Annotated in this window: 44 protein-coding genes and 1 other annotated feature (1 of these 45 running past the window's edge); of the genes, 19 read left to right on the top strand and 25 right to left on the bottom strand. The window is 44.7% G+C overall.

What is annotated here, in order from left to right; all coding sequences use genetic code 11:
- Both ptsP and rppH read right to left on the bottom strand, forming a co-directional pair.
- Nucleotides 1-1,351 carry the 5' portion of a phosphoenolpyruvate--protein phosphotransferase gene (ptsP, locus tag AB6E08_RS10265; protein ID WP_012603267.1) on the bottom strand. The gene continues 899 nt to the left of window position 1, outside the view, so 1,351 of the gene's 2,250 nt are visible here — the first part of the coding sequence; its start codon is at nucleotides 1,349-1,351; its stop codon lies off the left edge, out of view.
- Between the two features lie 2 nt (nucleotides 1,352-1,353).
- Nucleotides 1,354-1,872 (bottom strand): RNA pyrophosphohydrolase, encoded by a 519-nt coding sequence (rppH, locus tag AB6E08_RS10260; RefSeq protein WP_009848435.1) that lies wholly within the window; start codon nucleotides 1,870-1,872, stop codon nucleotides 1,354-1,356.
- Nucleotides 1,873-2,487: 615 nt separating this feature from the next.
- Here rppH and mutH point away from each other — a divergent pair.
- A complete protein-coding gene (gene mutH / locus AB6E08_RS10255; RefSeq protein ID WP_102249744.1) occupies nucleotides 2,488-3,153 on the top strand; it encodes a DNA mismatch repair endonuclease MutH in 666 nt (221 codons plus the stop codon).
- Between the two features lie 115 nt (nucleotides 3,154-3,268).
- On the opposite strand, the gene AB6E08_RS10250 is transcribed toward mutH, so the two are convergent.
- From AB6E08_RS10250 to xerD, 8 genes are all read right to left on the bottom strand, one after another.
- Nucleotides 3,269-3,580 carry a DUF6482 family protein gene (locus AB6E08_RS10250; protein ID WP_009848433.1) on the bottom strand — a complete coding sequence of 104 codons (312 nt, stop codon included), beginning with the start codon at nucleotides 3,578-3,580 and terminating at the stop codon, nucleotides 3,269-3,271.
- Between the two features lie 192 nt (nucleotides 3,581-3,772).
- A complete protein-coding gene (locus AB6E08_RS10245) occupies nucleotides 3,773-4,024 on the bottom strand; it encodes a hypothetical protein (RefSeq protein WP_004735015.1) in 252 nt (83 codons plus the stop codon).
- A gap of 572 nt (nucleotides 4,025-4,596) precedes the next feature.
- Nucleotides 4,597-5,931, bottom strand: coding sequence for a cyclic-di-GMP-binding transcriptional regulator VpsR (gene vpsR, locus AB6E08_RS10240; RefSeq protein ID WP_009848431.1), 1,335 nt, complete (start codon nucleotides 5,929-5,931; stop codon nucleotides 4,597-4,599).
- Between the two features lie 276 nt (nucleotides 5,932-6,207).
- The gene (gene lysS, locus AB6E08_RS10235; protein WP_012603264.1) at nucleotides 6,208-7,740 is read right to left on the bottom strand and encodes a lysine--tRNA ligase; all 1,533 of its coding nucleotides are present in this window, start codon (nucleotides 7,738-7,740) and stop codon (nucleotides 6,208-6,210) included.
- A gap of 98 nt (nucleotides 7,741-7,838) precedes the next feature.
- Nucleotides 7,839-8,937, bottom strand: a protein-coding gene (gene prfB, locus AB6E08_RS10230; protein WP_100208942.1) for a peptide chain release factor 2 whose coding sequence is annotated in 2 segments (ribosomal slippage) — nucleotides 7,839-8,861 and nucleotides 8,863-8,937 — 1,098 coding nt in all. Because the reading frame shifts where the segments join, the coding sequence is not laid out codon by codon here.
- A gap of 251 nt (nucleotides 8,938-9,188) precedes the next feature.
- Nucleotides 9,189-10,925: a single-stranded-DNA-specific exonuclease RecJ gene (gene recJ, locus AB6E08_RS10225; RefSeq protein ID WP_372066230.1), complete on the bottom strand. Its 1,737-nt coding sequence runs from the start codon at nucleotides 10,923-10,925 to the stop codon at nucleotides 9,189-9,191.
- A 78-nt stretch (nucleotides 10,926-11,003) separates the two neighbouring features.
- Nucleotides 11,004-11,783, bottom strand: coding sequence for a thioredoxin fold domain-containing protein (locus tag AB6E08_RS10220; protein WP_372066233.1), 780 nt, complete (start codon nucleotides 11,781-11,783; stop codon nucleotides 11,004-11,006).
- Between the two features lie 26 nt (nucleotides 11,784-11,809).
- Nucleotides 11,810-12,724, bottom strand: a complete 915-nt coding sequence (gene xerD, locus AB6E08_RS10215; RefSeq protein ID WP_041472738.1) for a site-specific tyrosine recombinase XerD — start codon at nucleotides 12,722-12,724, stop codon at nucleotides 11,810-11,812.
- Nucleotides 12,725-12,874: 150 nt separating this feature from the next.
- Between xerD and fldB the strand changes: the two genes are divergently transcribed.
- Complete coding sequence (fldB, locus tag AB6E08_RS10210; protein WP_009848425.1) at nucleotides 12,875-13,396, top strand: flavodoxin FldB; 522 nt, start codon at nucleotides 12,875-12,877, stop codon at nucleotides 13,394-13,396.
- Between the two features lie 170 nt (nucleotides 13,397-13,566).
- On the opposite strand, the gene brnQ is transcribed toward fldB, so the two are convergent.
- A complete protein-coding gene (brnQ, locus tag AB6E08_RS10205) occupies nucleotides 13,567-14,880 on the bottom strand; it encodes a branched-chain amino acid transport system II carrier protein (RefSeq protein ID WP_012603259.1) in 1,314 nt (437 codons plus the stop codon).
- Nucleotides 14,881-15,194: 314 nt separating this feature from the next.
- Here brnQ and AB6E08_RS10200 point away from each other — a divergent pair, with 314 nt between their 5' ends.
- Both AB6E08_RS10200 and srmB read left to right on the top strand, forming a co-directional pair.
- On the top strand, nucleotides 15,195-15,923 hold the full coding sequence (locus AB6E08_RS10200) for a tRNA1(Val) (adenine(37)-N6)-methyltransferase (protein ID WP_372066238.1): 729 nt from the start codon (nucleotides 15,195-15,197) through the stop codon (nucleotides 15,921-15,923).
- A 107-nt stretch (nucleotides 15,924-16,030) separates the two neighbouring features.
- On the top strand, nucleotides 16,031-17,296 hold the full coding sequence (srmB, locus tag AB6E08_RS10195; protein ID WP_009848422.1) for an ATP-dependent RNA helicase SrmB: 1,266 nt from the start codon (nucleotides 16,031-16,033) through the stop codon (nucleotides 17,294-17,296).
- Nucleotides 17,297-17,430: 134 nt separating this feature from the next.
- On the opposite strand, the gene yaaA is transcribed toward srmB, so the two are convergent.
- The gene (yaaA, locus tag AB6E08_RS10190; RefSeq protein ID WP_065681769.1) at nucleotides 17,431-18,207 is read right to left on the bottom strand and encodes a peroxide stress protein YaaA; all 777 of its coding nucleotides are present in this window, start codon (nucleotides 18,205-18,207) and stop codon (nucleotides 17,431-17,433) included.
- Between the two features lie 243 nt (nucleotides 18,208-18,450).
- On the bottom strand, nucleotides 18,451-19,881 hold the full coding sequence (locus tag AB6E08_RS10185) for a sodium:alanine symporter family protein (RefSeq protein WP_009848420.1): 1,431 nt from the start codon (nucleotides 19,879-19,881) through the stop codon (nucleotides 18,451-18,453).
- A 711-nt stretch (nucleotides 19,882-20,592) separates the two neighbouring features.
- On the opposite strand from AB6E08_RS10185, the gene AB6E08_RS10180 reads away from it, so the two are divergent.
- On the top strand, nucleotides 20,593-20,781 hold the full coding sequence (locus AB6E08_RS10180) for a DUF3545 family protein (protein ID WP_009848419.1): 189 nt from the start codon (nucleotides 20,593-20,595) through the stop codon (nucleotides 20,779-20,781).
- Between the two features lie 151 nt (nucleotides 20,782-20,932).
- On the opposite strand, the gene AB6E08_RS10175 is transcribed toward AB6E08_RS10180, so the two are convergent.
- From AB6E08_RS10175 to nfo, 3 genes are all read right to left on the bottom strand, one after another.
- Complete coding sequence (locus AB6E08_RS10175) at nucleotides 20,933-21,484, bottom strand: hemerythrin domain-containing protein (RefSeq protein WP_017098332.1); 552 nt, start codon at nucleotides 21,482-21,484, stop codon at nucleotides 20,933-20,935.
- A gap of 86 nt (nucleotides 21,485-21,570) precedes the next feature.
- Nucleotides 21,571-22,251 carry a uracil-DNA glycosylase gene (ung, locus tag AB6E08_RS10170; protein ID WP_122047553.1) on the bottom strand — a complete coding sequence of 227 codons (681 nt, stop codon included), beginning with the start codon at nucleotides 22,249-22,251 and terminating at the stop codon, nucleotides 21,571-21,573.
- Between the two features lie 662 nt (nucleotides 22,252-22,913).
- Nucleotides 22,914-23,822 (bottom strand): deoxyribonuclease IV, encoded by a 909-nt coding sequence (gene nfo / locus AB6E08_RS10165; protein WP_009848416.1) that lies wholly within the window; start codon nucleotides 23,820-23,822, stop codon nucleotides 22,914-22,916.
- A gap of 326 nt (nucleotides 23,823-24,148) precedes the next feature.
- On the opposite strand from nfo, the gene grcA reads away from it, so the two are divergent.
- Complete coding sequence (gene grcA, locus AB6E08_RS10160; RefSeq protein WP_009848415.1) at nucleotides 24,149-24,526, top strand: autonomous glycyl radical cofactor GrcA; 378 nt, start codon at nucleotides 24,149-24,151, stop codon at nucleotides 24,524-24,526.
- Between the two features lie 78 nt (nucleotides 24,527-24,604).
- On the opposite strand, the gene thrC is transcribed toward grcA, so the two are convergent.
- The 3 genes from thrC to thrA are packed head-to-tail and all read right to left on the bottom strand — an operon-like array spanning nucleotide 24,605 to nucleotide 29,318.
- Nucleotides 24,605-25,888 carry a threonine synthase gene (gene thrC / locus AB6E08_RS10155; RefSeq protein ID WP_371695251.1) on the bottom strand — a complete coding sequence of 428 codons (1,284 nt, stop codon included), beginning with the start codon at nucleotides 25,886-25,888 and terminating at the stop codon, nucleotides 24,605-24,607.
- Nucleotides 25,885-26,841 carry a homoserine kinase gene (thrB, locus tag AB6E08_RS10150; protein ID WP_032499152.1) on the bottom strand — a complete coding sequence of 319 codons (957 nt, stop codon included), beginning with the start codon at nucleotides 26,839-26,841 and terminating at the stop codon, nucleotides 25,885-25,887. The genes thrC and thrB overlap by 4 nt, the downstream gene beginning before the upstream one ends.
- A 17-nt stretch (nucleotides 26,842-26,858) precedes the next feature.
- Nucleotides 26,859-29,318 (bottom strand): bifunctional aspartate kinase/homoserine dehydrogenase I, encoded by a 2,460-nt coding sequence (gene thrA, locus AB6E08_RS10145; RefSeq protein ID WP_012603240.1) that lies wholly within the window; start codon nucleotides 29,316-29,318, stop codon nucleotides 26,859-26,861.
- A gap of 29 nt (nucleotides 29,319-29,347) precedes the next feature.
- Nucleotides 29,348-29,466 (bottom strand) — a sequence feature (Thr leader region).
- A gap of 317 nt (nucleotides 29,467-29,783) precedes the next feature.
- Here thrA and AB6E08_RS10140 point away from each other — a divergent pair.
- Complete coding sequence (locus tag AB6E08_RS10140) at nucleotides 29,784-30,260, top strand: ribonuclease regulator (protein WP_372066245.1); 477 nt, start codon at nucleotides 29,784-29,786, stop codon at nucleotides 30,258-30,260.
- Between the two features lie 29 nt (nucleotides 30,261-30,289).
- On the opposite strand, the gene AB6E08_RS10135 is transcribed toward AB6E08_RS10140, so the two are convergent.
- Nucleotides 30,290-30,775 (bottom strand): putative 4-hydroxy-4-methyl-2-oxoglutarate aldolase, encoded by a 486-nt coding sequence (locus tag AB6E08_RS10135; protein ID WP_017098326.1) that lies wholly within the window; start codon nucleotides 30,773-30,775, stop codon nucleotides 30,290-30,292.
- Between the two features lie 576 nt (nucleotides 30,776-31,351).
- On the opposite strand from AB6E08_RS10135, the gene arcA reads away from it, so the two are divergent.
- A complete protein-coding gene (arcA, locus tag AB6E08_RS10130) occupies nucleotides 31,352-32,068 on the top strand; it encodes a two-component system response regulator ArcA (RefSeq protein WP_004741534.1) in 717 nt (238 codons plus the stop codon).
- Between the two features lie 185 nt (nucleotides 32,069-32,253).
- On the opposite strand, the gene AB6E08_RS10125 is transcribed toward arcA, so the two are convergent.
- The 4 genes from AB6E08_RS10125 to AB6E08_RS10110 form a co-directional block, all read right to left on the bottom strand.
- Nucleotides 32,254-32,697, bottom strand: a complete 444-nt coding sequence (locus AB6E08_RS10125; protein WP_012603236.1) for a hypothetical protein — start codon at nucleotides 32,695-32,697, stop codon at nucleotides 32,254-32,256.
- Between the two features lie 7 nt (nucleotides 32,698-32,704).
- Complete coding sequence (gene arcB, locus AB6E08_RS10120) at nucleotides 32,705-35,092, bottom strand: aerobic respiration two-component sensor histidine kinase ArcB (protein WP_372066248.1); 2,388 nt, start codon at nucleotides 35,090-35,092, stop codon at nucleotides 32,705-32,707.
- A gap of 230 nt (nucleotides 35,093-35,322) precedes the next feature.
- On the bottom strand, nucleotides 35,323-37,074 hold the full coding sequence (locus AB6E08_RS10115; RefSeq protein ID WP_012603234.1) for a diguanylate cyclase: 1,752 nt from the start codon (nucleotides 37,072-37,074) through the stop codon (nucleotides 35,323-35,325).
- 92 nt (nucleotides 37,075-37,166) lie between these two features.
- Nucleotides 37,167-38,120: a TIGR01212 family radical SAM protein gene (locus AB6E08_RS10110; RefSeq protein ID WP_017100509.1), complete on the bottom strand. Its 954-nt coding sequence runs from the start codon at nucleotides 38,118-38,120 to the stop codon at nucleotides 37,167-37,169.
- 529 nt (nucleotides 38,121-38,649) lie between these two features.
- On the opposite strand from AB6E08_RS10110, the gene gltB (AB6E08_RS10105) reads away from it, so the two are divergent.
- The 11 genes from gltB (AB6E08_RS10105) to AB6E08_RS10055 all read left to right on the top strand — a co-directional run bounded on the left by gltB (AB6E08_RS10105) (nucleotide 38,650) and on the right by AB6E08_RS10055 (nucleotide 56,714).
- The gene (gltB, locus tag AB6E08_RS10105; protein ID WP_017098323.1) at nucleotides 38,650-43,197 is read left to right on the top strand and encodes a glutamate synthase large subunit; all 4,548 of its coding nucleotides are present in this window, start codon (nucleotides 38,650-38,652) and stop codon (nucleotides 43,195-43,197) included.
- Nucleotides 43,197-44,666 (top strand): glutamate synthase subunit beta, encoded by a 1,470-nt coding sequence (locus AB6E08_RS10100; protein ID WP_372066252.1) that lies wholly within the window; start codon nucleotides 43,197-43,199, stop codon nucleotides 44,664-44,666. The genes gltB (AB6E08_RS10105) and AB6E08_RS10100 overlap by 1 nt, the downstream gene beginning before the upstream one ends.
- A 446-nt stretch (nucleotides 44,667-45,112) precedes the next feature.
- Nucleotides 45,113-49,576, top strand: a complete 4,464-nt coding sequence (gltB, locus tag AB6E08_RS10095) for a glutamate synthase large subunit (protein ID WP_372066254.1) — start codon at nucleotides 45,113-45,115, stop codon at nucleotides 49,574-49,576.
- A gap of 16 nt (nucleotides 49,577-49,592) precedes the next feature.
- On the top strand, nucleotides 49,593-51,005 hold the full coding sequence (locus AB6E08_RS10090) for an FAD-dependent oxidoreductase (protein WP_029225425.1): 1,413 nt from the start codon (nucleotides 49,593-49,595) through the stop codon (nucleotides 51,003-51,005).
- Nucleotides 51,006-51,175: 170 nt separating this feature from the next.
- Entirely contained in the window at nucleotides 51,176-51,604 is a 429-nt protein-coding gene (locus AB6E08_RS10085; RefSeq protein ID WP_269335553.1) for a DUF1499 domain-containing protein, read from the top strand.
- A gap of 127 nt (nucleotides 51,605-51,731) precedes the next feature.
- Entirely contained in the window at nucleotides 51,732-52,427 is a 696-nt protein-coding gene (gene mtnN / locus AB6E08_RS10080) for a 5'-methylthioadenosine/S-adenosylhomocysteine nucleosidase (RefSeq protein WP_017100512.1), read from the top strand.
- 10 nt (nucleotides 52,428-52,437) lie between these two features.
- On the top strand, nucleotides 52,438-53,391 hold the full coding sequence (locus AB6E08_RS10075) for a cobalamin biosynthesis family protein (protein ID WP_017098318.1): 954 nt from the start codon (nucleotides 52,438-52,440) through the stop codon (nucleotides 53,389-53,391).
- Nucleotide 53,392: 1 nt separating this feature from the next.
- Nucleotides 53,393-54,262, top strand: coding sequence for a vitamin B12 ABC transporter substrate-binding protein BtuF (gene btuF / locus AB6E08_RS10070; protein WP_017098317.1), 870 nt, complete (start codon nucleotides 53,393-53,395; stop codon nucleotides 54,260-54,262).
- A 74-nt stretch (nucleotides 54,263-54,336) separates the two neighbouring features.
- Nucleotides 54,337-54,954: a TRIC cation channel family protein gene (locus tag AB6E08_RS10065; RefSeq protein ID WP_017100513.1), complete on the top strand. Its 618-nt coding sequence runs from the start codon at nucleotides 54,337-54,339 to the stop codon at nucleotides 54,952-54,954.
- Between the two features lie 241 nt (nucleotides 54,955-55,195).
- Nucleotides 55,196-55,777 carry a flavodoxin family protein gene (locus tag AB6E08_RS10060; RefSeq protein WP_017100275.1) on the top strand — a complete coding sequence of 194 codons (582 nt, stop codon included), beginning with the start codon at nucleotides 55,196-55,198 and terminating at the stop codon, nucleotides 55,775-55,777.
- Nucleotides 55,778-55,868: 91 nt separating this feature from the next.
- A complete protein-coding gene (locus AB6E08_RS10055) occupies nucleotides 55,869-56,714 on the top strand; it encodes a LysR family transcriptional regulator (RefSeq protein WP_017084776.1) in 846 nt (281 codons plus the stop codon).
- On the opposite strand, the gene AB6E08_RS10050 is transcribed toward AB6E08_RS10055, so the two are convergent.
- Nucleotides 56,665-57,444 (bottom strand): TSUP family transporter, encoded by a 780-nt coding sequence (locus tag AB6E08_RS10050; RefSeq protein WP_012603222.1) that lies wholly within the window; start codon nucleotides 57,442-57,444, stop codon nucleotides 56,665-56,667. The two genes, AB6E08_RS10055 and AB6E08_RS10050, sit on opposite strands and share 50 nt — an antisense overlap.
- Between the last annotated feature and the right edge of the window lie 227 nt (nucleotides 57,445-57,671).

The following is a 57,671-nucleotide window of genomic DNA, read 5'->3' as shown; positions in this document are numbered from 1 at the left end:
CGATGTTAGTGTCTGCACTCAAGCCCGCATTAAGCAGAATCTCGACTTGCTTGTCGTCTTTCGTTTTTGCCGGTAAGTACAGTTCTCGATTGACCATAGAGGAGAGCTCACTCTCTTCTAGAATCAGCCCCCGATACTCTTTGAGCAGGTTTTTAGTCGGCTCAATAAAGATCTCGCCGCTATACCCGTCAACAATCGCTTGCTTACCATTAGCTTGCGAAAGATTAAGGTTAACTCCCATAACAGAAGGAATACCCAAAGCTCGAGATAAAATCGCTGCGTGCGAGTTCGCCGCCCCTTCCAAGGAAATAACCGCTAATAGTTTTTCTTTAGGAATAGACGCTAATACAGAGGCCGTTAACTCACGAACCACCAAAATAATCGGTTTATCTAACGTGCGAAGTTCATGTTCAGAATTGTGGAGGAAATAGAGCAGTCTTTGACCAAGCTCTCGGACGTCTTGCGCTCTCTCCCGAAGGTACACATCTGACATACGAGCAAAACGGTTAGAGTAACTCTCAACAACCTGTCTCAATGCCCAATCGGCTTTGTCGCCTTTCTGAATTTGACTCTTGAGATCCTTACGTAACATGGGATCGTTGAGTAAGTGAGTAAACAGATCAAAGATCGCCAACGCGTCTTTATTGATTTCACTATCTAAACGCTTTCGCATTCGCTTAAAATCATTGAGAGCATTTTCGACAGCGACTGCCAACAGCTCATGCTCCCTTTCAACATTGAGCGTCGAAGCAGGGTAAACATCGGTGAGTTCAGGCTGAGTATTGTCCCACCATAAGTCACCAATCGCCACACCCGATGAAGCTGCAATACCTTTGGTCGCAGGTAGCTTCTGTTGCTCTAACAGCCAATGGCCTTGAGTTTGGGCATGCGCCACAATAACCGCAAGTTGTGCTGAGAGTGTAACAAGGAAGGATTCTTCCATCTCACTGAATAAACGGGGGGACTTCTGTTGAATGACCAATACGCCAAGCACTTGCTTGCGATAGATAATCGGAGTGCCTAGAAAAGAGTGATAAACCTTTTCTCCAAGCTCGGGAAAAAACTTATAAGCAGGGTGAGCAGACGCCTGTGCAAGGTTAATAGGTTCAGCACTTCTTTTAACAAGGCCAACCAAACCTTCGTCAAAACCAATGTGAATACTATTGCCTTTGAAGATCAGGCCTTGAGTTGCCATCAACTCAAGACGCTGCATATCATTATTTGCCAAATACACGGTGCAACATTCCGTCTGCATCGCGCTGCATGTCTCTTTAACCAAAATATCAAGAGCCGTCGACACATCTTCAACTCTTGATACGTGTTCAACTATTTCCCTTAGTTGGCTGAGCATGCTTAACCTCTACGCAATTTGCGCTTTCCTTTTGTTTTTCGCTCTTTAAACGGCATTGCTAAAGATGCGAATTCTTTCATCGCTCGACGGTAAACATCTCGCTTGAAAGATACAACTTGTCGAACTGGGTACCAGTAACTCACCCAACGCCAACCATCAAACTCAGGTGTGCTTCCACGCTGCATATTGATATGCGATTCATCGCAATCTAAGCGTAAAAGAAACCACTTCTGTTTTTGTCCAATACAGACAGGTTTAGAATCCCACCGAACCAGTCGTTTGGGCAGCTTATAGCGTAACCAATGACGACTTGTCGCGACGATCTTTACATCCTTTTTAGTAAGGCCAACCTCTTCATACAACTCGCGGTACATTGCCTGTTCCGGAGTTTCACCTTCATCTATTCCCCCTTGAGGGAATTGCCATGAATGTTGCCCGTATCGTTTAGCCCAGAAGACCTGACCATGGTTGTTACAGATTACAATACCAACATTTAATCGGTAACCATCGCCATCTATCACTGGCCAACCTCTATCTAAATTTTTAATTACACTGATTTTTCCACATATCCCCAATCGGAGCAAACTTAGTGACGTGACAAGCGCTATATTTATGAATAATAACTACGAATATGGATAAGTTTTGCTCAAATCTTAGTTACCCACACAAGAGTGAGACATAGACCACATTTATTCACCTTTTCTGTGAATAACTATGTGAAGAATTACCCGCAATCGTTTTTTTAATCCATAGATTTATCAGAACCAAAAACAAAAAACCACCAAACGACAATAAAAACAATTAAAAATCAATAAATTAAAACAAATCCATCAATTTTAAAAACATGAAAAAATAAAAAGATCTTTTAAAAATCACCCATGGTTAAAGATCAACCACTCCGATGTTTATCCACACTAGTAAGTGAAAGATTCATTTCAAACCCTATTTAGCAAGCATTTTATCCCCTGCAAACCCCTGTTTATTTATCCACTAAATTAATATTTCAATTAATTACCTTCATGTCCTGTGGATAACCATGAGTTTGATCCCTTTTCTAGCAAGGCGATCATTTCTTAACCAGTCGTCATATGGTGATAACTTCTGGTAAAATCATTTTTTTGATCATGCCTTTTATTATGAAACCAGAACCACAAACACAACAAGAGCTGTTAGACAGAGCATATGCTATTGCAGGAATGACCTTCAAAGAGCTCGCCGATGAAGCCAATATGGTTGTACCAAACGACCTAAAGCGAGATAAAGGCTGGGTTGGACAACTATTGGAATGGCACTTGGGTGCGCCAGCTGGCAGTAAACCAGAACAAGATTTTGCCAAGCTCGGGATCGAGCTAAAAAGTATCCCGATTGGTTATTCAGGGAAGCCACTCGAAACCACCTTTGTTTGTGTCGCGCCATTGATGGGCGTGCAAGGCATAACGTGGGAAACCAGTCACGTTCGAAACAAGCTGTCTAAAGTGTTGTGGATCCCGGTAGAGGGAGAAAGAGAGATCCCACTGACAGAAAGGCATGTAGGATCCCCTTTATTGTGGACACCAACCCAAGCGGAAGACGAGATCTTAAAAAGGGATTGGGAAGAGCTCATGGAGCTGATCGTGTTAGGTAATGTTGAACAGATAACAGCAAGACACGGCGAAGCACTGCATTTGCGACCAAAAGCCGCCAACAGTCGAGTGTTAACAGAAGCTTACGGTGCAAGTGGAAAACCAATAAAGACCAAACCTCGTGGTTTCTATCTACGAACTCAATTCACCCACAGATTGCTGACAACCCATTACGCATAGAAAGCCATTACGCATAGAGGTTTTATCTAGCATAGATAGGCTAAAAAATCAGTACGTTATAAACCGTCTCAATTTAGAAGTAATTTCTCACTACAACGCTCGTTAAACATACTCTCTAATGAGGTTTGAGCGCCAGTTCAATATCGCAGTAGCTTTGGTTGGGTTCATTACCAAACTCATCATACGCGTTGTGCAAGCGAAGGTAGGCCTTTTCAAAGCCGAGCCGGAGTAATTCCTCTTTCACTTGATCCAAGGATCCAAAGTGAAGCGGCTCGCCGTCTTGCTTTACCGGTTCTAGCTTGTGTTTGTACTCCACCGCCAGTAAATATTCTGAGATATCAGAGCAACCAATAACGTACACTTTCGGTGTCTGATAAGAGTCTTTGTGCTCTCCATGTAACCACATGTCTAATTGATGCTTCTGCATAGTCAGCCTCCCTTGCTCTATAAAGCTTAGCCGAACTATTTACCTTTACTAGATAACGACTTAAAAAAGCAAAAAAGAGAAGCAAGAGCTTCTCTTTTTTGGCCAGTTCTAGTTCAAAAATTTGCACTTTCGACGCCATAACCATCACTGTGACTTATCTTAGGGGTTGAACGGTGCTATCAACCCCGCAGATTACGTCGGTATTCGCGCACTTAGGACACGACGAAGATGGCGTACTCGGCGCTCAATCGTGACAACTTCAGGCTCAGAAAAACCAATTGGTCGACCATCGGCTTCAAGGCCAATATCTCTCAATAAATGGGTGTTGTTCCATGGTAGATCATATGAACTACGACGAACTTTTCGTTGCCATTCACGCTCTTCACGACGAAGGTCTGCACGGATAAGAACTGTTGCTAGTTTTAAATATACTGAGTGACGCATAATAACTCTCCAGTTGTGGAATAAACTGAGGAAAAATAGCGTTCTAGATAGTATGAGGGCTTCTCACTTAGCTGCTATTTTTCCGCAGCCAAATAAGGGTACGGATCTATTAGTTAGGTTTATCTTGGGTGTTTCGATCGGCCATGGCTGATGCGTGTGACATATCAGTCACCATGTCAGTACACGGATCAAACGACGCGCAAATATGCTGTATAAAATCGAAATGTTTCATTTGCGCCTCCAAGCTAACTAAAAAATCCAAAAAGAAATGGGGTCGTAAAAGCAGACAAGTCTTTGTTAAATCGTTGCTTTCACGGTTAAAGTCTAACCAAGTGAGTATATTATTCAACCGATAATTGGTTAACATTTTTAAAACAATGCATTCGCCTGAAATATTAGTTGCATATTCATTTACATATAACATATTCACTATGATTATATAAAATCACAGCATATCTATCTTAGGGCTCTCTCTATAGAACAGCGGACTATCCTTCAGAAACAAAAAAGCCACGTATGATACGTGGCCCTTGAATTTTCACTCACCGGATAGAGTCAATGAATAGAACGTTCTAAACAACGCCCTCAGATATAAGACCATGTTTATTGAGTAAGCGGTACATAGTTGCGCGTGAAACTCCAAGCTCCTTAGCGGCCAAAGACACTTGACCACCATAAGATTCCAACACAATGAGTAAAGCATCTCGCTCTGAACGTTCACGTATACTTTTCAGACTGCGGCGTTCATCATTCTGTTTTGGTAAATCCAGTTGATGATCCTCAATGATGACAGCATCAGACATCAACACAACACGCTTAATCTGATTCATCAATTCACGAACGTTGCCAGGCCAATGGTAGCGACTCATCGAGCGGATAGCATCGTCTGAGAAGCTCTTCGCTTGCGCATTAAACTCTTTTGAGTACTCACGCAGAAAATGATTCGCTAGCACTGAAATATCACTCACACGTTCTTTTAAGCTAGGAACATGAATACGCAGAACATTGATGTAATGATAAAGCTCTTCATTGAAGTCGCCCTCGATCAATGCCTTTTCAATATCAGAAGAGTTAGCAGCCAAAATGCGAACATCAACCGACTTAGCTCCCTTCGTGGTTTCAATTTTTCCTTCTTGTAAAAAGCGTAAAAGGTTCAATTGTTGATTACGAGGCATCGCTAGGACATCGTTGAGTAAGAGGGTTCCGCCATCGGCTTCTTCCAACATACAAGGCGCTGCCGTTGCTGGGGCTGAAATACCAAACATCTCAGTCTCTATCCTCATTTCAGATAGAGCACGGCAATTCACAGTTAAAAATGGTTTCTGAGCTCGCGATGAATTTTGATGAATGGAACGTGCAATTGTCTCTTTTCCTGTCCCACTCTCACCGTAAATCAAAATACTGACATCTGTGGGGCCAATTCGCTTGACTTGGTCTCTCAAGCGTTTCACCGCCACAGAATCACCGAGTAGGCCCATATTGTTGTTAATACCGTAGTTTGGCCATACTTTCTGCTCAAGTTTGAGCATACCCAGTTGATGACCAATGGTACTCAATAGCTGAGCATCAGGGATTGGTGCCGTGAAAAAGTCGATACAGAAGTTAACGATAAATTGGCAGATTGTATCTGAGCTCAATTGCGATTCACGGATAAAAGCAAGCCATCGAACTTGCTTGTTGTTGCTCACGAGGTTAGCGATACCATTAAGGCTAAACTCATCATGACTAAGATCCACAATGCCAATGCAGGGGCCAATATCAGTAATTAAGGCATCGGCTTTTCGTAAATCTGCACACTGGGTACATTGCCAACCCACTTGTTCTAACACTGATAACCAGGGTTCGTACGCACCACCAACGACGATAAGAGAACCTGGTAAGGAATCCATCTTAAATTGAGTTCCCATCCTTCTTCCTTATTCTGTTTTTATTTTTTTCAATCAGGCTAACACGAGTTAAACGAATCATACGGGTACAAAGTTGCCGCAAGATCGTATTCAGATCCGATACGTATAGTAATGAGACTATCTTAGATTTTTTGTCTCAATGGTAAGACTATGTCATAAATAATCATTTTTCGAATCAAGAGTGCGGTACGAGCTAGGTTTTGACGCTAAAAACCGAAAAAGCCACCCGAAGGTGGCTTTTAAATTACACGGGCAGTAACACCCCATAAGCGAAAATTACGCTTGTGGGCGCATTGCCGGGAACAAGATCACGTCACGGATTGTGTGCGTGTTAGTAAATAGCATCGCTAGACGATCGATACCAATACCTTGACCCGCTGTTGGCGGTAGGCCGTGCTCTAGTGCAGTAATGTAGTCCGCATCGTAGTACATAGCTTCGTCATCACCCGCGTCTTTTGCGTTAACTTGTGCTTTGAAACGCTCGTCTTGGTCTTGTGCATCGTTAAGCTCAGAGAAACCGTTCGCTACTTCACGGCCACCGATGAAGAACTCAAAGCGGTCTGTGAAGAATGGGTTGCTGTCGCTACGACGAGCCAGTGGAGAGATGTCCGCTGGGTAACCCGTGATGAACGTTGGTTGAATTAGCTGAGGCTCAGCCGTTTCACCAAAGATCTCTTCAAGAAGCTGACCACATGTCCAGAACTTCTCAACGTACAGACCCACTTCTTCTGCAATTTTAACCATCAATTCTCTGTTCTGAAGATCATCTTCAGTCAGAGCTTGAATGTTTGCATTTTCAGGTGTGTAGTGTTTGATTGCATCGAACATGCTCATGCGAGCGTAAGTGCCACCGAACTCAACCGTTTCGTCGCCGTAAGGCATAGAAGTAGAACCAAGAACGTCCATCGCCGCTGTGCTTAGCATCTCTTCCGTTAGATCCATTAGATCTTTGTAGTCAGAGTACGCTTGGTAGAATTCCATCATTGTGAACTCTGGGTTATGACGAGGAGAAAGACCTTCGTTACGGAAGTTACGGTTGATCTCGAATACACGGTCAAAACCACCAACTACTAAACGCTTAAGGTAAAGCTCAGGTGCAACACGTAGGTACATGTCGATGTCTAGTGCGTTGTGATGAGTGATGAATGGACGTGCTGTTGCACCGCCTGGGATCACGTGCATCATTGGCGTTTCAACTTCTAGGTAGCCTTTTGAGCTCATGAAGTTACGAATTGAAGACACAAGCTTAGAACGCACGATGAATGTGTTACGAGAGTCTTCGTTCACGATTAGGTCAACATAACGCTGACGGTAACGCATCTCTTGGTCAGTTAGGCCGTGGAACTTCTCTGGTAGAGGACGAAGTGCTTTGGTTAGCAACTCAAACTCTTCCATGTTCACGTAAAGGTCACCTTTACCAGACTTGTGAAGCGCCCCTTTAACACCGATGATGTCACCGATATCTAGGCCTTGGTACTTCTCTTTCAGCACTTTTTGAACGTCTTTCGCTGCGTACGCTTGGATACGACCAGAAGTTTCTTGAATCGCTAGAAATGGACCACGCTTCGCCATAATACGACCTGCGATCGCAACGATGTGGTTAAGCTCTTCTAGCTCTTCCTTGGTCTTCTCACCGAATTCCGCTTGAAGGTCGCCAGCTAGGTGCTCACGACGGAAGTCATTTGGGTGACCGTTCGCTTTGCAGTTTTGGCGGATATGATCCAGCTTGCTACGGCGCTCAGCGATTAGTTTGTTCTCTTCAGGTGAAGAAGCTTCTTGTGTATTTTCGTTTTGAACAGCATCAGTCATTTGAGATGTACCCTGCTTTTATAATTTGGACAGCTATATTTTTGAAAATATAGGCATTTTTACCAATATTATTGGTAAAGCTTAATAGTTGATAAAGCTTACAGACCTGATTTCAGGCTAGCTTCAATAAACTTGTCTAAGTCACCGTCAAGAACCGCTTGAGTATTACGGTTTTCGATGCCGGTGCGTAAATCTTTGATACGTGAATCATCCAGCACGTAAGAGCGGATCTGACTGCCCCAACCGATGTCTGATTTCGTTTCTTCGCTCGCTTGTTTTTCAGCATTTTGCTTTTGAATCTCAAGTTCAAAAAGCTTAGCACGTAGCTGCTTCATCGCTTGATCTTTGTTCTTATGCTGCGAACGGTCATTCTGACACTGAACCACGGTGTTAGTTGGAACGTGAGTAATACGTACCGCCGATTCCGTGGTGTTTACGTGCTGACCACCAGCGCCAGAGGCACGGTATACGTCAATACGTAGGTCAGAAGGATTAATGTCGATCGTAATGTTGTCATCAATCTCAGGATAGATAAACGCAGAAGCAAATGAAGTATGACGACGACCACTTGAATCAAATGGTGACTTACGAACTAGACGGTGAACACCAGTCTCTGTGCGTAACCAACCGTAAGCGTACTCACCAGAGATACGTACCGTTGCGCCTTTAAGGCCAGCAACATCGCCATCAGACACTTCGATAACTTCAGTCTTGAAGCCTTTCGAATCTGCCCAACGCAAGTACATACGCAACATCATTGAAGTCCAGTCTTGAGCTTCTGTACCGCCCGAACCTGACTGTAAATCGATGTAGCAATCTGATGCGTCGTGATCACCAGAGAACATACGACGGAATTCCAGCTTCTCTAACTTAGCTTCAAGCTCGGCCAATTCTGGCTCAATTTCATCGAACGTTTCTTGATCTTCTTCTTCAACCGCAAGCTCTAGTAGGCCATCAACATCCTCAACACCTTGGTCAAGTTGGTCGATCGTTTCTACTACCGCTTCCAATGCTGAACGCTCTTTTCCTAGCGCTTGAGCACGCTCAGGTTCGTTCCATACATCCGGTTGTTCTAATTCTGCGTTTACTTCTTCTAGACGCTCTTTCTTTGCGTCATAGTCAAAGATACCCCCTCAGGATATTTGTGCGCTCAGACACATCCTGCAGACGGTTTTTTATAGGATTGATTTCAAACATTTTAGCTCATCATTTATGAGTAGAATTTAACCGGAGAATTGTACTCAAAAGTGTGACGGAGATACAGAATTTTTTAGAGTGGTGCACCAAGATTCAATAACTTAATCGGATATAAAATTGACGGGCAGAAAAAACACGCAAAATTTGTAAGGAAAGGAAGGGAAACAAGCCCTGTTTTTGAACAGAGCTTGTTGGATTTGGCACTAAATGATGAACCTCATTCAGTGAACGATAACGCTATTTGGCTTCAACTATTTCGCTTCGATATGATCAATCATCAACTGCAACGATTGATTGCCACGAAACTCGTTAATATCCAGCTTAAACGCAAGATGTACCGTTTTCACTGAGGCATCAGGCCAGCGACGTAGGTCAACATTAAAGGCAATACCATCAATCATCACATTGGTTGGGTGGCTTTTGTATAGAGGTTCTAGCATCAATTTAAGATGTTTTTCACCTACCAGTTTTTGATGCAGAACTTTAAACTCACCATCAAAGATGGGCTCCGGGAAAGCTTGTCCCCACGGACCACCTGAACGCAATGTTTCAGCGGTATGCATTGAGAACTCTTCAGGTAACAGCTCACCATCAGACAAGATAATGCCCTTAAGTGCCGTCTCACCGAGTTCTTTACGCACAACGTCATCAAACATCTTGCTGAATCGCTCGAAGTCTTTTTCCATAATGGTTAAGCCGGCTGCCATTGCGTGACCACCAAACTTCAAGATCAGGCCAGGGTTTTGAGTGTCGATTCTGTCTAGCGCATCGCGCATGTGCAAACCTGGAATCGAACGACATGAACCCTTAATGCTACCTTCACCACCATCAGCAAATGCGATCACTGGGCGGTGATATTTGTCTTTGATACGCGAAGCTAGAATACCAATTACGCCTTGATGCCAATCACGTTGAAACAGAGCCAAACCAGAAGGCAAATCGTCTTTACCAAATTCAAGGCGCTCACAAAAAGCCATCGCTTCTTGTTTCATGCCCTCTTCGATCTCTTTACGTGTTTGGTTCAAGCTATCTAACTCGCTGGCCATTCGACGCGCGGCATGGATGTTATTACTCATTAGCAGCTCAACACCAAAAGACATATCATCCAATCGGCCAGCCGCATTGATACGTGGACCAAGCGCAAAACCAAAATCGGAGGCAACTAAACGCTTAGCATCCCGCTTAGCAATTTCAATCAAGGCTTGAATACCCGGACGCGCTTTGCCTGCACGAATGCGTTGTAGCCCTTGGTGTACCAAGATTCGGTTGTTTTCATCAAGTGGTACCACATCCGCAACAGTACCCAGTGCCACTAGATCAATCAGTTCCATCAACTTGGGTTCTGTCATGCCGTGTTGAGCAAACCAGCCCAACTTACGCATATGAACACACAATGCCATCATCAGGTAAAAGGCGACACCCACACCGGCTAGCGCTTTTGAAGGAAATGCGCAGCTTTCTAGGTTGGGATTGACCATTGCATCTGCAATCGGTAATTCAGAACCAGGCAAGTGATGATCAGTAACCAGTACATCAAGGCCTTTCTCTTTAGCAAAGCGAACACCGTCAATTGAAGATACACCGTTGTCGACTGTCATGATCACTTCAGCACCAAGTTCGATCGCCTGTTCGACAACCTCAGGGCTCAAGCCATAACCATCTTCAAAACGGTTGGGTACCAGATAATCAACATTCGAGCTGCCCAACATTCGCAGAGCAAGCACAGACAACGCCGAACTGGTTGCGCCATCGGCATCAAAGTCACCAACAATGATAATGCGCTTTTGCTGCTGAATGGCTTTGAACAACAATTCAACTGCAGCATCAATGCCGCCCAGTTTTTGATAAGAGTGCAAACCTTTCGCAGCTGTCTCTAGCTGGTCAGCACTGTCGATTCCGCGACTCACATAAATGCGCTTTAACAAGTCAGGTAAATGAGCAGGTAAGACTGAAATGTCGACCTCAGGACGGCGTTGGATCTCTATCATATAAAAATGGGCCTGATATCAATCAGGCCACTCCTTAAATCAAAAACAGGGGGAAATAACAGGTAATAAAAATGAAGATTACTGCTCTAAACGCTGAATAATTTGCGCTGGAGGTAAGTAACCACTCACCAACTCACCGCTTGCTAGCACGATAGCCGGAGTGCCATTGATGCCAAGCTCACGACCGAGTTGGTATTGTTTAGCAATGATCTGCTTTTGCTCTGCTAGGTCTTTACCAGACGCTGGCATTTGACGATTGACTTTAGCATCATGCATAGCTGTTTTTGGATCGTCAGACGCCCAGATTGCCGCCATTTGATCGGCAACTTGTCCTGTCGCACCTTGACGTGGGTAAGCCATGTAACGAACGGTGATACCCAGATCGTTGTAGCCTTGCATTTGGCTGTGCAGACGAACACAGTAGCCACACGTAATGTCAGTAAATACCGTCACAACGTACTTTTCGTTATCTGCTTTGTATTCGATAACCGTATCCGACATCGCTGCAACTTTTTCAGCATTCAGTGGAGCTTGACGCTCAGCCAAAACATCACTGAACTTACCGTTTGCATCCAAAGAGTAAAGTGTACCGGCTAGAAAATGATCGCCCTCTGGAGAAGAAAAGATAATACCGCTGTTGGTTTGAACTTCTAAAAGACCATCGATATCCGAAGGAACAATCTTATCGACCTTAATACCGATTTTTTCAAAACGCTTAGTTAACGCAGCTGTATCAATAGCTTGAGCTGGAGCAGCTTCTACGGCTGTTGATGTTGTTTCTACTTTCGCTTCTGATGCATTACATGCAGTAATCATGAGAGGAAGCGCTAGTAGAGGAAGACGGCGTAATACGCTCATTAGGTTCACCTTAAAAATAAATGGATTTAAGCACGTGGGTGATGCTGAGCGTGAATTTGCTTCAGCCTTTCAGTCGCCACATGAGTATAAATTTGGGTGGTCGATAAGTCACTATGTCCAAGCAACATCTGTACGACCCTGAGATCGGCGCCATAGTTCAGTAAATGAGTGGCAAAAGCATGTCTCAATACGTGTGGAGACAATAATTCCGTGTCGATACCAGCGATAACCGAATAATGCTTAATGCGATACCAGAACGTTTGACGAGTCATTTGCTTAGCGCGTTTACTCGGAAAAACCACATCCGAGCTGTTATCACCGAGCAGTTGTGGGCGACCTTGTTCAATAAAAGTTTCTATCCAATCGACGGCGTTTTCGCCCATTGGCACCAAGCGCTCTTTACCGCCCTTACCGATCACACGCACCACACCTTGCCTTAGGCTGATGTTTTCCATGGTCAGGCTAACGAGCTCAGTCACACGAAGTCCAGTTGCATAGAGTAACTCAAGCATCGCTTTATCGCGAAGCTCGATTGGATCGTTTGGATCTGGCGCTTCAAGCAGCGAATCCACTTGCTCTTCACTCAAATCTTTTGGCAAGCGCTTCGGCAGTTTTGGACTGATCAACAGCGCACTAGGATCGTCGGCTCTTACTTTCTCGCGGTGTAGATATTGAAACAAGCGACGAATAGCCGACAACATACGAGCACGGGAAGTCTGCTTAAAGTCAGCATCGGCTAACCAACCTTGATAATCCTGTAGTCCTGAAAGACTAATAAAATCGAGGCGGTAATTGTTCTTTTCCATCCACGTTAGAAGCTTAGACAGGTCGGTACGGTACGAGACAAGCGTATTCTCAGATAATCCTCGCTCCATCCACATAGCATCTAAAAACTGTTCTACTAGACCGTGGTCTGCGCTCTGCCCTTGAGGCGACTGCATAGTGTTACTCACAATATTGGAAACTGTTTTGAGAGTATGCCAGAGCAAATATGAATGCCATAAAAATTACGACTTGAGCGGATAATCGCTGCAATCGAAGTCGATTTATGGTTAGAATTCGCCATCTGAAATTAAAATTGAACGTTTGATATGAAAATTGGATTATTTTACGGCTCAACCACCTGCTACACAGAAATGGCAGCAGAGAAAATTCGCGGCATTATTGGTGAAGACCTAGTTGATATCCATAACGTGAAAGAAACCCCTCTTTCATTGATGGCAGACTACGATCTTTTACTGCTCGGTATCTCAACTTGGGACTTCGGTGAAATCCAAGAAGATTGGAATGAACTGTGGGAAGACATTGCAACCACGCCAATGAAAGGCAAGGTTGTAGCGCTGTTTGGTTTAGGTGACCAAGAAGGCTACGGCGAGTGGTTCTTAGATGCGATGGGTCTATTGCATGATGAGCTGAAAATCGCTGGCGCAGAGTTTGTCGGTTTCTGGCCAAACGATGACAGCTACGAGTTCGAAGCGTCTAAAGCTCTCACTGAAGACCAATCTCAATTCGTTGGTTTGGCGCTTGATGAAGATTCACAATACGAACTGAGCGACGACCGTATCGCTAGCTGGGTTGAACAAGTACTGGTTGAGTACAGCGAAAAGCTATAACCAAACAGAAGTACACTCAGCTAAGTAACTCAGTAGCGAAGTAGCGAAGTAGCGAAGTAGCGAAGTAGCAGAATATTAAAAGATCACAGAATACAAAAAGGCCTCATTACTGCGAAGTAATGAGGCCTTTTCTATTTCATGTCGAAGGACAATGTCATCTCAACGGAAGATTAAACAGTCTCTTCAGCCATCTCTTGCTCTGTTGATTTACCAACGAAGAACATACAGATGATTGCGGCAGTTGTTGGAAGCAACCAACCCATACCGATTTCGAACAACGGCAGCATGTTCATTGCAGATACATCTATACCTGCAACTTTAGCACCATCGATAAGAGCAAACAGTAGAGACACTAATACCACTACGCGGTAAGCCGCTTTTGGATTAGGAAAACGGCTGCGCAAGAATGTCAGTGCGACCAATGCGATTGCTACTGGATAAAGTGCAAACAGAACTGGAACAGACAGAGAAATTAACTGAGAAAGGCCAACGTTCGCTACGGTTGCACAAGCTACACCGTTGATGATTACCCAGGTCTTGTAAGACAGAGGTGTTAGCGAGCTGAAGTAATCAGAACATGCTGATACAAGGCCAATCGCCGTCGTTAGACAAGCCAATAGTACGATCACAGAAAGCACGAGTTGACCTGAAGGGCCAAACAAAGATTGGACGTATAGGCTTAAGATAGCGCCGCCATTATCTGCACCCGCTGCAACTGTTGCGCTTGTTGCGCCCAGGAAGAACAGAGAGATGTAAACAAATGCTAGACCCGCAGCGGCAATACAGCCCGCACTGATTAGGTATTTAGTTGTTGCTGCGCGGTCAGTCACGCCTTTACTGCGAATTGCGTCAACAATCAGCATGCCAAACATCAAAGCAGCAAAAGTATCCATGGTGTTGTAGCCTTCAAGGAAACCTTTGGTCAGTGGCTGAGTGATGTACTCACCGTGAGCCGTAAGGACATCACCTTGTGGGTTAATGAACACAGCAACTGCCAGTACAACCAAACCAACGAATAGTGCAGGCGTAAGTACCTTGCCAATAACGTCAATAAGCTTACCTTGTGACCATGAGAAGAACATCGCTACCACAAAAAATGCAATCGAAAAGAGAGTTAGATGAACTTGAGTCGCATCAATGAAGAACGGCTTCACCGCCATCTCATAAGCAACAAGACCGGTACGTGGTGCAGCAAATGCAGGACCGATGATGATGAAGATCAGTACAGCCATGATAGTTGCTGCTTGCTTAGGAAGATCTTTCGTTAGATGACCCCATGAACCACCCGCCACTGCGACCGCGACGATAGTGATTAACGGCAGACCAACGGCAGTCAGCAGAAAACCAGACATCGCTGGAAGAAAGTGATCACCAGCTAATTGGCCAGCTAGAGGTGGGAAGATGATGTTCCCCGCACCTAAGAAAAACGCAAAAAGCATAAAGCCCAATGCCATTATATCTGTTAGTTTTAGACTCTGTTTCACAGATAATCCTTAATTATATTTATGAGTTTATGTTGTGCTTACATGAATGTTACAGCGAGAAGCTGCCAATCAATCTTTAAAATAGTCGCGCATAATGACGAAACACTCGGCTAGCTGCAAGTCACCATAAAAAAACACCATATAAATTTGCATATATAAACAAAAAGTAGTGAATTAAACTAAATATATGCAGATTAACATAATTATCAACCAATCATTGTTAGCAACAATAGATAAGCAATTAGAATATTAATTTACACAAATAGTTAACATTAGAGCTAATCACTTAAAATATCTCGATAATCAGAATATTCATGAAAGACAAAACGATAAATACTAAAAGCTTCAATTTTAAGAGGTTCTCTATTTGCGGAGGACAGAGCGGCATGCCTGTTAGCACCGATGGAGTACTACTCGGCTCATGGATTAACCTTGCCCCTGAATCATTAGTACTCGATATAGGCACTGGAACAGGGCTATTAGCCTTAATGGCAGCACAACGTTTTGAGGATGCTTCAATCTCTGCGATCGATATTGATCAGCACGCCATTGATGCTGCCACAGTCAATATTGAGCAGTCGCCTTGGCAAGATCGTATCTCCCTTCATCACGACAGCGTGTTAACCACGGATTTCTCGCAACAATTTGATGCCATAATTTGTAATCCGCCCTACTTCAACTCTGGTGAACAGGCACAGCAAAGTCAAAGAGCCACCGCTAGACACACCGACAGCTTGGATCACCTTCAACTTGCCCAGTGTTGTTTCGAGATAACAACTGATGCCGCCACCGCCAGTTTTATACTGCCGACGCCCGAAGGAGAAGGCTTCATAAAACTTGCCGAGCAATGTGGTTGGTACCTAGCAAAGCGCCTTGATGTGAAAACAACCGACAAAAAACCGCCAAGCAGAATCCTGTTTGAACTATCTAAAGATCCTGTTAGCGAGCAAGATTTGCAGCGTGAATCGCTTACGATCCATCACGATGGCGGTTATAGCGAGGCATTTATTGCCCTTACTAAAGATTTTTATCTCAAGATGTAGCAAATACCATGTGATCCTAATCACTAATGCTTCTATAATGTCCGACTACTCTTTTTTATCGTCTGCTTTTTGAGGCAGAAACATTTATTGCTTGTGGAGAAACAACAGTGATCAGAACCTTTGCAGAACTCGATCTAAACCAAGAGCTGCTTAAAGCAATTGACGAAATGGGCTACGAACGCCCAACACAGATACAAGCTGAAGCAATCCCACAAGCGTTAGATGGAAGAGACGTTTTGGCTTCTGCGCCAACAGGTACTGGTAAAACAGCATCATTTGTATTGCCAGCACTGCAATACCTACTGGATTTCCCACGTAAGAAATCTGGCCCTGCACGTATGCTTATCCTGACGCCAACGCGTGAGCTAGCAATGCAGATCACCGAACAAGCACGTGAGCTTGCTAAATACACCAGCCTGAATATCTTTACGATCACGGGCGGTGTGATGTACCAAGAGCACGCAGATATCTTAAGCACGACTCAAGATATCGTAGTCGCAACACCTGGTCGTTTAATGGAATACATTGAAGGCGAGCGTTTTGACTGCCGTGCGATTGAATGGTTAGTTCTCGATGAAGCAGACCGTATGCTAGACATGGGCTTTGGTCCTGTTGTTGACCGTCTGTCTGCAGAGTGTCGCTGGCGTAAACAAACTTTACTTTTCTCAGCAACGCTAGAAGGTAAAGGTATTGAAGGTTTCACTGAAGACCTTCTGAAAAATCCAGCAGAGATCGATGCAAAATCGTCATTGCGTGAACGTAAGAAGATAACTCAATGGTATCACCGTGCCGATTCAGCTAAGCACAAGCTTGATATCCTAAAACATATCATCACAGAGCAAGCTGAACGCAGCATCATCTTCTTGAAGACTCGTGACCGCCTAGGTGACCTACGAGCTCAGTTAGAAAGTGCACAGATCCCTTGTGTATGGATCCAAGGTGAAATGCCTCAAGATCGTCGTAACAACGCGATTTCTCGTTTCCGCGACGGTTCTATCAACGTACTGCTGGCAACGGACGTCGCAGCTCGTGGTATCGACCTTCCAGATGTGAGCCACGTTATTAACTACGACATGCCACGTACTGCAGATGTTTACCTACACCGTATCGGCCGTACGGCTCGTGCAGGTAAGAAAGGTAACGCGGTTTCTATCATTGAAGCGCACGATCAGCTAATGATTGAACGTGTGGCTCGTTACACTGAAGATGCGATCAAAGAACGCTTCATCGAAGGCATGCGTCCAACGCATAAGAAAGCCGCGGTAACAAAGAAAAAGAAACCGAAGAAAGAAGATAAGAAAGCGGTAGCGAAGCAAAAAATTGCTAAGAAAAAGAAAATCGCTAAGAAAAAGAAAGCCGTTAAGAACAAGTAATCTAACCGCCTTTCAATGATTCAATAAAAAGCCCCATGCAGTTATCTGCATGGGGCTTTTCTCTATCTGGCCTGTCTCGGTCTCTAATATTAACTACAGGCTAAAACCGAGAGTAACTCGTTAGCCAAGGGCTGTTAGTTTTGCTCTTCACGCTTGAAGACTAACTCTTTCGCGTTCGACTCTTCTTCAACGAAGTAGTAACCTGCGGTATCAAACTTGGTTAGCGCTTCCACTGAATCGATTTTGTTCTCAATGATGTAGCGAGCCATCATGCCACGCGCTTTCTTGGCGTAAAAACTAATCACCTTGTACTGGCCATTCTTGCAGTCTTTAAAAACTGGCGTGATGATTTGACCATCAAGGCTCTTCGGCTTCACCGCTTTAAAGTATTCGTTCGATGCTAGGTTGATCAACACATTGTCGCCTTGAGCATTCAGCGCTTCATTCAGCTTATCTGTGATGATGTTACCCCAGAACTGGTACAAGTTAGTACCACGAGCATTGGCCAAACGTGTACCCATCTCTAGGCGGTATGGCTGCATCAGATCTAACGGCTTAAGCAAGCCATATAACCCAGAAAGCATGCGCAGGTGATTCTGTGCGTAGTCAAAATCATCGTCCGACAGTGTTTCAGCATCTAAGCCAGTGTACACATCGCCCTTAAAGGCTAGGATTGCTTGACGTGCATTGTCTTGGGTAAAGGTTTCGCTCCATTGCTCAAAGCGCGCTACGTTCAGCCCAGCAATCTTATCGCTTACCTTCATCAGTGCTGATACATCAGCAGGTGTCAGCTTACGACACACTTCAATAAGCTCTGCAGAGTGCTCAACAAACTCTGGCTGGCTGAAGCGCTCAGTCGCTAATGGTGATTCGTAATCTAATGTCTTGGCTGGAGAAACGACAACTAACATAACTTTACCCTAATCGGTTATCTAACTGGATGCAGCTAGAGTATAGAAAAAACATCAACTTGTCTTTATGACTCTTCCTATTACTTTGATAGACAGATCTAGCTGTAAGTCGCTTACAAAGAAGAATCTCTTACAAAGAAAAATCGATAATAAAGAAAATATCGCAGGCAAAGAAAAAGGCTAAGGTCGAAACCTTAGCCTTTCTAATGATTTTAGGATGAGTGATGAATCACTCCAACAAGATTACTTCTTCTTGTTGTTAACCCAAATACCATCTTCCAATTGAGCCTTAAGCTCTGGGAAATCATCCGCATCGAACGTGGGTACTTTACCCGCGTCTAATTGACGGTTGTAGTCTTTCGCTAGCTTAATCACGATACCCGACAGCAAGATGATCGCTACCAAGTTCACAATCGCCATTAGGCCCATCGATACGTCAGCTAATGCCCATACCGTTGGCAGTGTCGCGAGAGAACCGAACATAACCATACCCAGTACAACGATACGGAACAGCACTAGGCCCTTCTTGTTGTTGTGCTCTAAGAAGATAAGGTTTGTTTCTGCGTACGAGTAGTTTGCAATGATTGAAGTGAAAGCGAAGAAGAAAATCGCTACCGCTACAAAGATACCACCCCATTCGCCGACTTGTGCTGTTAGTGCACGTTGCGTGAGTTCGATACCCGTTACTTCACCGTGTGGTACATATTCACCAGACATCAAGATGATTGCTACTGTTGCAGAACAGATAACAATTGTGTCCATGAACACACCTAGCATTTGCACATAACCTTGTGATGCTGGGTGTGGTGGGTAAGGCGTAGCAGAAGCTGCTGCGTTTGGCGCAGAACCCATACCCGCTTCGTTCGAGAACAAACCACGTTTGATGCCGTTAATCATCGCTTGTGCGATTGCGTAACCTAGGCCACCCGCTGCTGCTTCTTGCAGACCGAATGCACTCTTGAAGATAAGAGCCAGAACTTCAGGCACTTTCTCAATGTTCATTAGCATTACGTAGATAGCGATAGCTAAGTAAGCCAGTGCCATAATTGGAACAATGATTTCTGCAGTGCGAGCAATCTTACGGATACCACCGAAGATAACGAATGCAGAGATAATTACGATACCAACACCAACGTAGCTGCGCTCAAAGTCGAATGCCGTGTTCATTGCGCTTGCAATCGCGTTCGCTTGAACCGCGTTGAATACAAGACCGAATGCAATGATTAGGAAGATAGAGAATAGAACCCCCATCCAACGCATACCTAGGCCTTTCTCCATGTAGTATGCAGGGCCGCCGCGGTAGTTACCGTCGTTATCACGCGTTTTGTATAGCTGTGCCAGTGTGCTTTCTGCAAACGATGTTGCCATACCTAGCATGGCAATTAGCCACATCCAGAAGATAGCGCCAGGGCCACCAGCGGTTAGTGCTACAGCAACACCAGCCATGTTACCCGTACCGACACGTGCTGCTAGACTAGTACAAAGTGCTTGGAAAGAGGAGATACCTGCACTGTCTGCTTTACGGCTGTTTCTAAGAACAGAAAACATGTGGCCGAAATGGCGGAATTGAATGAAACCTAGTCGTACAGTGAAGTAGATACCCACACCAACGAGTAAGTAAACTAAGATAGATCCCCAAAGGAGATCGTTCATCAAATTGATTAAGTCTGTCACGTGAACCTCGTAATTGAGTTTAAGCACCGATCTTGCTTCCTAGCCTTCCTCTAGATCACCTATGCCAGTGTCAATAGTTGTGTCGGCATTAGATTTATATTTATTTGTTGCGATCTAGATTGTAAATGTCGCTTCATGCATCCATTTTACGTATCGGTGTATTTTTTGACGGGCGGATAATGCAGCGAGACGGCCTAAAAATCAATATGAAAATAAACACATATTAAAATGACATTTCACTAATAATACACCTTTTTTTAACACAACTTTCAACAATAGCGCCTAATAAAAGTCACATTGTCAGGACATAATATCAACAAAAACTAAGGCACTATAAAAACAAAAACACCACCCCGTAAAAATGACGTCAGCCTAGGTTTTACAAGGTATAGTGAAGATCTGTGTTTTTTTCTAGGGTAATGAGATCCCTATACTACACGACACAATGCGCACTTAAATGCACTGTAGTCAAAATGCTATTCCATTTGCACAATGAATTAACATTCAATCCCCCCTAATTTAATCGTTTACTTAAGTTTGTTTGCTTGTTTTTTGTACACAAAAATCCCCGAAATGTGTGAGCATGCATAATAAAACAGAACAAAAACTTCATATATTTGAAACAAATGAGAAACAAATCAAGGTTATTGTGAACTTAAATATGATATTTAATGGTTCGTAAGAACGAATCCCACGGAAGGAGATATGCTTATGGATAGCTTTCAATTCGATGAATTATCAGAACTAGAAATGCCTCGTACCACTCAAAAAACACGCTCTAAACCACTCAAACGTAAATGGCGTGAAATTGAGGCAATCAATGATCGTAGACAGCTTGAGAAAGAGCTTAGAGAGATGAACCTAGGTCTCGATTTTAGCCTTGACGATATAAAGCTTTAATCAGCACGATAAGAAATCAGATAGCAAAAAGCACCTGTACAGGTGCCTTTTTTATTTTACGAGGTATTTAATCCGCTCAAAGCGTCATTTGGGAACTAGCCCTCTAAAATAGAGAGCATCTAAAATAGTCACGCTTCAACATGACAACTGGCTAAACGCACTCTTGTTCATTTTGTCGAACACGAGCCGCGAGTTGGCGGTACTCATCAGCAATTGTCTCTCCAAAGACAGGGTCGTCTTCAGGTTGAAGCCATTGAGACTCCACCTCTTGCCAATCTTTAACTGTGAACGACTCAACAATCATTGGTAACACATGCTTCTCTTCATATTCCATGTGTTTTCGTTGAGCTTTAACAAAAGCTTCAAGCTGCTCAATAAATACTTGTTGAGGAACCACCGCATCTTGAAGGATCATATCGACCACACCTAAAAAGTCCGCCGTTTTCTCAGAAAGCAATTGATGCTCCAGTTCCAAGTCTTCAATCACTTGATCACTGCCATATTGCTTAAGGTAGTAACGATAAATAACATCTTCTTTCGGGTGATGCACCTTGTCTGAATGGTCCATGAGATAATGAACCACCTCTGCGATCAGGCTATAGTTTATTTCTCGCTCCTGTTTCAGAAACTCTAACTTACTGTTGAGTATCGCGAGCAAACGAGCCATATAGCCATGCTCTCGTCTTATCCTTTCAATCATCATAGTATTGCACTCCATTACACCTACTGTTTATAAGTGTATATGAAGATAGCAATTTGTGGTTTGACCCTGCTCAGAAAACCATCAATCTACAGTGCCAGTGGTAATGTCCAATCGATAGGCTGTTGATTAATAGAAGAGAGTAGCTCGTTGGTCATCGAAAAATGCTGACAACCGAAGAAACCACGGCGTGCTGATAATGGTGATGGATGAGGTGCAACCAACACATGGTGCTTGTCTGCATCAATCGCTTGGCCTTTCTTCTGGGCGTGTGCGCCCCACAACAAGAAGATGATCGGTTCAGAGCGCTGATTGAGCTCTGCAATAACGGCATCGGTAAAGGTTTCCCAACCACACTTAGCATGTGAGTGGGCTTTTGCCTCTTCTACTGTAAGGACAGTGTTCAACATCAACACCCCTTGAGATGCCCAAGAATCGAGGTAGCCATGACTCGGGATCTCAAAGCCCTCTATATCTTGTGCAAGCTCTTTGTACATATTACGTAGAGAAGGAGGGATTTTTACACCTGGCAGTACAGAAAAAGCTAAGCCATGAGCTTGGTTAGCGCCGTGATAAGGATCTTGCCCTAGGATAACCACGCGTACGGACTCGAAAGGCGTCATATCGAAGGCACTGAACACCTGCTCTTGAGGAGGGTAGACGGTTTTCCCACTATTGCGTTGCTGTTCAACAAACGCGAGGACACTCTGAAAGTACTCTTTGTCACGTTCATCATTAATAATGGATTCCCAAGTCTTTGGTGCGCTCATCGTTTTACTTCCCAATCATCAAGGTTTCTAGGGGCTTTCGCCAGACAAAAAATAGCTGTATCGGCTAACTGTCCTAAATAAGGCTTTAGGGCGTGTTGACCTTTCGTGGTTAAATTTTGTTCGAGATAAAAGCGTTTTAATCGCGGCGAGGGAGAAGTAGCATAGTCATTCTAAGCAAATCTCCCTCAACAAAGAGTAAAACGCTTTTAGCCGAACCCTCCGGGCAGCGTTTGCTGGTCATTTCTACTGCGTTAGCGGCTTCTCATGTAGGCTAGCTACACGTCAAAGCCTCTGCCTTGTATAAATACCCAGCAACTCGCTGCAAAAATCAGCTCGAAAGATCAACACGCCCTATTTATACCTCATACAGCTATCAATAAACATGATGTGTAGGGTTCACTTGTTGATGAATCATAATAATCAGTTCAAGTTGTGTTTATCTCGATTAGCCACTTTTCTGCTGTGTACGGTGGTGCCCGTGGTTATGCACGTGACGGTTTGGTGTTGGTAAACGGCGTGCGACAGCAACAGTTGAAGTTTGGGTGATTGAATACATAAAGGCACCTCCTCTAAGACATCGTGAACTACATATTCACTTTAATACTATGAAAGAAAGGTGCCAATTTTTAGGAGTAGAAGGAAATTAATTATTCCCTCTATTATTACGCGTCTTCGCTCGCTAGCGTTGCTGAGCGATGGAACATCCTAAGTTGTTGAATTTCCTCTTTCCAGATAGTCGAATCAATGGTTTCTAAAATGAGAGGGATACCATTAAAGCGAGAATCAGAGGCTATATACTCAAAACAATCCCAGCCTATTTCGCCTTTTCCTAAAGAATGGTGTCGATCTACACGGCTTGCAAACTCAGCTTTTGAATCATTGATGTGCATTGCTCTTAGATAGTGCATGCCGACAATGCGGTCGAACTCAGCAAAAGTATGATCACATGCTTCTTTTGTTCGTAGGTCATAACCGGCTGTAAAAGTATGGCAAGTGTCTAAACACACACCAACGCGTGATTTATCTTCTACTTGGTCGATGATCTCTGCTAGTTGCTCAAACTTCCAGCCAAGGTTCGTCCCCTGCCCTGAGGTATTCTCAATCACCGCAATCACATCAGGCACCGCTTGATGAGCCAAGTTGATAGACTCAGCGATCTTGGCCAAACATTCGCTTTCTGAGATTTTCTTCAAATGACTCCCAGGATGAAAATTCAAAAGCGTGAGTCCTAGTTGGTTACAACGCTCCATTTCATCAATAAAAGCCGCACGTGATTTCTCTAGCTTCTCTTCTTCTGGTGCTCCTAAATTAATAAGGTAGGAGTCATGAGGAAGGATGTGCTCAGCGCTAAAACCTAACATTTTACAGTTGGCTTTAAAGGCGCTGATGGTTTTGGCTTCTAGCGGCTTTGCTGCCCACTGTCTTTGGTTTTTGGTGAACAGTGCAAAAGCATTGGCGCCAATCTCTCTTGCGCGCATTGGCGCCTGATCAACACCGCCCGCAGCAGACACATGCGCACCAATAAACTTAATATTAGTTTCAGGTTTTGAAGATGAATTATTGTTTGTCATTAAATCACTTTACACTTTCAGGATGCTTAATAATTAAAGGGTCGTATCACTTACAGGTCAATAAAAACACAACAAATGTAGTAAATTTACAACAAATGCCACTGTTAAATATTTTTTATACTTTAAAATATTTTGTAATTACTTTGTTTTCAAAGGTTTTATTGATTTAACTCAAAGTAATCACCTTGAAAAAAATGAGGTTTTTGGTTGTTTTTTGACTTAAATCAATATTAAACTACCACAAACTAGGTATATATTACTCAGCTCAATAAAATTCGAAAGTTAACACCATAATCAAACCACATAAAGTGGACTAGGAGATAGTTATGATCCAAGGTATTCAAATTACTAAAGCAGCAAACGATGACCTACTAAACTCAATCTGGCTACTAGATAGCGAGAAGAATGAAGCTCGTTGTGTTGTTGCTACTTCAGGTTTCGAAGCTGACCAAGTTATCTCAGCTGCAGACCTAGGCGAGTACGAAAGCCGTGAAGTTGCTATCGAAGCAGCACCACGCATCGAAGGTGGTCAACACCTAAACGTTAACGTTCTTAAGCGTGAAACGCTAGAAGATGCTGTTGCTCACCCAGAGAACTACCCACAGCTAACTATCCGTGTATCGGGTTACGCTGTACGTTTCAACTCTCTAACTACTGAACAGCAACGTGACGTTATCGCACGTACGTTCACTGAGTCTCTATAATTTTTAGAGCTTGAATTAGAATACAAAAACGGCGCTCATTGAGCGCCGTTTTTATTTGTTCAACAATACCGATGTAAGTTACGGTTGAACTCGACGAAGCACTGCTTTTAGCGCTTCAAAATCGTTATCTAGATCTTCAGACAACAACTCCATCACCGCGTGTTTTGCTAGCGGACCTGGCAGTTCAATGTCAGTACCTAAGATGTCATCAACCACTTCTTTGAATTTCGCAGGGTGTGCCGTACATAAGAACAGGCCTGTCTCGTTCTCTTGCAGTTGCTCTTCCAATAGACGGTAAGCAATCGCACCATGAGGTTCACACAGGTAACCTTGAGCTTTTAGATCACGTACTGATTCAGCACTCTGCTCATCAGATACTTTACCTTTACCCAAAGTATCCAGTCCCCAACCTTTCAGTTGGCAAAGCTCTTCGATACGTGGCCAGTTGTTTGGTTGGCTCACGTCCATCGCGTTCGATGTTGTCGCAACCGTTGGTTTTGGATCCCATTGACCTGTTTCTAGGTAACGGGGAACCGTGTCGTTTTCGTTGGTTGCTGCAATGAAGCGTTTAACCGGTAAGCCTAGCGCTTTCGCTAATAGACCCGCAGTTAGGTTACCAAAGTTACCACTTGGTACAGAGATAACCAGATTTTCACGTTGCTCTTTGGTTAGCTGAGAAGCCGCCTCAAAGTAATAACAGATCTGAGCCATCAAACGGCTGATGTTGATTGAGTTTGCTGAGTTTAAGCCAATTTCTTTACGCAATTCAGCGTCGTCAAACGCGTCTTTTACGAGTGCCTGACACGCATCAAAATCGCCATCAATCGCTACAGTGTGAATGTTCTTACCTAGCGTACAGAATAGCTTTTCTTGCAGAGGGCTGATCTTGCCTTTCGGGTATAGGATAACAACGTTGATGTTTTCCATGCCGTAGAATGCGTGTGCAACCGCAGCGCCAGTATCACCCGATGTTGCCGTTAAGATTGTGATTTGACCGCCATCAGAAACCGCAGCCAAAGATTGAGCCATAAAACGGCCACCGAAATCTTTAAATGCTAACGTTGGACCGTGAAACAGTTCAAGTGCGTAAACACCGTCTTTCACTTGGTTGATCGGTGCTGGGAATTGGAATGCCGCATCCACTAGTTGATCGATCTGTTCTTTTGGTAACTCACCACCAATTAGAGCAGAAAGAATCTTTGAACTACGAGGGACAAAGTCCTCTGCAAGTAGTGCATCGATGTCATCGAACTTAGGCAGCTCTGATGGGAAAAATAGACCTTGGTTGCGGCCTAGACCTTGACGAACGGCTTGGCCAAAAGAGACTTGCTCATCGTTTTCTTTGATGTTGTACAGCTTCATAACTCACTTCCTGTAACGATCGAACCTTGCTTATCTAAGCGACAAACGTGGACGAATCCTTCTTCATTTTGTACGTAATTTTGTTCTAACCAGCGTGCAACACGCTCGGCGACATCTTGTTCTTTGCAAATGCTAAATAGCGTAGGGCCACTACCAGAAATTCCAGTAGCTAGTGCTCCTGCTGACGTTGCATATTTGCGTGCATCAGCAAACCCTGGAAGCAGTTTCTCACGATATGGTTCAGCAATCACGTCTTTGATCATCTTAGCGGCTAGCTCTGGCTGACCAGAGTGACAAGCATGAATAAAGCCCGCTAAATGACGACCATGGGCAATCACGTCTTGACGGCGATACTGAGAAGGCAAAATCTCTCGCGCTTCGGCCGTCGAAACTTTGATGCCCGGGTAAGCCATTACCCAGTACCAGTCATCAAAACATGGCACTTCTTGACTAATGATACCTAGCTCTTCCAGCATTAATTGCACACCACCAAGGTAACAGGGTGCAACGTTATCGTAATGTATGCCACCTGAAATCTTACCTTCCATTTCACCCATCAGAGCAAGCAGTTCAGTTTCATTCAACGGTTTGCCATGAAAACGGTTCAAGGCATCAAGCGCCGCGACAATTGAACATGCACTTGATCCTAAACCAGAGCCGATAGGCATGTTCTTCTCTAGCGTCATCTCTAGATACTTAACTGAGATACCTTTCTTGTCTAACTCGCGAGAGAACACAACCCAGCAGTCGTAGACAATATTTTCTTTGGTTTCAGTTGGCAGCTTAGAAACAAAGCTGCCTGCTGTTTTTAGCGAGAATGGTTCATCACCGGCTTTAACCATTACTCGGTCACCAAGCAATGTGCCATCCACTGGAGACACAGCGGCCCCCAGCACATCAAAACCTACACTGACATTGCCGATTGATGCAGGAGCATAAACAACAACATCCATATCACTTGAACTCATTCCTAAACTCCTAATTTCCAACCAAGAGTACGCATCACATCAGAGAATACGCCTGCTGCTGTAACTTCAGTACCTGCACCGTAGCCACGCAGAACGAGCGGGATTGGCTGGTAGTAACGGCTGTAGAATGCCAGAGCGTTCTCGCCATCTTTAATCTTAAACATTGGGTCATCGCCATCAACAGCTGCGATACGAACCTTACATTTACCTTCAGCGATCTCACCTACATAACGAAGTACTTTGCCTTCTTCTGCTGCGATAGCTGACTGCTCTTTGAAGTATGCATCCGCTTCTGGCAAGCGAGCCATGAACTCGTCAACCGTACCTGAATCATCAAAACCCGGTGGCAATGCTTGGTCAACTTCAACATCTTCAAGCTCAAGTGCCATACCCGCTTCACGAGCAAGAATAAGCAGCTTACGCGCAACGTCCATACCAGACAGATCATCACGAGGATCCGGCTCAGTGAAGCCGTTATCTTTAGCAATGTTGGTTGCTTGGCTGAGTGTCATACCCTCATCAAGCTTACCGAAAATGTAAGACAGTGAGCCAGAAAGAATACCGTTGAACTTCTCAAGCTCATCACCTGCAGAGATTAGGTTCTGTAAGTTTTCGATTACCGGTAGACCTGCGCCTACTGTTGTCTCGTACATCAACTTACGACGAGAGTTACGCGCCACTTCACGAAGCTGATGGTAGTAAGCCATGCTTGCTGTGTTGGCTTTTTTGTTTGGTGTTACAACGTGGAAACCAGCCGCTAGGAAATCAGCGTATTGCCCGGCAATACCTTCGCTAGACGTACAATCAACCAACACAGGGTTGATGATGTGGTTACGTTGAACAAGTGCAGCTAAACGCGCTAGGCTAAACTCTTCTGTCGCACTCGACATACGATCACGCCACTGTTCTAGCGGTAGACCGTCGCTGTCTAGCAGCAAGCCTTTGCTGTTTGCTAAACCACATACGCGAATCACGATGCCTTTTTCAGCCAGTTTGCCTTGTTGACGTTGGATCTGGTCAACAAGCTCGCCACCAACACCGCCAACACCGACAACGAAGACGTCAAGGAAGTGCTTAGAATTGAATAGGTTTTCGTGACACGCTTTGATTGCTTCTGAGATTTTATCTTCAGGGATAACAGCAGAGATAGCGCGCTCTGAAGAGCCTTGAGCAATAGCAACGATGTTAACGTTCACTTCAGCTAAAGAAGAGAAGAACTGAGAAGCAACGCCACGTGATGTACGCATACCGTCACCCACCAGCGTCACAATCGCAACATCATCCATGAACTCAACTGGCTCTAATAGGCCATCTTTAAGTTCGAGTTCAAACGCATCTGATAACACTTGCTTCGCTTTCACTTTGTCAGCCGATTCAATACAGAAGCTGATGCTGTACTCAGAAGAAGATTGAGTAATAAGGACAATAGAAACGCCTGCAGAAGACATCGCGCCGAATACACGACTCGCCATGCCTACCATGCCCTTCATACCTGGGCCTGATACGTTAACCATCGTTAGGTCACTTAGCGTAGTGATACCTTTGATCGCCAGGTTATCTTCGCCAGTGTCTTGGCCAATCAAAGTGCCTGCTCCCTGTGGGTTGAAGCTGTTTTTGATCAGACATGGAATATGGAATTGTGCGATAGGTGCGATAGTTTTCGGGTGTAGAACTGAAGCACCGAAGTAAGAAAGCTCCATCGCTTCTTGGTAGCTAAGTGATTTAAGAAGACGGGCATCATCCACTAAGCGTGGGTCACAGTTGTAAACACCATCGACGTCAGTCCAAATCTCACAGCAATCAGCACGTAGACATGCCGCTAGAACTGCAGCTGAGTAGTCAGAGCCGTTACGGCCAAGCGTTACTAGCTCGCCTTTTTCATTACCAGCAGTAAAGCCCGGCATGATATTTACGTGACCTTTAGGAAGCGGTGATTGGCGGAAGTTCTGAGTTGAAACATCCACATCCACCATAGCTTCAAGATGATCACCTTGAGCATAGAGATATTCCACAGGGTCAATCAGGCTTGCTGGTTGGCCTTTCGCTTCCAGTACCGCTTTCATTAACTGGATTGAAACTCGCTCACCTTTACTAATGATACGAGCATTTACGTGATTCGGGCACATGCCCAGTAGGTTAATACCATTCACGAACTGCTTAAGTTGAGCAAGAGAGGTATCGACTTGCTCTTGAAACGCAGAGCCATCTACTGACGGCAATACCGCTTGAATCTCTGCAAACAGTGCAGAAAATGATGATTCGATCTCTGAAATCTGTGTGTCAGCTTCACCGTTTTTCAGTGCAGCTTCAATAACAGCGACCAACTTATTGGTTGTTTTTCCTGGAGCCGATAGTACAACGGCTAGCTCTTCTTGCTGGGCATTATTAGCGATGATATCAGCCGCTCGTAAAAAACGATCTGCATCAGCTAATGATGAACCTCCAAACTTTAAAACGCGCATCCCTTTCTCCATAAGTCATAAAAATGGTACAAAAAAAGGCCTGTATCTTGTTGGATACAGGCCTTTTTTTTAAAATCCGTTACTTAGCAGCCTGCCCCAACAATGTGAATGTCGGTAATAATAATGGTGGTGGTCATTACTAGGTGGCTTACATGCTGCATATCAAATTCTCTGCTTGTGCTTTACTCTACGTGTATCAATTTTTACTACTATGCGTCAATGAAAAGTTGCGTTTTTTTTACATTCACACCGTTTTTCAGAGCAAACCTTCATTTAAGAGATAAAACACCCTGCATCAACCTGCCATTCTGAGACTGGATTAACTCATCAAACAAACAGAAGTAATTAGTTGCATATGCAGTCATAACAAAATGCTCTATCGATAGTACAGCGAACATACAAGTCCTGTGCTTTAATTGAACAATAACGTTCGAAAAACAATAATAATGACATCAGGAGTGGGAAATGAAGAGATTACTTATTCTTTTAGTCTTTGCTATGCCTGTCGTTTGTTCAGCGAACAGTTTACCGCTACTGAGCAGTTTGCCTTTGCTCCCCAGTCAAATCGATAGCTCTGCCCATAAGTTTTTTATCTCCACGCAAAGTACATCGAGTGAAAGCTTTGATACGTGGACAGTAGACAGTGGTTATTCTTATAGCTTGTTTTCTGATGTGGATCTTTATGTCGGTACACGAATCAACACTGCTGCACTGAAATATGAGAGTGGATTCTTGAGTGGTGTTAGTTATCAGTTTTCCGAAAGAGTCTCTTTCAACAGCTCTCTACACACCTATAACAATGAAACCGAAGACAGTGAGAAATCGGTAGCCGCAGAGCTTTCCAGCCGCGTGCAGCTAACCGATAATCTAGATATGCATGCCACCCTTGATTATGAAGAGTGGCAACAAGGTGTTGAGGTAGGATTAGGGTTTCGCTTCTAATCTATCCCACTTCTTTATCGATGAGCCCGTTAAGATTCAATCAACAATTCCGTTGAAATTAACACACCATTCCAATCGGCATAAATGTAATCACCGGGCTGAATCAGTTGATTGTGTATAGAGAGCGTCACATTCACTTGCCCAACACCGTGCTTCTCGGTTTTAAATGGAGAGGCTCCGAGAGCTTGAATACCAAGATCCATCTGCGCCATCATCGCAACATCACGCACCGCACCATTCACAATGACGCCTTCCCAACCATTTTCTATGGCTAGAATCGCCAATTGGTCGCCAAGTAACGCTTTTTGACACGAGCCATTGCCGTCTACAACGAGTACTTTGCCGCAGCCATCGGTCTCTAAAACCTCACGAACCTTGGAATTATCGTGATAACAACGAACTGTTACAATTTTTCCCCAGAACGCACCACGCTGGCCGAAGTTCTGTAATGGCATATTCAGTAGCGTGACTTTGCTTTCAAACTCATCACATAAGTCAGGTGTTATATCGTGCATATATCCTCCGTGAGTAAGGCAAACCTATTAAGTCAGGCGAGCCTCTATGCTTTTATATATTATTAAAATTAATCCTTTGTTTTCATTGTTCTATGCCCAATTTAATACGAAATAAAAGTTGATTGAGCATATTTATCTACTAGACTCTAAGGATAGCTTTCAGCTTCCTTGGTTCATAGTCCGGTCTTTAGCAAGCAAGATGTTCGAAACATCTCGAATAATCATTCTTATTTTGGTGCTAAATAGTCACCATAACATTGGTTAAGTTGTAGCCATACTATTAAAGTTTGTTGCGATACGGCAATTGATGTAAATCAACAAAGTGAATGGAATTAACATTCTCGCGTTGTTAGCATGCTGTTAACATTATAGAATCCTCTTAAATCACTAAAAGAATGATTGAAAGGCGTACTGGATCTACGTTATTGGGCAATACTTCAAGGAAGGCAGATAGCTGGAAGTAAGTGTTTTTTTGAAAACTTTAAGTTATCATCAAAAATACATTACCTGTATGTTATGTTTTGCCTAGAATTTATTCTATTAGCACAGTTTCGTCACAAATTTAGGTACCGCCAAATGCAAACCCCGCAGATTCTTATCGTTGAAGATGAGCAAGTAACTCGTAACACTCTAAAGAGTATTTTTGAAGCAGAGGGATATGCTGTTTTTGAGGCTAGCGACGGTGAAGAGATGCACCAAGTGCTATCTGATAACCAAGTTAACCTTGTAATTATGGACATCAACCTTCCAGGTAAGAATGGCCTACTACTTGCGCGTGAACTACGTGAGCAAGCAAATGTAGCGCTTATGTTCTTAACTGGTCGTGATAATGAAGTTGATAAGATCCTTGGCCTAGAAATCGGCGCTGATGACTACATCACTAAGCCTTTCAACCCTCGTGAGCTGACTATCCGTGCACGTAACCTTCTTAACCGTTCAATGAGCACAAGCTCTGTTCAAGAAGAAAAGCGTAGCGTTGAGAAGTACGAGTTCAATGGTTGGGTACTAGATATCAACAGTCGTTCTCTGGTTAGCCCAGATGGCGAAGGCTACAAGCTACCTCGTTCAGAGTTCCGTGCTCTACTTCACTTCTGTGAGAACCCAGGTAAGATCCAAACACGTGCAGACCTTCTTAAGAAGATGACTGGCCGTGAGCTTAAGCCACACGATCGTACTGTAGACGTAACAATCCGTCGTATTCGTAAGCACTTTGAATCTGTTTCTGGTACACCAGAAATCATCGCGACGATTCACGGTGAAGGCTACCGCTTTTGTGGTGACCTAGAAGACTAATTCGATTCGCGCTTCTGCCCGTTTAGTTCTTGCCGTCGATTAGCACTTCTAACCGATAGCACTCTAACCAGTTAGTACTTATAAACAGTTAGTACTTCTAGCAATCGAAGCGTGAACAATCGTTATTAAAAAGGGAGAATGCCAACGCATTCTCCCTTTTTTATTGTTCATTGTTCGCTAAGGTTTTAGTAAACCGTATCTACCTTCACGTCTTTCTCTACTAACCACTTCACGGTTTCGCCATCTTTGAGTTCAATCGCAACATCAACAGGCTTATCACTGTCGATCTCTAACTGCCATACAAAAGCGACTTCCCACTGCGTTTCACTATGTGTTCTTAAATCTAGATCGTCAGCAGTTACCAACAAGGTATCTGCACCCTGTTTAACCGTCACACTCTCAACCGCAAGTGTTGCTGGTAATTGTGAGTCAGACTCTAGGTAGATAGCACCATGCAAAGTCTTATCTTGAGCCTCCCCAATCGTAGGCATTTTGTTGTGCCACAGGTTGCTTTTCATTGTGACTGTCGCTGCAGATACTTCGACTTGATTATCTTGCTGCCATTCTACTTGTGGCGCAGAACAACCCGCTAATGCTACTACACATGCGGCAAATGCTAATTTTTTCATCATTCTTCTACCTTTGATTTAACCAACTCTTTAAGACTTCAATATCATTTTGGTATTCGTTATTTATTTCATCAACCCAATCTGAAATGTTCTCCCACCACGCAGGCATATCTGGAGATTGAGCTTTCTGAGCAACTTGCTGTATGCGTTTCAGGCCAATGGAACCTGCTGCACCTTTAATCTTGTGTGCCTCAGAAACGATACTGTCTTGATCTTTCGCAACCATATTGGAATTCAATATTTCCATATATTCCGGCATCATATCTTCAAACATCACGATACTATCCAAAACAGGTTTCGACCCGACAATGTCAACATAAGACTCTAGCATATCAATATCAAGCAAAGTGGTATCAATCGTTGAAAGAGCCAGCTTACTCGCTGTTACTTTCTCAACACCTGCCACTTTTACAACATCCTTTACTGTATCAATACCCTCGGCTTTCTCAATAACCTCTGGGGCATCCTCAATCAACTCGCTGATGACATCCTGGATTGCACGAACCGACAGTGGTTTACTGATCGCTTCATCCATGCCTTTCTGGAAATACTCTTGCTTATTGTTTAATACATTCGCGGTTAATGCCACCAAAGGCGGCAATTGGCTATATTTCTCGCGGTAGTATTGGGCAATGTCGAAACCAGTCATATCTGGTAACTGGATATCCAGTAATACCAAGTCATAATCTTTCGGGTTGAAAACGATTTGTGCCTCTTTACCCGTCATTACCACTGTCACTTCATGCCCTAGGCTTTCAAGTAAAGAACGAGCTACTGTGATATTGAGCTCAATGTCTTCGACCATGAAAATCTTAAGGTTGGACTGCTTTCTTGGCGTTTTGATCAAAGCCTGAGTATCGTGATTAACTGGAACTCGAATCGAAATCGTAAAGGTACTACCAAACCCCTCTTCACTGGTGACTTCAATGTGACCATCCATCATATTGATCAGCTGTTGAGATACAGCAAGACCAATTCCGGTACCGACAGCGTGTAAATTGTCTGTTCCCGACTTTACCTGATAGTACATCGCGAAGATCTTCTCGATTTCGCTTTCAGGGATACCAATCCCGGTATCTTCTACTTCCATCGTGATGTTGGCAAAGTCGCCATCAATTTCAGCGCTGACCGTCATCACGACACCACCATCTTTGGTGAACTTCATCGCGTTGCTTACAAGGTTCCACAATACCTGTCTAAGACGAGTACCATCCACCTCAACTGCAGATGGGAGATCGGACAATCTTTCTAGATCAAACCTCAACCCTTTCTGCTCTGCCATTAACGCAGAAATGCTTTCGATCTCAACAACGAAATCTTCAAAATTGATAGGGGTTGGGAATAGCTCAAGCTTACGGCGGTCGAACTTATCCATGTCGATAATATCGTTAAAGATATTACCCAGTGTCACCGCACTCACCTTGATGGTTTGCATCTGCTTACGCTGCTCGGTCGTCAGCTGGCTATCCAATAACATGCGGCTCAAGCCGATGATGCCATTGAGCGGTGTTCTTAGCTCATGGCTAATGGTTGAGATAAAGGTGGTCTTATCGCGACTGGCTTTCTCTAGTGATTCTTGGTGCTCTTTACGCTCGGTAATATCACGACCAAAACCAACCAAGCCAAGGTGGCGACCATCTTTACTGTAGAAAGGCACCTTACGCAGCTCGAAGTAACTCTTACGTCCATCGGGGTATTCAAGCCATTGGTCATAGGTCAAAGCTTGGTTGTCAGCAAAGACTTTCTTATCGGTTTCAACAACTTGCTGGGCTACCTCTTTGCTGTAGACATCCCAAGGCGTCAAACCAACTAGCTCTTTTTCTGTTTTGCCCGTGAGTTCTTCAACCGCTCGGTTGCAACCTGAAAACACACCATCTTCATTGCGATAATAAATGAGGTCAGGCGAGGCATCGATAAACGAACGCAACAGCGCCGTACGTTCTGCTAATTCAAGCTGAGTTCGCTCACGCTGAAACACTTCGTTCTCAAGATCATGCATTGCTTCTGCACGCGCTTCTTCGGCTTTTTCACGATCTTCAATTTCTTGGTTGAGCTTTTCGATATTGAGTTGCAGTTTATTGTTGAGTTCTTGATCTCGCTCTCGCATGTCACCCAGCTTAGAGACCAATTTAGCCAACCTTTGGCGAGACTCTTCCAGTTGATCGACCACGACTGAGAGAAAATAGACCGCCCAAGGTGTGATCACTAAACCGAAGAAAACCGAACGGACAATGTCGATATCATCAACATTACCTTTGAGTGCGAGGGTGATACCGACTTGTACAACAACAGCAAGGGCAACAAGCGCTAGGGCGAGTAAGATAGAAAAGCGGACAATCCCCAATTTCACGAGCAGATCCACGTAATACTGGGCAAGATTTTTCATGGGTTTCATTTAGCGCTCCACGCGATAAGACTAGCAACATTCTACCTTGTTTGAAGAAAGTAGGTAAGCTAGCTACATCACACGCAGCAAGAGATTAGCGGTAATATCGAAGGTTAATCAACCAATATTAATACTAACCAAGCAATATCAATACTAGCCAAGCCACATAAATATTAGCCAAGTAATATAAATGCTAAACAAGAAAAAGACGGAGTCACTAAGTTACCCATTCTATAAAGTTAGTGAATAGAGTATGGATGCACTATCGAACGATTTCGACCATCAGATTTCGCTTGATACAACGCACTGTCAGCCAAGGCAACAGCAGACTCCATTTCGTCATCAGGTGTTGGTATATAAGAGACAATACCAATACTCACCGTGATGGAGTCTGACACTGTCGACTTCTCATGAGCTAATCCTAGTTTTTGCACTTCATCATGAATTCGACGAGCGACCATAAGCGCACCTTCTGTGGTTGTGTTTGGGAGAATAAAGCCAAACTCTTCACCACCGTATCGAGCCACGCAATCCGAAGAGCGATTCAACACCTGCTTAAAGGCTTGTGAAACCTGAATCAAAGCATCGTCACCTTGTTGGTGTCCATAGAAATCGTTATAGCCTTTAAAGAAGTCGATGTCACACAGCATAATCGTCAACGGCAATTTCTCACGCACATGATGATGCCACAATGTAGACAGCTGCTCATCGAAGCGACGTCGATTGGATACCTGAGTTAAACTATCCATAAAACTGAGGCGCTCAAGCTCTAAATTGGCTTCTTCAAGTTTCTGCTCGGCGAGGTAACGTTCTGTGATATCACGTGCCATGATCAGTACACCATTGGTACTCGATGCAGGGTCTCTAAAAGGCGACTTCACTACATCATACCAAGTAAACTCTCCATCACTTGAAACCAGTTTGTCGATGTAACGCAACGAGTTACCTTGATGAAGCACTTGATGATCACTCTCTGATACGCGCATATAAATGCTATTTGGTACTACGTCTTGTAGACGTTTACCCACTAAGTCACTGACTTCAGAAATACCCAACGCTGCCACAAATGGCTTATTACACGCCTGGTAAACCATGTTTTCGTTGAAGATACCAATCGAGTCAGGGCTCGCTTCCAAGATGTTTTGTAAAATGGTGTCACGTTGTGCAAGTGCAACTTCAGTATCTTTACGCTTTTCCATTTCCCCACGCAGTTGTTGCTGCATGTCATGCCAATCCGTCACATCGTGACTTATCGAGAGCGTACCTATGGTTTCCCCACTTTGCGAGAGCAAAACACTTTGATAGGTTTCAAGGAGACACCCCTTACCATCTTGGTCTGTGGTCCATGAGCGCTCACTGACACGACCTTTTAAGGCACCACTAGACACACTTAAAGTGCCCTCTTCAGGGCGACCATGCCAAAACTTTTTAAACGCTCGATTACTCGCGACCAATTCACCCTTTTGATCGATGACATAGACCAACTCAGATAAAGAATCCAAAGCGGTACGAGCAACATTGAGATCACGAACCTCTTGGGAAATCTCTTCGTTGGTACTTTTATAAGGGGAAGCATGTATCATCCAAGCCTTTCTACTTCTAAAGTGGATCTTACGACCCACCAAGTTGATCTTAAAAGATTCAAATTCAGAAAGAACCCAAGACGAGAGATATTCAAACGTTCGAGAGTTGATGTGATCAGTGAGGTAATGACGAAAACTATTCTCAGCTTCCACTGTTGGAAAACGAAAGTGAGTACCTATTTGGCGGATACCAAGCAACTGCATGGCTTGGCGATTGGCGTACAAGATCTCGCCACTTCGGATGTCAACAAAATAAAGAGGTGAAGGTGTAGCAAGAAGAAGCTGTTCAATATATGACTGGTAACGTAAATAAATATGCCAGCAGATGAGACCTATCAGCAATAGAACAACGATATATATACCGTAGCCATACGCCCTATCCCATAACCAAGTCATTACCAGTTCCATCTGCTCTCAATCTATACTTATAAATTCTGTGAGGGAAATGTTACCACTATTTGTTGGTTTTATCTGCTGTTACCTACAGTCACCCATCCCTATCAATTGGTCGCGTTTAAAACAGGTTGCGTGTACTCGAATGCAAAGCCTGTTTTAATGCCTTGTGCGCCGGTTTTATCAAGCGAACGACCAATCTCAGTCATCGCCAACCAACGGTTCTCACACCATAAAGGGGAGAGTAGTGTCGGGCGTCTCGCCGCAGAAGATACACGATGATAAACCACGTCCGCTGGTGTGCGTTGAATGATCTCACTCGCGATATCAATGTACTCCTCAAGGCTTGGTGCTTCTAGCTTTCCTGCCTTCCAGGCTTTAGCCATAGTACTGCCTTCAACAATATGAAGCCCGTGAAGCTTGATACCATCAGTGCCAGCTGCTAATACCTTCTCTAGAGTTTCAAGGTTATCCGCTTTGGTTTCTTTGGGCAGGCCGACAATAAGGTGAGTACATACCTTGATTCCTAAAGCACGTGCGCGCTGGGTGATCGTTTCATACACAGTGAAATCGTGTCCGCGGTTAATTCGCTTGAGGGTTTTATCATTGGCTGTTTGCAGGCCGAGCTCTAGCCAAATTTCGTAACCTTGCTTAACGTACTCCGCGAGCAGGTCCAGTACTGCATCAGGCACGCAGTCTGGTCTCGTGCCAACACAAAGGCCAACAATCTCTGCTCCGGGTGCTTTTAGAGCCTCTTCATACATATTCTTGAGTACCTGCACCTCAGCGTAAGTACTGGTGTACGCCTGAAAATAAGCAAGATACTTCTTGGCACGAGCGATTTCACCCGCACGATCTGTTAATTGATCAGCAATACTTTGAACTTGAGTTTGTTCATCGGCAAAAGAAGCTACGTTGCAGAAGGTACAACCGCCACGGCCAATTGTCCCGTCTCGGTTTGGGCAACTAAACCCACCGTGAAGTGTCAGCTTGTGAACCTTCTCGCCATAACGACGTTGGAGATCTTGGCCGATAGTATTAACTAACTCGTGTAATTGCATATTTTCAAAGCACTCAAGTAAATAAGAATGAATATCAGTCTTTTTTGAAAAAAAATTACATCCCTGCAAAATTCGACCAATTAGTTTACGCAAGGATTTTTGCGAGCAACCTATCAAATATCAATAAACATGCAAAAAATAAGCTCTATTTGCCTAATGTTGCACATTTGTTAGGCATTAAATTCAAAACAAAACGAAAAAAATGGTCTACATCGGTTAACTTTCATTGCAATTCGCCTAGACAAAATTGTAGGATACTTACACATATTGGCTATTTCTGAGTGTTTACTTACATCGAAAACTTGCCAATAAGTCGGTGATATCTAACTCCCACCTATATAAACCACTAGTTTGTGGTTAAAAACAAACGGATATCACTAAGGATTGTTTTTCTCGCAATACTTTTCCTGCGAGATACGGAAAGGATTCAAACCGCCAGCATAGGCAGGTTTAGACCCATAAATATAAAAGGACAAGGCTGACTTTATACAAATAAGTTGCGCCTAGATTTAACTGGAAGGATGTATCTATGGTAGATCAAGAGCAGAACTCACAGGGTCTGTATACTCCTGAATTGGAGCATGACGCTTGTGGTATCGGTTTTGTTGCTCATCTTAAGAATCGCAAATCTCATGATGTAGTAACTCAAGCACTCGATATGCTTGCACGTATGGAACACCGTGGCGGCCAAGGCTGTGATCCGTGTTCTGGTGATGGTGCAGGTATCCTGCTACAGAAGCCACACGAATTCTTACTAGAAGAAGCCGTAAAGCTTGGAATTAAACTGCCATCTTTTGAAAAATATGGTGTTGGTGTTGTACTTTTCCCTAAGGATGAATACAAACGTGCACAGTGTCGTGACATTCTAGAACGCAATGCACAGCGCCTTGAGTTAGAAGTGATCGGTTACCGAGAACTTCCAACTGACAATTCAATGATTGGTGCTGACCCACTAAGCACTGAACCTCAATTTGAACACGTATTTATTTCTGGCGGCCCTGGTATCACACCAGAAGAGCTTGAGCGTAAACTGTATGTTCTACGTAACTACACTGTTCGTGTATGCCTAGAAAGCGTGTCAAACATCGGTGACGACTTCTACATCAACTCTATGTCTTACAAGACATTGGTGTACAAAGGTCAGCTAACAACAGAACAAGTTCCTCAGTACTTCCTAGACCTGCAAAACCCAACTATGGTGACAGCTCTAGCACTTGTACACTCTCGCTTCTCTACCAATACATTCCCTCGTTGGCGTCTGGCTCAGCCTTTCCGTTACATAGCGCATAATGGCGAAATCAATACGGTTCGCGGCAATCTAAACTGGATGAAAGCACGTGAAGCAATCCTAGAGTCGGATCTGTTTACACAAGCTGAAATCGACATGCTGCTTCCTATCTGTCAGGAAGGTAGCTCGGATTCATCAAACTTCGATATGGCGCTTGAGCTACTTGTTCTTTCAGGTCGTACTCTGCCACACGCATTAATGATGATGATCCCTGAAGCATGGCAAGAAAACAAAAACATGGATCCAACTCGTCGTGCGTTCTACCAGTACCACGCGAACGTAATGGAACCATGGGATGGCCCAGCTTCTGTCTGCTTCACTGATGGTGTTCAAGTTGGTGCAACGCTTGACCGTAACGGTCTGCGTCCTTCTCGCTACACAGTAACGAAAGACGACTTCCTAGTGATGGCGTCTGAATCTGGTGTTGTTGAGATCGCTCCCGAAAACGTTGAATACCGTGGTCGTTTACAACCAGGTCGTATCTTCGTTGCTGACCTTGAGCAAGGCCGCATCATTTCTGACGAAGAAGTGAAAGACGGTATTGCTAAAGCACAACCCTACGAAAAATGGGTTGAAGAGAACCTTCTGAGCTTGAAAAAGCTACCTGATGCGAACAACGAATTTAACCAACCTTCTCCAGAAAAGTTGCTTCATAAACAACAATCGTTTGGTGTGAGCTCTGAAGAAGTAAACGAAATCATTCTACCTCTTGCAAAAACAGGCTACGAGCCACTTTCTGCAATGGGCGCTGACTGGCCGCTAGCGATTCTTTCTCATCAATCGCAGCACCTTTCAAACTACTTCAAGCAATTATTTGCACAAGTAACAAACCCGCCAATCGATCCGATTCGTGAGCGTATGGTTATGTCTCTGAACACTTACCTAGGTAAGGATCAGAACCTACTTGCTGAAACGCCTGAACACTGTCAAAAAGTAGAACTTGAGTCTCCAGTTCTGTCTAACTCTGAGTTAGAGAAGCTACGTGCAATCGATAACGAGCACCTTCAAGCGAAGACGCTGGATATCGTATTCCAAGCAAATGGAGACAACGGCAAGTTAGAGCGCGCACTTAAGCGTATCTGCCAATACGCAGAAGACGCTGTGATTGATGGCTACTCTATCATCCTACTGACAGACCGTGCGGTTAACTCTACCCACGCCGCTATTCCAGCAATGCTGGCAGTTGGCGCGGTTCACCACCATCTTATCCGTAAAGGTCTAAGAGCTAAGTGTGACATTGTTGTTGAAACGGGCGATGCTCGCGAGACACACCACTTTGCAACGCTTATCGGCTACGGTGCGAACGCAGTTAACCCATACCTAGTTATTGAAACGATTGTTGAACTGCAACGTACGAAGAAGCTCGATCCAAACGTACACCCGCGTGAGTTATTCGATAACTACCGTAAAGGTGTCAACGGCGGTCTACTGAAGATCTTCTCTAAGATGGGGATCTCTACGCTACAGTCTTACCACGGTGCACAAATCTTTGAAGCACTTGGTGTAAGCAAGTCAGTAGTTGAAAAATACTTCACTGGTACTGTTTCTCGTATCCAAGGTCTAACGATCGATGATATCGCACGAGAAGTGCTAGTTCGTCACCGTGTTGGTTACCCAGCTCGTGAAATCCCAGCTCAGATCCTTGATGTTGGCGGTGTTTACCAGTGGAAACAACGTGGTGAGAAGCACCTATTCAACCCTGAAACGATTTCTCTACTTCAAGAATCGACGCGTAATAAAGATTACGGTCAGTTCAAGAAGTACGCAAAAGCAGTCGATGACCAAGGCGACAACGCAGCAACGCTACGTAGTCAACTGGACTTCATCAAGAATCCTGCTGGCTCTATTCCTCTTGCAGAAGTAGAACCCATCGAGAACATCCTTAAGCGTTTCGCAACCGGCGCAATGAGCTTTGGTTCAATCTCACATGAGGCTCACTCAACACTGGCTGTTGCAATGAACCGCATTGGCGCGAAATCAAACTCAGGTGAAGGTGGTGAAGATCCAGCACGTTTCGAACGCAAAGAAAACGGTGACTGGGAACGTTCAGCAATCAAACAGGTGGCTTCTGGTCGCTTTGGTGTAACGTCTTACTACCTATCTAACGCTGATGAGCTTCAAATCAAGATGGCTCAAGGAGCGAAACCTGGCGAAGGTGGTCAACTACCTGGTGATAAGGTTGATGATTGGATCGGTGCAACACGTCACTCGACTCCGGGCGTAGGTCTTATCTCTCCACCGCCACACCACGATATCTACTCAATCGAAGATTTGGCTCAGCTGATCTACGATCTGAAAAACGCGAACCGTAACGGCCGTGTCAACGTGAAGCTAGTATCAGAAGCTGGCGTAGGTACGATTGCATCGGGTGTAGCAAAAGCGAAAGCTGACGTAGTACTTATCGCAGGTTTTGATGGTGGTACGGGTGCATCTCCGATGTCTTCTATCCGTCACACTGGTCTGCCTTGGGAACTGGGTCTAGCAGAAACGCACCAAACACTACTGAAAAACGGCCTACGTAACCGTATCGTTGTTCAGTCTGATGGTCAGATGAAAACACCACGTGACCTTGCAGTCGCAACGTTACTTGGCGCTGAAGAATGGGGCGTAGCAACAGCTGCTCTAGTTGTTGAAGGCTGTATCATGATGCGTAAGTGTCACAAGAATACATGTCCTGTTGGTATCGCAACACAAAACAAAACTCTTCGTGAGCGTTTCGACGGCCGCGTAGAAGACGTAGTAACGTTCTTCCAATACATGGCTGAAGGTCTACGTGAAGTAATGGCTGAACTTGGCTTCCGCTCTATTGATGAGATGGTTGGTCAATCGCACAAACTTAAAGTTCGTGATGACATCGGTCACTGGAAGTACAAGAACCTAGATCTAACACCAGTACTGCACATTGAGCAGGCTCGTGCAGAAGATGGTATCTACAACCAGACAACACAGAATCATAATCTTGAAGACGTTCTAGACCGTAAGTTGATTCAGGCTGCAATCCCAGCGCTTGAGAAAGGTGAAGCGGTTACCGCTCAGTTCCCTATCATCAACACGGACCGTTCAGCAGGCACGATGCTGTCGAACGAAATCTCGAAGGTTTACAAAGACCAAGGTTTACCACAGCCAATGAACGTTAAGTTCCACGGTAGTGCAGGTCAATCGTTCGGTGCGTTCCTTGCGAAAGGCGTTAAGTTCGAAGTAGAAGGCGACGCGAACGATTACTGGGGTAAAGGTCTGTCTGGCGGTACTTTGGTACTGTACCCAGATGCGAAATCTACTATCGTTGCTGAAGACAACATCGTTGTGGGTAACGTATGTTTCTACGGTGCAACCTCAGGTGAATCTTTCATTCGCGGTATGGCTGGCGAACGTTTCTGTGTTCGTAACTCTGGTGCGAAGGTTGTTGTTGAGGGTGTTGGTGACCACGGTTGTGAATACATGACAGGTGGCGCGGCAATTATCCTTGGCTCAACGGGTCGTAACTTTGCTGCAGGTATGAGTGGCGGTGTCGCTTATGTTTGGGATAAAGCAGGCGACTTCGAAACCAAGCTCAACGCAGAACTTGTAGACCTAGATCCAATTGAACAAGAAGATAAAGATCTTCTACTAGATATGCTAACGAAGCATGTTGAATTCACAGGAAGTGAAGTTGCTCAGTCTTTCCTAGACAACTTTGAAGTAAGTGTCGCATCACTAGTTAAAGTAATGCCACGCGACTACAAAGCAGTTCTTGAGAAGCGTAAAGCTGAAGCACAACAGGCACAAACGGAAGAAGTGGAGGCAGTATAATGGGTAAGCCTACTGGATTTTTAGAACACGGTCGTGAGCTTCCAAAAAAGCTCGACCCGTCAGTTCGAATTGAAGACAACAAAGAGTTCGTACTTAACGAAGAGTTTGGTGAAAAGATCAGTACTCAAGCATCTCGTTGTATGGACTGTGGCGTACCTTTCTGTCACAACGGCTGTCCGATTGGTAACATCATCCCAGAATTCAATGACGCGGTTTATCGTGACAGCTGGGAAGAGGCTTGGAACATTCTAAGCTCTACCAACAACTTCCCTGAGTTTACAGGTCGTGTTTGTCCTGCTCCTTGTGAAAGTGCCTGTGTTCTTGGCATCAACCAAGACCCAATCACTATCTGTAATATCGAGAAAACGATTGTAGAAACTGCGTACCGTGAAGGGTACGCAAAGCCTAAGACACCACGCTCTCGTACAGGTAAAACTGTCGCGGTTATCGGTTCAGGTCCTGCTGGCTTAGCCGCAGCTGAGCAGCTAAACAGCGCTGGTCACTCGGTAACGGTATTTGAACGTGACGAGAAAGTCGGTGGTCTACTTCGCTTCGGTATCCCAGATTTCAAACTGGGTATGGACGTGATTGATCGTAAGATCAACCTAATGGCTGAAGCTGGCGTTGAGTTTAAAGTGAACCAACACATCGGTGTTGATGTTAATGCTCAACAGCTACGCCAAGAATTTGATGTGGTATTGCTAACGGGTGGTTCTACGGTTCCACGTGACTTGCCAATCCCAGGTCGTGAGCTGAAAGGCGTTCACTTTGCCATGGAATTCCTTGGTCAAAATAACCGCCGTGCCAACGACTTAGATCTAAAAACAGAAGAGCTTCACGCTAAAGATAAGCACATTGTGGTTATCGGTGGTGGTGATACGGGGTCTGACTGTGTGGGCACATCAAACCGTCATAAAGCAGCAAGCATTACTCAGGTTGAGATCATGCCGATCCCACCAGAGAAGCGCCCTGCTAATATGCCTTGGCCTCAATACCCAATGATCATGAAAACGACCACTTCTCACGAAGAGGGTTGTGAACGTCATTGGAACATCCTGACTAAAGAGTTCATCTCTGACGATAACGGTAATGTAACCGGACTTCGTATCGCTGACATCGTTTGGCAAGACGCAAAACCAGGCGAACGTCCAGGTTTTGATGAAGTAGCGAACTCTGAACGTGTTATCCCTTGTGACATGGCATTCCTTGCAATGGGCTTCTTACACCCAGAGCCAACAGGCGTGCTTGCTCAGCTAGACATTAAACTGGACGAGCGTGGTAACGTTGCTTCTGAAGGCTTTACGACCAACCAGAAAGGCGTTTTCGCTGCTGGTGATATGCGTACTGGTCAATCTCTGGTTGTACGTTGTATTAATGAAGGTCGTGAATGTGCAATTGCCATTGATGACTTCTTAATGGGTAACTCAAACTTAGAAGCGAAAGCAGATTCACTCATGCTTTCCGCATAATATTTCTCGGGCTAGCGTCGATGACGTTAGCCTAGAGGAAAAGCAACACCCTTCCTAACTTTTATGTTTGGCTAGCACTCGATGCTAGCCTTTTTTCTATCTGGCCTTTAACTCTTTCTCAATCACTCCGGCTGTGCATGTTAAATCTCGTTAACATCTAGCTCTTATATCTCATTGATCTTCATCGACTATTTCAGATTATTACGTGGTTAATCGCGTTTACACATGATAATTAACCATGAACTTGACCTTAAACACAATTAGCTATACGTTGTAAAGCTGATGAAAATAAAACCAATCGGTTTTGTTAACACAACCAATAACGTTTTAGCTAGCTAAAAACAAACTATCAGTTTATATAAGAACAAGTTCATAAAAAATAACAAGTACATGAATAGTTAGTCATTTACTGTCTGGATGACAGCGAAGCAAAAGGGAGAATTGCAATGGCTCTATATGATCCTAGTCTTGAAAAAGACAACTGTGGATTTGGTTTAATAGCGCAAATGGAAGGCCAACCGAGTCATAAGTTGGTGCGAACTGCTATTTCAGCCCTCGATCGCATGACACACCGTGGTGGTATCGCCGCGGATGGTAAAACCGGAGATGGCTGTGGCTTATTGCTACAGAAGCCAGACTCTTATCTCAGAATTATTGCTGAAGAGAATAACTTCAAGCTCGGCAAGCAATACGCTGTCGGCATGATTTTCTTCAGCCAAGATCCAATCAAAGCGCAATCGGCGCAAGACATCGTCAATAAAGAACTCGCTCAAGAGACTTTAACCGTAGCGGGCTGGCGTGTCGTGCCGACCAACACCGACGTATTAGGCCCAATCGCCAAAGATTCTGTTCCCAATATTCAACAAGTGTTTATCTCGGCCCCAGCAGGTTGGCGTGAGCGCGATATTGAACGACGCCTTTATATCGCTCGTCGTCGAATTGAAAAGCAGATCACCGAAGACAAAGATTTTTATATTTGTAGCCTGTCGACTCAAGTCATGGTCTACAAAGGCTTGTGTATGCCCGCCGATCTTCCGCGATTTTACCTCGATCTTGCAGACTTACGTATGGAATCTGCAATATGTCTGTTCCACCAGCGTTTCTCAACTAATACTCAGCCGCGTTGGCCACTGGCTCAACCATTCCGCTATTTGGCACACAATGGTGAGATCAATACCATTGAAGGCAACCGTCAATGGGCTAAAGCTCGCGCCTATAAATTCTCTTCACCGCTGCTGCCCGATTTACAAACTGCCGCACCTTTTGTGAATGAGACAGGATCAGACTCCTCAAGCCTAGACAACATGCTCGATCTATTCCTTGCCGGTGGTATGGATGTATTCCGAGCGATGCGTATGCTTGTACCGCCCGCTTGGCAAAACCACCCAGACATGGATCCAGAGCTTCGTGCCTTTTACGATTTCAACTCCAAGCACATGGAACCGTGGGATGGCCCTGCGGGTATCGTACTGTCTGACGGCCGTTATGCTGCATGTAACCTCGACAGAAACGGATTACGCCCTGCTCGCTATGTGATCACAAAAGACAACCTAATCACCTTGGCATCTGAAGTCGGTATCTGGAATTATGCGCCAGACGAAGTGGCAGAGAAAGGACGTGTTGGCCCTGGTGAATTACTCGTTATTGATACGCGTCGCGGTAAGCTATGGCAGTCGAACGAGATCGACAATGATCTTAAAGGCCGTCACCCATATAAAGAGTGGATGGATAAGAACGTTCACAAATTAACACCGTTTTCCGCACTAGCAGATGACCAAGTCGGTAAGCGTAATTTTGATGATGACACCCTAAAGACCTATCAAAAACAGTTTGCAATGAGCAACGAAGAGTCAGACCAAGTACTGCGTGTACTCGGTGACATGGGACAAGAAGCGGTCGGTTCTATGGGCGACGATACGCCAATGGCAGTGCTGTCTTCTAAAGAGCGCCTAATCACCGACTATTTCCGTCAGAAGTTTGCTCAAGTCACCAACCCACCGATTGATCCTTTGCGTGAAAAACACGTTATGTCTCTGGCAACCAGTATCGGCCAAGAGATGAATGTGTTCTGTGAAACCGATGGGCATGCTTACCGTGTGACGTTTGATTCACCCGTTCTGCTTTATTCTGATATGCAGCAACTTCTGCAATTAAATCAAAAGCATTATGGCCATACGATTCTTAGCATGCACTATGACCCAGCAGAAAAAGATCTCGAACAAGCCATCAACGACTTGTGTGATCGTGCGGTTCAAGATGTACGTGACGGCGCCGTTTTGGTTGTGCTTTCAGACAAAGGTTTAGAGAAAGGTAAGCTACCTGTTCCAGCAGCCATGGCGGTCGGTGCGGTGCAAACTCGACTTGCAGACAACAACCTGCGTTGTGATGCTAACATAGTAGTTGAAACAGCAACCGCACGTGACCCACACCAATTTGCCGTACTGCTTGGCTTCGGCGCAACCGCGGTTTACCCGTATCTCGCTTATGAAGCTCTGGGCAAAATGTTGGAAGAGGGTTCATTAGATAAAGACTATCGCACTGCATTGCAAAATTACCAAAACGGCATCAACAAAGGTCTGTATAAGATCATGTCGAAGATGGGTATATCGACAATTGCTTCGTATCGCTGCTCGCAGTTATTTGAGGCGGTCGGCTTACATACCGATGTCGTTGATTTGTGTTTCCGTGGCGTAACGACTCGTATCCAAGGCGCTAGCTTTAGCGACTTCCAACAAGATATCTATAATCTATCTCGTAAAGCATGGACTAAGCGTAAACCACTGGAACATGGTGGCTTACTCAAATATGTACATGGCGGCGAATACCACGCGTACAACCCAGATGTAGTCAGTACCTTGCAAACCGCCGTAAAGACAGGCGAAACATCAGATTATCAATCTTTTGCGAAGCAAGTTAATGCTCGCCCAGCTGCTATGCTGCGCGACTTAATGAGCCTCAAAAAAGCCGATCAACCTCTACCTCTAGAACAAGTCGAGCCGAGTAGCGATCTCTTTAAACGCTTCGACTCGGCAGCCATGTCGATTGGTGCCTTGAGCCCAGAAGCTCATGAAGCGCTGGCCATGGCGATGAACCGCTTAGGTGGTTATTCCAACTCTGGTGAAGGTGGTGAAGATCCACGACGCTTTGGGACTGATCGCAACTCACGAATTAAACAGATAGCTTCTGGTCGTTTTGGTGTGACGCCACATTACTTAACCAATGCGGATGTTCTACAAATCAAAGTCGCACAAGGTGCGAAACCAGGCGAAGGCGGTCAACTACCGGGTCATAAAGTCACGGCAGAAATCGCTAAGCTGAGATACTCAGTTCAAGGCGTGACTCTGATCTCTCCTCCTCCACATCACGATATTTATTCTATCGAAGATCTGGCGCAGCTGATTTTCGACCTTAAGCAAGTTAACCCTAACGCCTTGGTTTCAGTAAAGTTAGTATCTGAACCGGGTGTAGGCACCATTGCTACGGGTGTAGCGAAAGCTTATGCCGACTTGATTACGATCTCCGGTTACGACGGTGGTACCGCGGCAAGCCCGCTGACTTCAGTGAAATACGCAGGTTGTCCTTGGGAGCTTGGCTTAGCCGAGACTCAACAAGCACTAGTTGCCAACGGACTTCGTCATAAGATCCGTCTGCAAGTCGATGGTGGTTTAAAAACCGGCCTCGACGTCATTAAAGGCGCGATTTTAGGTGCAGAGAGCTTTGGTTTTGGTACCGCACCAATGGTCGCCATGGGTTGTAAGTTCTTAAGAATTTGTCACCTAAATAACTGTGCGACGGGTGTGGCGACTCAAGATGAAACCCTACGTCGTGAATACTTCAAAGGCCTACCAGACATGGTGGTGAACTACTTTACCGGCCTAGCCGATGAAGTTCGCCAGTACCTTGCAGAACTTGGCGTAGAGAAACTTACTGATCTGATTGGTCGTACTGACTTGCTTGAAGCCGTTCAAGGCCTCACTGCGAAACAGAGCAAACTCGATCTCTCTTCAATACTCGAAGCTCCAGTATCTCCAGAAGGTCACCCACTGTTTTGGACTGAGCCAAACGCACCATTTGATAAGGCTCAGCTCAACCAACAGATCCTTGATGATGCAATTGATGCGATTGAGAAACGTCAATCCACCAGCCTTTACTACAACGTGATCAACACCGATCGCTCGATTGGTGCTCGTATCTCTGGTGAAATTGCCAAACGTTACGGTAACCAAGGTATGGCTGGCTCACCAATTAAGTTGTATCTCGATGGTACAGCAGGCCAATCCTTTGCGGTTTGGAACGCCGGAGGCGTAGAGCTATATCTGACAGGCGATGCCAATGACTATGTTGGCAAAGGCATGGCTGGCGGCAAAGTGGTTATCAAGCCGCACCAAGGCACCGCATTTACTTGTAACGAAGCGACCATCATAGGCAACACTTGTCTGTATGGCGCAACCGGAGGCAAGCTATTTGCCGCAGGTACTGCGGGCGAACGATTTGGCGTGCGTAACTCAGGTACCGTTGCTGTGATTGAAGGTGCGGGTGACAACGCCTGTGAATACATGACTGGCGGTATTGTTGCCATTCTTGGCGCAACTGGCGTCAACTTCGGCGCGGGTATGACGGGTGGTTTTGCTTATGTCATGGATAAGAATGAAGACTTCCAAGGCCGTGTGAACAACGAATCGGTCGAAGCGCTTTCTCTGTCTGATCTATTTATCCACCAAGAACATCTACGCGGCCTGATTGCAGAGCACTTAGAAGAGACTGGCTCAGTACACGCTGAAGCTATTCTGGCGAACTTTGATGAATGGATTCCGAAGTTCTACCTAGTGAAGCCAAAGACGGCGGATCTTAACACCTTGCTCGGTCACCAAAGCCGTAGCTCTGCTGAACTTCGTGTTCAAGCGCAATAATTGGAAGGAGCCAATCATGAGCCAGAATGTATACCAATTTATTGATGTGAATCGCGTAGACCCAGCGAAGAAACCAATCAAGATACGTAAGATTGAGTTTGTAGAGATCTACGAACCTTTCACTAAGCAACAAGCCAAAGCGCAAGCTGACCGTTGTTTAGACTGTGGTAACCCTTACTGTGAATGGAAATGTCCAGTTCATAACTACATCCCTCAGTGGCTTAAGCTTGCCAATGAAGGGCGCATTATCGAAGCCGCTGAACTGTCTCACCAAACCAACAGCTTACCTGAGGTGTGTGGACGAGTTTGCCCTCAGGATCGGCTGTGCGAGGGATCTTGTACCCTCAACGATGATTTCGGCGCAGTAACCATCGGCAACATTGAAAAATACATCAATGACAAAGCGTTTGAGATGGGTTGGAAGCCAGACATGTCTCACGTTGAATGGACCGACAAAAAGGTCGCGATCATCGGCGCAGGCCCAGCAGGTCTTGCAGCAGCTGATATCTTAGTTCGAAACGGTGTGAAGGCCGTGGTATTTGACCGCTACCCTGAGATCGGTGGCCTGCTGACGTTTGGTATCCCATCGTTCAAGCTTGAGAAAGGCATCATGGAAAACCGTCGCCGTATCTTTAGTGGTATGGGGGTAGAATTTAAAATGAATACCGAAGTCGGCAAAGACGTTCAACTACAACAACTTGTCGATGATTATGATGCCGTTTTCTTAGGTGTCGGCACCTATAAAAATATGCGTGCTGGATTAGACAACGAAGAAGCTCCGGGCGTTTATGATGCCCTACCATTTCTTGTTTCCAATACCTACAAGGTCATGGAACTGGATAACCCAACGCCATTCATCGACATGAAAGGCAAGAAAGTAGTCGTGCTTGGTGGTGGTGATACTGCAATGGACTGTGTCCGAACGTCGATTCGTCAACACGCTGCTAATGTTGTTTGTGCTTATCGCCGAGATGAAGCGAACATGCCGGGCTCTCGCCGAGAGGTGAAAAATGCGAAAGAGGAAGGCGTGAAGTTCATGTTCAACCTTCAACCATTAGCACTGGAAACCGATTCATCCGGTCATGTGACTGGCGTTAAAGTGATGAAAACAGCCTTGGGTGAACCAGATGAGGCAGGCCGCCGTCGTCCTGAACCGGTTGAAGGCAGTGAGCATGTTCTTGAGGCTGATGCCGTGATCATGGCATTTGGTTTCCAACCTCATGCAATGGAATGGCTAGAACCATTTGGTGTAGAGCTCGACCAATGGGGTCGCATCAAGGCTCCCGGCAAACAAGAGTTTCAATACCAAACCACCAACAGCAAGATATTCGCTGGTGGCGATGCCGTTCGAGGCTCTGACTTAGTGGTAACCGCTATCGATGAAGGCCGTAAAGCCGCAGAAGGGATCTTGGATTACCTAGAAGTGTGATTGGGTTTCCTTTATTACTCAGTTCGTTACTATAAAAAAGGATCCAATGATGGATCCTTTTTTGAATTAGATTCGTTTATCACAAGCATCACGAAAATACGTAAAACAATTACAAATAAGCCAATACCGATAACTACAATTAGAATTAAAAACAAGCCATAGGAAACACTATGAAAAAAGCCGCTCTCCTTTCTCTATCTCTTTTAACTCTAACCGCTTGCAGCCAAGGAATCACGGACATGAAAGACAGAACTTCATCACCTTGTGGAGACAAACCAAACTGCGTTTCAACTCAAGATGACCGTGAACAGCATGCATTGGCCTCGTTTGAGTTATCAGATTCAGCAAAATTAGATGCCATTGAGCAGGTTGCGCTGACCTTACCGGGCGCAAAAACAGCCAGTAAAACGGAAGACTACCTACGTGTTGAATGCACCTCGCGTATCATGCGCTTTGTCGATGACTTAGAGCTTAAGATCACTGATGGCAAACTGATCGTGCGTTCAGAGTCTCGCACTGGCCATTCTGACTTTGGCGTAAACCGAAAACGTGCTGAACAACTTCGTGCTAGCTTGAAAAGCGAAGGCTTAATCAAATAGATAAAAGAATACACAGATAAATCGTCTGTATTCGGATGAGAAGTGCTTCTGGGCAGTCGCTCGACACTTCTCTTCCATGTTACAATTTCGCTCTACTGTTTAAATATTTTTTATTAAGAGACTACACATGAAAATCGGCATCATTGGCGCAATGGAGCAAGAAGTTGCGATCCTAAAAGCAGCAATTTCAGACATTACTGAAGTTAATAAAGGCGGTTGTACCTTTTTCTCTGGTCAGCTAAATGGTGTTGACGTTGTTTTGCTTCAATCAGGCATTGGTAAAGTAGCAGCCGCTGTTGGTACTTCAATCCTGCTAAGTGAATACCAACCAGATGTCGTTCTAAACACTGGCTCTGCTGGCGGTTTTGATTCAACACTGAACCTTGGCGATGTGGTTATCTCTACTGAAGTTCGTCACCACGATGCTGACGTTACAGCTTTCGGTTACGAAATTGGTCAAATGGCAGGTCAACCAGCAGCGTTCAAAGCTGACGACAAACTGATGGCTGTTGCTGAACAAGCTCTAGCACAAATGGAAGATAAGCACGCCGTTCGCGGTCTTATCTGTACTGGCGACGCATTTGTTTGCACAGCAGAACGTCAAGCGTTCATCCGCAAGCACTTCCCATCAGTGGTTGCTGTAGAGATGGAAGCATCGGCTATCGCTCAAGCTTGTCACCAATTCCAAGTACCATTCGTGGTTGTTCGTGCAATCTCTGACGTTGCAGACAAAGAATCACCAATGAGCTTCGAAGAGTTCCTGCCACTAGCAGCACAAAGCTCTTCTGAGATGGTTATCAAGATGGTTGCCCTACTAAAGTAAGCGACTAGACATGCAAACACTGTTTGATCAGGTATTTGCAAATGGCGTGCTCCTTGTAATGTGGGGAGCACTGCTTTTTCATTTAATTTTACCTATCCCCCATGCCGCACATCCCACGACCTTATGGCATAAGTTTGCTGAACTTTTAGCAACCAAGGTTAATAACAATCAAAATTATTCCCAAAGCTTAATCTCAGGCACTTTAGCTTGGGGGTTAATGGTCTTGCCGACTCTGGTTATTCTATTGGCACTGCAGCCACTGGTTTGGCAATCACAACTGTTTGAATTAGCGCTGTTGTTACTCGCTATTGATTGGCGTAACAATGAAAAGTTGGCAAATCAGTTGATCAAAGCACTTGGCCGAGAAGATAAAGCCGCGGCTCGCCAGTTATTGGCTCCGATTGTTAACCGTCAAACTGAATCACTGTCATCACTTGGACTTGGCAAAGCCGCGGCTGAAACTATCATCATGGGTTACGCTCGTAATGTGGTTTGTGTTTTATTCTGGTACGCCATTGGTGGTGGAATCGCCGCGTTAATGTATCGCCTGATTGTTGAGTTAGCGCGTGCATGGTCACCAAGTCGAAAGCGATTTTCTCCATTTGGATCAACGGCAATCAAGATTGTCGCTATCCTAGAATTCATACCAATGCGCTTGTTTGCCTTGATGATTGTATGTGGCGATAAAGCGTCTCACACATTCAAGATGATGCTCGTTCAGAGTCGCTCTTGGCCATTGCCCGGCCCTGCATGGTTGATTACAGCTGTCGGCAACAAGCTTGAGCTGTCACTGGGCGGTCCTGCGATTTACGACAACACCAAAGCTATTCGAGCAAAATTAGGCGGCAGAGTCGCCCCTTCAGCGCTGCACTTGTCTCAAGTTCAAAAACTGCTGTTTGGTCGCATCGCTATCTGGATATTTTTACAAAGCCTAATCTTACTATTTGTTCACCAAGGGATTTAGAGTGAAACCATCAGCACTTGTTACAAGCCTTACTATTTTGTTTTCCAGCTTATGGCTGCCTTTGTCATTTGCAGAAGAAACACTACTGACTTCAGAAAAAGTTCAACCAGCTCAACGTGTGGTTAGCCTTGCTCCTCATGCCACTGAACTCGCATACAGCGCTGGTTTAGGTGATAAGCTTGTTGCGGTGAGTGAGCGAAGTGATTATCCACTACAAGCTGACAAACTAGAGAAAGTGGCGAATTACCAAGGCATCAAGGTTGAGAAGATCATCGCCCTGCAACCTGATCTCATTCTCGCATGGCCAGCTGGAAACCCGCCCAGAGAACTCGCGAAACTGGAGCAATTTGGTTTTAATATTTATTACTCAAAAACCAAGAGCCTAGATAACATCGCGACCAATATTGAGCAACTTAGCCAATTCGCAAGCGATCCAAGTATTGGCGAAAATAACGCTCAACAATACAGAGAGCAGCTCAACGCGTTGAGACTAAAATATAAAGATGCCGGACCCGTAGACTACTTTTATCAGCTCAGTGAGAAGCCGATCATCACTGTTGCTCAAGGGCACTGGCCAAGTGAGGTGTTTGAGTTTTGTGGCGGCCACAATATTTTCGAAGACAGTGCTTCTCCTTATCCTCAAGTTGGTATTGAGCAAGTTGTATTAAGGAAACCGCAAGTGATCTTCACTTCTCAGCATGCAATTGAGAATGGAACCATGTGGCAAACTTGGGAGGACGAGATCCCAGCAGTCGCTCAAAATCAAATTTGGTCACTTAATTCTGACTGGATTAATCGCCCGACGACGAGAACTTTGAAAGCGATCCAACAAGTATGCGATTTCTTCGATAGAGCTAGGCAAAATCACTAACTATTTGCTGCGTTTTTTCGTACAATTCGCCACCGACCTGTCCCTACAATTTCAACCATAAGAGCACCAGTATCATGGACTCCATGCTGCTTTATATTATCGATTTATTTGGCACTGCCATTTTTGCTGTCTCAGGCGTATTTGTCGCTGGCCGTCTTAAGATGGATCCCTTTGGTGTCGCCGTTTTAGGTAGCGTAACCGCGATTGGCGGCGGTACAATTCGTGACATGGCATTGGGTGCAACTCCCGTGTTTTGGATCACCGATACCACCTACCTTTGGGTCATCATCACCACCTGCTTGCTGACCATGATTATAGTAAGACGTCCCAAGCGTCTGGCCTGGTGGATCCTGCCAGTATGTGATGCGATAGGCTTAGCTGTATTTGTTGGCATTGGTGTTGAGAAAGCACTGATTTATCAAGATTCTGCATTGGTTGCTATTATCATGGGTGTGATCACCGGCTGTGGTGGCGGCATTATCCGTGACGTACTTGCTCGTGAAGTCCCAATGATCCTAAGAAGTGAAGTCTACGCAACTGCTTGTATCATTGGCGGCGCCTTCCATACCATGGCAATTACCATGGGGCACGACTCAGAAACTGCCTTTTTAGCCGGTGTGTTTACGACACTATTGATTAGGCTTGGCGCTATTCGCTGGCACTTGTCATTGCCAACCTTCGCTATCAAATAGGCTAGCGTTACAAAATAGAAATGGGCTCCGCAAAGGAGCCTTTTTTAATTCGCTTTCAAATCACTTATCCCCTCTATTTCTATTATTCAAAGATCCCCTCCTTTCCTAACACTCTAGTTAGCTCATTCATTACTATGTTAGTAATCTTTTTTGTTTACTTATCCAATTCACAGGCTATATTAATAAACAAATAACTTTATAAACTAATTTATTTACTAACATTGGTAAAAGGGAGTTCAAGATGAGTATCAATAAAGTAGGCATTGTTTTCTTCTCTAAGAATGGAGCGACCAAGCAAGTCGCTGAGACAATCGCTGAAGGTATTAACACTCAACAACCTGACTCAGCACTGCTCATTGAAGTCCTCTCGTCTGAAATAGTCGAAGGAAGGTATGACAATGACGACAAGCTCAACGCATTAGACAGCTGTGATGCGATTATCTTTGGTGCTCCAACTTACATGGGGTCACCAGCCGCACAGTTTAAAAGCTTTATGGATGCGAGCAGTGATACCTACTGTAAAAAAGCATGGCGAAATAAGCTCGCTGCAGGTTTCACTACTGGTGGTAGCCTGAACGGTGAGCAACAACAAACCTTGTTAAGTTTTTTCACTCTGGCTTGTCAGCATGGCATGGTTTGGGCAGGGCTTGATATCTCAAAGCATATCGATGACTTAGGTTTGAATCGCACCGGTTCTAGTATTGGTTTGGTCGCCAGTGATGATCAGACGGCTGAGAGCACCAATAATCACATCCATAGTAATGATCTTAAAACCGCTTTCTATTTTGGGCAACGCATCGCGAGCCTAGTTAAAAGAACCTAGCTTATTTAATATCTATGAGCTCAGACTAGAGAATGAATGGCGTTTAAGGTAACTTGGTTCAATCATTCCCAACTTTCATGAATATCACTCAATGTTACTCGAAGGAATCGAAACTCTATTGGTGTTGAGCAAAGCAAAGACCATGAGCCGCACCGGCAGTTTGCTTTATATCAGCCAATCAGCGGTCAGCAAACGGATTGCTAATTTAGAAAAGAAGTTAGGTAAGAAACTCATAGAACCGAGTGGCAGACAGATAAAACTGACGCCGGATGCGATCGCACTCATCGAGAGTATTGGCCCCGCATTCAATGAACTTAGAGGGCTTATTTATGAACAGCAAGAGTTGGAAGATACCACTCTCATTACTTTAGATAGCTCTAAGTCTCTGATAGCCGGTTATTTAGGTGAAATGATGGGCCAATTTATCCAGCAAGATAAGTACATCACCATTACCACCAACCACACACCGAGAATCATAGAGCGAGTGCAATCGGGCAAGGCGACTTTGGGGTTGTGTGCTGGCTTATTGCCGCCGCATCATGGGTTGATGACATTCCACCTGTTTGATGAGCCGTTTTACATAGTAAGTAAGTCGCCGTTAACGGAGCTTCCTCCGATGGTCATCACTAACGATATGACCAATCCAGCAAACTCGTACCAGTTATCTGTGCTTGAAAAGTTCGGCATCAAACCCTTGATGGAGATGGATGCCTACACCGCAGCAGCCCAGCTAGCGTTGGGAGGAACGGGGCCGGCTTTGATCCCGCTCTCTATCGTAAAGACACTCAATATTGAGCCTCAATACCTGTTTAGCTTTCCCGAATTGCAAGGATTGATTAGACCGATTCATATCTGTGTAAGGCCAAATAGCTATCAGTCTCCACGGGTTAAAATACTGATAGAATCCATTGTTGATGCTGTTCCCAAAGCAGTTTAGACGCCATTAACATCGACATCACGATCACAAGAGGGCGAATCCATTTCTGCCCTTTTGTCACCACTACTTTAGCGCCAAGTTGAGCGCCCATAAAGCCACCAACTGCCATCACTAATCCCAACTCCCAAATTGGCAAGCCAGCCAAAATAAAGAAGATCAATGCGGCTATATTCGATGTGAAGTTAAGAACCTTAGTACGTGCCGTTGCATCCACTAAAGAGAAATGGCCGATAGCGACAAAACAAACGGTGAAAATAGAACCTGTTCCTGGGCCAAAAAAGCCATCGTAGAAGCCAACACCGCCACCAATACACAAAGCAAACATCGCCTCAGAGATCTTCTGCTTTCCTTCAGACGCTCTAGTTTGGGGTGCTAACAGGAAATAAAGAGAGATAGCGATAAGCAGCAGCGGTATCACGCTAGTCAGTAAACTCGCATCAATGTGCTGGACTAACTCGGCGCCAATTGCAGAGCCAATAAAAGTACAAAAGATCGCGAGGCGCATCTCTTTAATACTAACGATACCGTTGCGAACGAAATACCAACTGGCAGAGAAGCTGCCAAATGAGCTTTGAAGTTTGTTGGTTGCCAGTGCTTGCGTTGGTGGCACTCCGGCCGCTAGCAATGCAGGTAGAGTCAACAATCCACCGCCGCCAGCCATTGCATCAATAAAGCCTGCCGCCGTTGCAACAACAAACAAGATAGCCAATATTTCTAGAGTGATTTCCATATACCCAACGCCTTAAATTCTCGTGTAGCGACAACTTACCACCGTGAGCAAACAATCAACAACGAAACACAAGATTGTAACCTATTCCAAATTTTCATCATTTAGCCATTACCAGATTTTCACCATTTACCGACACCAGATGACAGACATAAAAAAGCCCACTCCGAAGAGTTAACACTGATCATTTAAGCATTTTCCTGATCAGTTGAACGATCCTACAGATGGTT

This window comes from Vibrio sp. 10N.247.310.24 (assembly GCF_041467175.1).
Classification (GTDB): Bacteria; Pseudomonadota; Gammaproteobacteria; order Enterobacterales; family Vibrionaceae; genus Vibrio; species Vibrio tasmaniensis_A.
This window is presented reverse-complemented; position numbering and strand designations above follow the sequence as displayed.

Excerpts from the sequence above, each read along its gene's own strand:
- mutH (WP_102249744.1), top strand. The coding sequence starts at position 2,488 with ATGAAACCAGAACCACAAACACAACAAGAGCTGTTAGACAGAGCATAT.
- AB6E08_RS10250 (WP_009848433.1), bottom strand. The coding sequence starts at position 3,580 with ATGCAGAAGCATCAATTAGACATGTGGTTACATGGAGAGCACAAAGAC.
- AB6E08_RS10245 (WP_004735015.1), bottom strand. The coding sequence starts at position 4,024 with ATGCGTCACTCAGTATATTTAAAACTAGCAACAGTTCTTATCCGTGCA.
- vpsR (WP_009848431.1), bottom strand. The coding sequence starts at position 5,931 with ATGGGAACTCAATTTAAGATGGATTCCTTACCAGGTTCTCTTATCGTC.
- lysS (WP_012603264.1), bottom strand. The coding sequence starts at position 7,740 with ATGACTGATGCTGTTCAAAACGAAAATACACAAGAAGCTTCTTCACCT.
- recJ (WP_372066230.1), bottom strand. The coding sequence starts at position 10,925 with ATGATAGAGATCCAACGCCGTCCTGAGGTCGACATTTCAGTCTTACCT.
- AB6E08_RS10220 (WP_372066233.1), bottom strand. The coding sequence starts at position 11,783 with ATGAGCGTATTACGCCGTCTTCCTCTACTAGCGCTTCCTCTCATGATT.
- xerD (WP_041472738.1), bottom strand. The coding sequence starts at position 12,724 with ATGCAGTCGCCTCAAGGGCAGAGCGCAGACCACGGTCTAGTAGAACAG.
- fldB (WP_009848425.1), top strand. The coding sequence starts at position 12,875 with ATGAAAATTGGATTATTTTACGGCTCAACCACCTGCTACACAGAAATG.
- AB6E08_RS10200 (WP_372066238.1), top strand. The coding sequence starts at position 15,195 with ATGAAAGACAAAACGATAAATACTAAAAGCTTCAATTTTAAGAGGTTC.
- yaaA (WP_065681769.1), bottom strand. The coding sequence starts at position 18,207 with ATGTTAGTTGTCGTTTCTCCAGCCAAGACATTAGATTACGAATCACCA.
- AB6E08_RS10180 (WP_009848419.1), top strand. The coding sequence starts at position 20,593 with ATGGATAGCTTTCAATTCGATGAATTATCAGAACTAGAAATGCCTCGT.
- AB6E08_RS10175 (WP_017098332.1), bottom strand. The coding sequence starts at position 21,484 with ATGATGATTGAAAGGATAAGACGAGAGCATGGCTATATGGCTCGTTTG.
- ung (WP_122047553.1), bottom strand. The coding sequence starts at position 22,251 with ATGAGCGCACCAAAGACTTGGGAATCCATTATTAATGATGAACGTGAC.
- nfo (WP_009848416.1), bottom strand. The coding sequence starts at position 23,822 with ATGACAAACAATAATTCATCTTCAAAACCTGAAACTAATATTAAGTTT.
- grcA (WP_009848415.1), top strand. The coding sequence starts at position 24,149 with ATGATCCAAGGTATTCAAATTACTAAAGCAGCAAACGATGACCTACTA.
- thrC (WP_371695251.1), bottom strand. The coding sequence starts at position 25,888 with ATGAAGCTGTACAACATCAAAGAAAACGATGAGCAAGTCTCTTTTGGC.
- thrB (WP_032499152.1), bottom strand. The coding sequence starts at position 26,841 with ATGGATGTTGTTGTTTATGCTCCTGCATCAATCGGCAATGTCAGTGTA.
- thrA (WP_012603240.1), bottom strand. The coding sequence starts at position 29,318 with ATGCGCGTTTTAAAGTTTGGAGGTTCATCATTAGCTGATGCAGATCGT.
- AB6E08_RS10140 (WP_372066245.1), top strand. The coding sequence starts at position 29,784 with ATGAAGAGATTACTTATTCTTTTAGTCTTTGCTATGCCTGTCGTTTGT.
- AB6E08_RS10135 (WP_017098326.1), bottom strand. The coding sequence starts at position 30,775 with ATGCACGATATAACACCTGACTTATGTGATGAGTTTGAAAGCAAAGTC.
- arcA (WP_004741534.1), top strand. The coding sequence starts at position 31,352 with ATGCAAACCCCGCAGATTCTTATCGTTGAAGATGAGCAAGTAACTCGT.
- AB6E08_RS10125 (WP_012603236.1), bottom strand. The coding sequence starts at position 32,697 with ATGAAAAAATTAGCATTTGCCGCATGTGTAGTAGCATTAGCGGGTTGT.
- arcB (WP_372066248.1), bottom strand. The coding sequence starts at position 35,092 with ATGAAACCCATGAAAAATCTTGCCCAGTATTACGTGGATCTGCTCGTG.
- AB6E08_RS10115 (WP_012603234.1), bottom strand. The coding sequence starts at position 37,074 with ATGGAACTGGTAATGACTTGGTTATGGGATAGGGCGTATGGCTACGGT.
- AB6E08_RS10110 (WP_017100509.1), bottom strand. The coding sequence starts at position 38,120 with ATGCAATTACACGAGTTAGTTAATACTATCGGCCAAGATCTCCAACGT.
- gltB (WP_017098323.1), top strand. The coding sequence starts at position 38,650 with ATGGTAGATCAAGAGCAGAACTCACAGGGTCTGTATACTCCTGAATTG.
- AB6E08_RS10100 (WP_372066252.1), top strand. The coding sequence starts at position 43,197 with ATGGGTAAGCCTACTGGATTTTTAGAACACGGTCGTGAGCTTCCAAAA.
- gltB (WP_372066254.1), top strand. The coding sequence starts at position 45,113 with ATGGCTCTATATGATCCTAGTCTTGAAAAAGACAACTGTGGATTTGGT.
- AB6E08_RS10090 (WP_029225425.1), top strand. The coding sequence starts at position 49,593 with ATGAGCCAGAATGTATACCAATTTATTGATGTGAATCGCGTAGACCCA.
- AB6E08_RS10085 (WP_269335553.1), top strand. The coding sequence starts at position 51,176 with ATGAAAAAAGCCGCTCTCCTTTCTCTATCTCTTTTAACTCTAACCGCT.
- mtnN (WP_017100512.1), top strand. The coding sequence starts at position 51,732 with ATGAAAATCGGCATCATTGGCGCAATGGAGCAAGAAGTTGCGATCCTA.
- AB6E08_RS10075 (WP_017098318.1), top strand. The coding sequence starts at position 52,438 with ATGCAAACACTGTTTGATCAGGTATTTGCAAATGGCGTGCTCCTTGTA.
- AB6E08_RS10065 (WP_017100513.1), top strand. The coding sequence starts at position 54,337 with ATGGACTCCATGCTGCTTTATATTATCGATTTATTTGGCACTGCCATT.
- AB6E08_RS10060 (WP_017100275.1), top strand. The coding sequence starts at position 55,196 with ATGAGTATCAATAAAGTAGGCATTGTTTTCTTCTCTAAGAATGGAGCG.
- AB6E08_RS10055 (WP_017084776.1), top strand. The coding sequence starts at position 55,869 with ATGTTACTCGAAGGAATCGAAACTCTATTGGTGTTGAGCAAAGCAAAG.
- AB6E08_RS10050 (WP_012603222.1), bottom strand. The coding sequence starts at position 57,444 with ATGGAAATCACTCTAGAAATATTGGCTATCTTGTTTGTTGTTGCAACG.